The organism is Methylobacterium iners (genome assembly GCF_022179305.1).
GTDB lineage: Bacteria > Pseudomonadota > Alphaproteobacteria > Rhizobiales > Beijerinckiaceae > Methylobacterium > Methylobacterium iners.
In genome coordinates this window covers 1-56,178 of record NZ_BPQP01000038.1, presented here as the reverse complement: position 1 = coordinate 56,178, position 56,178 = coordinate 1, and the positions used below count along the sequence as shown (strand labels likewise).

Here is a 56,178-nt window from a genome sequence, read left to right as displayed (position 1 = left end):
CCACCCCGCGCGCGGACAACTTCGAAGTCATAGATCACAGCCCCTTTTTCTTACGTGTCGAGAAGGTGCCGGAAAGCGCTTGAGGCGGCAAAACTAACTTTCGAGCAATTGCCCAGTTTTTCAGCAAACTCAGGTCTGGTGCGCCTGTTGCCGCCGCCATGTTGCTCCCGCGCCACATTCCTGCCGCAGACTCCGCGGCAGCGCAGTACCGGTCACGGCGGACACTGACGCTCTCTCCCCCAGAACTTTCCGGCGCGAATGAAGAGGGCCCCGGCTCATTGAACCGGGGCCCTTCGTCAGCTTCGACTTCAGTCGAGGTCAGTAGTTGTAGGCGCGCTCGCCGTGATCGGCGATGTCGAGACCTTCTCGCTCCTCGTCCTGGGTCACGCGCAGGCCGATCGTGAGATCGACGAGCTTGTACAGGATCGCCGAACCGATGCCCGACCACAGGATGGTGAAGCCGACGGCCTTCGCCTGCGCGAGGACGGCAGTCGCCATGTCGTAGGCGCCGACGGCCAGCTCACCGGGCTTCGAGGCGTAGTCGGGGATGCCGACGCCGCCCAGGGCAGGGCTCACGAGGATGCCAGTCGCCAGCGCACCGATGATACCGCCAATGCAGTGAACGCCGAACACGTCGAGCGAGTCGTCGTAGCCGATGGCGTTCTTCACGGTGGAGCACATGATGAAGCAGACCGCGCCGGCGACGAGGCCGAGCACGATCGCGCCCATCGGGCCGGAGAAGCCCGAGGCCGGGGTGATCGCCACGAGGCCGGCGATGGCGCCCGACAGCATGCCGAGCAGCGACGGCTTGCCCTTCAGCAGCCATTCCACGAACAGCCAGGAGACGGCCGCGGCGGCGGTGGCGACGAAGGTGTTGAGCATGGTGAGCGCGGCGGTGCCGTTCGCCTCGAGGTTCGAGCCGGCGTTGAAGCCGAACCAGCCGACCCAGAGCAGCGAGGCGCCGATCGTGGTCATGGTCAGCGAGTGCGGGGCGAGCAGGTCGCGGCCGTAGCCGATCCGCTTGCCGAGCATGAGGCAGCCGACGAAGCCCGCGATGCCGGCGTTGATGTGCACGACCGTGCCGCCGGCGAAGTCGAGGGCGCCCCACTTGAAGAGCAGACCCGCATCGGCGTTGACCGCGTCGAGCGCCGCCTGGGCCGTCGCCTTGGAGGCATCGTCCGTCGCGGCGGCGAGAGCCTTGGCGGCGTTGCCGACGGCATCCGGGCCGCCCCAGTACCAGACCATGTGCGCCATCGGGAAGTAGATGAGCGTGACCCAGAGGATCATGAACACGACGAGCGCGGAGAACTTCATGCGCTCGGCGAAGGCGCCGACGATGAGCGCCGGGGTGATGATCGCGAAGGTCATCTGGAAGCAGATGTAGACGTATTCGGGGATCACGACGCCGTTCGAGAAGGTCGCGACCACCGAGTTCGCGTCGACGCCCTTCAGGAAGGCCTTGGAGAAGCCGCCGACATAGTCGTTCAGGGCACCGCCGTTGGTGAAGGCGAGGCTGTAGCCGTAGAAGACCCAGAGCAGGACGACGAGGCAGGTGATGGCGAAGACCTGGGTCAGCACCGAGAGCATGTTCTTGGTGCGAACGAGGCCGCCGTAGAACAGCGCCAGGCCCGGCACCGTCATCATGAGGACGAGGGCGCTCGAGACGAGCATCCAGGCGGTGTCGCCCTTGTTGGGGACCGGAGCGGCCGCGGCCGCGGGCGCAGCCTCGACGGTCGGGGTTTGCGCGAGGGATGGCTCGACCATGAGAAGGGCCAGCGCGGCGCCTCCCATCCCGAGCGCCAGGGCATTACGAAGCTTCATGGAAACGAGACTCCCGATCGGGGTGCGATGCAGATGTGAAAGCGAAGGAATGAGGTGGCGGCTGCGGACCGCGTTCCGGTCAAAGCGCGTCGGCGTCGGTCTCGCCGGTTCGGATGCGGACGGCCTTCTCGAGGGGCACCACGAAGATCTTGCCGTCGCCGATCTGGCCAGTGCGGGCCGCGGCCGCGATCGCGTCGATCACCGTCGCCGTAAGGTCGGCCGGAACGGCGACCTCGATCTTCAGCTTCGGCAGGAAGCTCACCGCGTATTCGGCCCCGCGATAGATTTCGGTATGCCCCTTCTGGCGCCCGTAACCCTTGACTTCTGTGACGGTGAGGCCGTGCACGCCAATACCGGTCAAGGCGTCGCGCACCTCCTCCAGCTTGAACGGCTTGATGATAGCCATCACGATTTTCATGGGCGGCGCCCCCTTGCTCTGGTGGAACGTCAGCCGGCGCGATCTGCGTCGCGACCTCGCCGAACAGCTTCGCCGCGTGGACCGACTGCCCAGGCGACGGCCGCCACTATTCAAGGACTATGCCAGAGGGAACTTTTTCACGGCCGCGCTTACTGCCCAGAAACTCACCCCGCCTGCCGATCGAAGAGGCGGCAGTGGAATCGTAAACGCCTATTCCGCAGGCATTCAGATGATAACGGCATCATTTCAGCTGCGGTCGTGCGTCTTGCGATCGCGTCGCGCTAGGCCGTGTCGCGGCGCGGGCGGATGAGGCCTTCCTGCGCCACCGAGGCCACGAGCGTGCCGTCGCGGCTGAAGATCAGGCTCCGGGCGAAGCCGCGGGCAGCGCCGGCACTGGGGCTGTCCTGCGCGTAGAGGAGCCAATCATCGGCCTTGAAGGGCCGGTGAAACCAGAGGGCATGGTCGAGGCTCGCGGATTGGATGCTGGCGTCGAACACGGTCTGGCCGTGCGCCACCAGCGTCGCGTCGAGCAGCGTCATGTCCGAGGCGTAGGCGAGCACCGCCTGATGGATGGCAGGATCCTCCGGAAGGATCTCGGCAGCCCGGAGCCAGACGTGGAAGCGCGGCTCGCGCGGCTCGCGCCGGAGGTAGCGCTCGACCTCGACGGGCCTGAGCTCGATGGGCCGCTCCCGGGCGAAATAGGCGAGGACGGGGGCCGGAATGCCCATGCCGCCGGCCTTCACGGCCGCGCGGGCGTCCGGCAGCGCCTCGGGCGGCGGCACGTCCGGCATCGGCAGCTGATGCGCCACGCCGGCCTCCGAAGCGTGGTAGGAGACCGACATCGCGAAGATCGCGCGGCCGTGCTGCTGGGCCACGACGCGACGGGTGGTGAAGCTGCCGCCGTCGCGGATGCGCTCGACCTCGTAGTCGATCGGCACCTTCGGGTCGCCGCCGAGCAGGAAATAGGCATGAAGCGAATGCGGCGGCCGCGTCGCGGGCACCGTGCGGGTCGCGGCGACGAGGGCCTGGGCGACGACCTGGCCGCCGAACACGCGAGGCCAGCCGATCGTGGGGCTCCGGCCCCGGAAACGGTCGATCTCCAGCGGTTCGAGGTCGAGGATATCGAGGAGTTCGGCGACGATCCCGGTCATGCGTGTCCGCTTCGTTGGCGCCCGGAACCGAGGCCGCGCGCATGGAGCCGATCGAGGCTGGCTCCGTCGGGCCCGACATAGCAGGCTTGGCGCGCCAAGCCACGGGACGGTGCCGGCATCATCCGCCACGTTGCCCGATGCGACGGGCAATGCCATTTCGCGTAGGCGGCAGGAGAGAAGGCAACGATGCACCGAACGGTCACCTCTGCCCCCCGGCGCAGCCTCCTCGTGGCCGGCGGCGGCATTCCCGGGCTCGCCCTCGCGGTCGCGCTGAAGAAGGCGCACGGGTCGGCGCTCGAGATCGTCCTCTGCGATCCCAGCCTGAACGCGGGCGCCACGCGGCATCGCGGCCGGGCCTTCGCCGTCGCGGCCGGCGGGCGGCGGATGCTGCAGCAGCTCGGCATCTGGGAGCGGATCGCGAGCGCGGCCCAGCCCATCCGCGACATGGCGATCACGGACAGCCGCCTGACCGATCCCATCCGACCGACTTTCCTGACCTTCTCGCGCGACGGAACGGAGGGGCCGGACGACGAGCCCTTCGCCCACATGGTCGAGGCCGAGCCCTTCGTCGATGCCCTGATCGCGGCGGCGTCGGAGGCAGGCATCCTCCTGGAGCCGGTGGGCATCACCGCGGCGTCGACCGCAGGCTCCGAGATCCGGGCGGCGCTCAGCGACGGGCGCAGCGTCGGGGGCTCGCTCCTCGTCGCGGCCGACGGTGCGCGCTCCCGCCTGCGCGAGGCCGCCGGGATCGGCTGGGTCGGGTGGTCCTACCCGCAATCGGGCATCGTCGCCACGATCGGGCACGAGCGGGATCACGGAGGCCGAGCCACAGAGCATTTCCTGCCGAGCGGCCCCTTCGCGATCCTGCCGCTCGTTCCCGGCCGCGACGGCGGACATCGCTCCTCCATCGTCTGGACCGAGCGCGCGGCGGACGTACCGGCCCTTCTCGGCGGCGCGCCGGACGAGATCCTGGCCGAGATCGAGCGCCGGTTCGGACTGAACCTGGGACGGCTGAGCCTCGAATACGGACCGAACGCCCACCCACTCGCCTTCGGCATCGCCCGCAGCTTCCGGGCGGAGCGCGTGGCGCTGCTCGGCGACGCCGCCCACGTGATCCATCCGGTCGCCGGCCAGGGCCTCAATCTCGGCCTCGCCAGCGCGGCCGCGCTCGCCGAGGTCGTGACGGAGGCGCTGCGGCTCGGCCTCGACCCCGGTGCCGGCGACGTGCTGCGCGACTATGAGCGCCGCCGCCGCTTCGACACCCTGGCGATGGCCGCCGCGACCGACGGGCTGAACCGGCTGTTCTCGAACGACCGCCTGCCCTTGCGCCTCGCGCGCGACCTCGGCCTCGGCCTCGTCGAGCGCCTGCCGCCGCTGAAGCGGCTGTTCATCGGCGAGGCGGCCGGGCTGAGGGGCGAGCAGCCCCGCCTCCTGCGCGGCGAGGCCCTGTAGCCGCCCTCAGCTCTCGCCGCGGGCGACGCGCGCCTCGTATTCCGAGAGTTCGAGCGCGCCCTCCCGGTCGGCCCGGGCCTTGTCCTCGGGGGTCAGGACATCCTGCACCATGTCGAGGCGCTTCCAGAGGGCGAGCGGCGTCTCCTTCTCGGGCGTCGGCACGTAGCGGTTCTGCTCGAGCTTCTTGTACTTGTGGATGTAGCGCGGGCAATTGACCCAAGCCTTCGTGACCTCGACGCGCACGAGGTACTTCGCCTCGGTATACTCGGCCATGAGAGGGTCGTCGCGCAGCATGCGGGCGTGGCCCTGGACGCGGACGCGGTGGGGCATCTCGAAGTCGATGAACAGGAGGCCGACCTTGGCCTGCCCCTCGATGTTGCCCATCGAGTAGAACATGCCGTTGCCGTCCAGGCCCGGGAAGACGAGCGTCGAGCCGTCCAGCACCTTCACGAAGCCGGTGCTGCCGCCCTTGTAGGAGACGGTCGGCATGCCGTCGGGGTCGACGGTGGACAGGAAGAACATGTCGCGCGAACCGATGAAAGCGGCCTCCTCCTGGCTGATCGTCTCGTGAACCCAGCCGGTATCGAGGCGCTCGGCGAGCTTCGTCGTGCCGAATTCCTGCTGCAGAGCGCGGTGTTCGTCGAAATAGAGCGATGCCATGATGTCCTTCCTGACGCTTCCCATACGCGGCCTTCGATCATGGGCCGCTCGTCACTCGCGGTCTTTGCCTGATTTTCTCTCAGGCTGGAACGGCGCGCCCACGCTATCGATGCTCTCTCAGGAAGCGCGCCGCTTCATCGAGCGAGCGTCGCGCCTCCGGAAGCATCGGGTCGGCGAATTGCCAGCCGTGAGGGACCACGTTCCAGACCTTGAGATCGGCTCGCCCACCCGACGCTCGGACCTTCGCGGCGAGGCCGACGGCATCGTCGCGCAGGACCTCGGTTTCGCCCACGTGGACGAGCAGCGGCGGCAGCCCGCACAGCGTGTCGTAGAGGGGGGAGGCATGCGGGTGCGTCGCCGCCGACCCGGCCAGGTAGGCGGCGGCCAAGCGCCGAAACACGTCGGCATCGAACATGGCGTCACGCTGCGAATTCGCGGCATGCGACGGCCCCGTTCCGAGGAGGTCCGTGATCGGCGAGAACAGGACCGCCGCGCTCGGCATCGGCAAACCCTCGTCCCGAGCCCGGATCATCAGGGCCAGCGCGAGATTGCCGCCCGCCGAGTCCCCGCCGATGGCGCAGGGCCCCTCCGCCGCGAAGGCACGCCAGGCGGCGACGGCATCGTCGAGGGCGGCGGGGAACGGAAATTCTGGGGCTAGCCGGTAACTCGGCACGAGGACGTCGAAGCCGCGCCGAGCGAGAGAGCCGGTAAGCGACCTGTAGGACCGGCTCGACATGGCGCAGAAGCCGCCCCCGTGCAGGTAGAACAGGCGGGGGCCGTCGCCCATCCGTACGCGCTCGCAGGGAATGCCGCCGACGCGGCAATCGGCGTAATCGATGCCGCTACGCGGCTGCAGCAGGCGCTGGTCGAAGAGGCGAGCGAAGATCTTCCTGAACCGCCGGGCGTCCTGCGCGCGTCCGAAGTGATGCTTGATCTTCCGGTGCAGGACGGCGTTGAGGGCATGGGCGCGTAGGCTTGCCAAACTCGGCATCCCTTCCTGCGGCTGCTCTTGCCGCCCTCACGTCTTCTAGCCGCCGTGGCGCGTTCGTCCTGGAACTACCGAGCAAAGCGATCAAGAATGCTTGGACCGGTTCCGCTTTCGACGAGCGGATGATCGACCGCCTGACTGTGCGGGCGGTTCTTCGCAGCGGCCCGCTGCTCCGCGAGCACCATGCGGACCCGCAGACCTGCGAGGAACGGCAGGTAGCGCTGCGTCCACCAGGCGACCCGCGCCAGGAACGGCCGAACGACAACGCCCTCGCCACGCTCCGCCGCGTCGAGCGCCTGGCGCGCGAACAGATCAACAGGCATCGGCGCGCCGCACAGCCGCGTCAGGTAGGAACGATTGTCGGGCCGCCAGGGGACCAGCGGCAGATCGGCAGGATTGTCCCGGTCGAGGATCGGCGTTTCGACCGCTCCGGGGCAGAGCACGCTGACCTGGACGCCGTAGGCGGCCGCCTCGGCGCGAAGGCTGAGGGATAGACCGACGACGGCATGTTTCGTCGTCGCGTAGGGCGTGCCGAGGGGCCCCAGCGCGAGGCCCGCGATCGAGGCCACGTTGACGATCGCCCCAGAACCCCGCCGCTGCATCGCCGGGTAGGCGGCGGCAACGCCGTGGATCACACCACGAAGGTTGACGTCGATGATGCGGTCCCAATGGCCGAGCGACAGGTCCTGCACCTCGCCGCTGATGGGGATGCCCGCATTGTTGACCAGCATGTCGAGGTGACCGTGCTCGTCGAGGATCTCCCGGACGCAGGCGGCGAAGGTGTCCGCGTCGCGTACGTCGAGGCTCGCGGATCGGCTCGACGGACCGATCAGGGCCGCCGTCGCCCTGGCGCTGGCGGCGTCAATGTCCGTGACAATCACGAGGAAGCCGCGGCGACCGAGTTCGCAGGCGATCGCGCGACCGATTCCCGACCCGGCGCCGGTCACGAGCGCCGTCCTCGGGCGCAAGGTCGCTTCGTCCCGGTGGTTTCGCATCAAGCTGCCGATGTCCGATGAGACTTGTAGACGCGTCCTGTCGGCTTCGTGGCCATGCCTGAGCCTGTTCCGCCTTATCATCTGGGCCAAGCTCTAGAAATACGTCTCATGAGCGAAGATCGTAATCTTCGAGCTTGAGCCGGCGCGTCATGGCCCGAAACCGGCTGACGAGGCCCGGCCAGTTATTCGTGATGCGGCCCTCCGCCGTCTTGTACCAAGACGGACAGGTCGCATTCCAAACCGTCCGCTTAAGTTCGGCCCCAACCCATCCATCGAAGGCATGCGCAGCCGGCGGCGCAACGTCGAGCCTGCGCAATCCACGATCCCTGAGCAGCTGCACCGCTTGGACGACGTAGTCGGCTTGCGCCTCCAGCATCCGCACGATGGAGTCATGCCCGAGATTGGTGTTGGGGCCGTAAAGGATGAACAGGTTGGGGAAGCCCGGCATGGTCATTCCGAGATAGGCCGACGCGCCGTCTCGCCAAACCTCGTTCAGCGCCCGTCCCCCATCGCCGACGATGTTGAGCCCGGCCAGCGGGTTGGCGGCCGCGAATCCGGTGGCGAGGATCAGCGCGTCGGCCCGGTGCAGCCGTCCATCGGCCGTGACCACACCGTCGGATGTGATCGCCGTGATCGCGTCACTCACGATCGCGACCTTGTCCTCATCCAGCGCCGAGTACCAGTCGTCCGAGATGAGGACGCGCTTGCACCCAATCCGGTACGACGGGAGGAGAGCGGCGCGCTTCTCCGGCGAGCGCACGCGCCGCCTGATGATCCGCCGCACGCGCCACGCCATAGGTGCCAGCATCCAGGGGAAGCGCACGAACGCGACGCCGCGCAGCTCGTTCTTGCCGGCGATGAGGGTCCGGTAGAGCCGTCCCAGTCCGAAACCCCGCAACAGACTGCGCTCGAGGCGCGAAAACCGGCGGTCGCCCTTGGGCAACACCCAGGCCCCGGAGCGCTGAAACAGCACCACCCTCTCCGCGGCGGGAACGAGCTCAGGTACGATCTGGACCGCGCTGGCGCCGGTCCCGATCACTGCCACGACCTTGGCCCGCGCTTCGAACGACGGGTCCCAGCGCGCCGAATGGAAGCACGGGCCGGTAAAGCTCTCGATCCCGGGCAGGACCGGTATCGACGGGCGGTTGAGCTGACCGCAGGCCGGAACCAGGATCCTTGCTGCGATCACCTCCCCCTCTGCGGAGGATAGTCGCCACACGCTCTCCACCGGGTCGAAGACCGCACCGACGATCTCGGTCCCCAGTCGAAGATGGGGATGCAGATGCTGGTCGCGCGCGCAGGCCGCGAGGTAGCGCTGGATCTCGGCCTGGCCCGCGAATTTGCGGCTCCAGTCGGGGTTGGGGAGAAACGAGTAGGAGTATAGATACGATTCGATGTCGCACGCGGCGCCGGGATAGGTGTTCTCGAACCAAGTGCCGCCGACGTCCCGGTTCTTGTCGACGACCACGAAGTCGTCGATTCCGGCTGCCTTCAGCCTCATCGCTTGGCAAAGCCCGCCGAAGCCCGCGCCGACGATCGCAACCGTGAAGACGTGACTTTGGGATCGGCTCACGGCGGGGCGACAGCCGATGCGGGTGGCAATCCCAGGCGCGATGCGGTCGTCGTGACGCTCGGCGTCATCCGGATAGGACCCTGCGGGCGGTTTCGGATTCCGCGTTCGCCCCGAGGACAGGGGGTGGCGGACCGACGGCTTGCGCGCGCCGGTCCGCCATCGGAGCTAAGCGGCAGGGACCAGGCCGTCAGTTCTTGGTCTTGTCGACCAGCGCCTTCTCGGAGATCCACGGCATCATGCCGCGCAGGCGCGTGCCGACCTCCTCGATGGGATGGCGGGCGAGCTTGGCGCGGGTCGCCTTGAACGAGGTCTGGCCGACCTTGTTCTCCAGCATCCAGTCGCGCGTGAACTTGCCCGACTGGATGTCGTCCAGCACCCGCTTCATCTCGGCCTTGGTCTCCGACGTCACGATGCGCGGGCCGGTGACGTACTCGCCGTACTCGGCGGTGTTCGAGATCGAGTAGTTCATGTTGGCGATGCCGCCCTCGTAGATGAGGTCGACGATGAGCTTCACCTCGTGGAGGCACTCGAAATAGGCCATCTCGGGGGCGTAGCCCGCCTCGACGAGGGTCTCGAACCCGGCCTTGATCAGCTCGACGAGGCCGCCGCAGAGCACGGCCTGCTCGCCGAACAGGTCGGTCTCGCACTCCTCCTTGAAGGTGGTCTCGATGATGCCGGCGCGGCCGCCGCCATTGGCCGAGGCGTAGGAGAGGCCGAGATCGTGGGCGTTGCCCGACGCGTCCTGGGCGATGGCGATGAGCGTCGGCACGCCGCCGCCGCGCAGGTACTCGGAGCGCACGGTGTGGCCGGGCCCCTTCGGGGCGACCATGAGCACGTCGAGGTCGGGCCGCGGCTCGATCAGGTTGAAGTGGACGTTCAGCCCGTGGGCGAACAGCAGGGCGGCACCCTGCTTCATGTTGGGCGCCAGCGACTCCTTGTAGATGTCGCCCTGCAGCTCGTCGGGGGTGAGCATCATGACGACGTCGGCCTGCTTGGCGGCCTCTGCGACCGACATCACCTTGAAGCCCTCGTGCTCCGCCTTCTTGGCGGTGGCCGAGCCCTCGCGCAGGGCGATGACGATGTCCTTGACGCCGGAGTCGCGCAGGTTCAGCGCGTGCGCGTGGCCCTGGCTGCCGTAGCCGACGATGACGACCTTGCGTCCCTTGATCAGGTTGAGGTCGGCGTCACGATCGTAATAGACCCGCATGGCGGTTCCTTCTCTTCCCTAGACATGAGTGCGCCCCGGCGCCCTCATCAGAGATATTCGCGCGGCCGTGCGATCCGCGGCTTTTAGCGACGGGTTCCCCAGGACGGAAGCGGAAATTCCGCCGTCTTCGCTATCCCGCGGCCGGTCCGGCGCTGAGGCGCGCCAGCACTCCGGCGTAATGGGCTTCTGCTGTGCCTTCGGAGGACACCATGTCGGTTCCGCCGATTTCGATGACCTCGGTCCCGCAGAGCACGAGGCCGAGGCCGTGCTCCTCGTCCCAGGCGCAATCGAGTGCGATGCCGAAATAAGGCGTGGCGCTGTGCACGGCCTGAGTGGTGATGCCGCGCAGGCGGGTATGCCGGCGCAGCGTCTTCGGCGTTGCGTCGAGGGGCAGAACCCGTTCGCGCTCATCCGCGTCGAGGAAGTCATACCGGTCGCGCAGGATCGGCAGGTGCGCCACGAGCGCCTTCAGGATCGACTCGGCGAGCTCCGCTTCGCTGTGTTCGAGCCAGCGGCAGTTGAGGAACTGCATCGCGGTCGGCCACCGGTCCGGTGCGTTGAGGCAGACCGAGACCTCGTTCGTCTCGAACACGTCAGCCTCGAGATAGGCCGCCGCGGACAGGGGACGGTCGAGGAGGCCCTGGCGCAGGCTCGCCAGGGCGGGCAGTGCGAGCGCCGTCTCCCACAAGCCGTACTCACCGTAGACTGGCGGCAGGCCTGGCGTCGTGATCGACATGAGCATGTCGTCGACCGCTCCGGTTCTCATGGCGAGGCTCCGTCCCCATCAGGCCGGCAGGTCGAGGCCCTCGCGGGCGAAGACCGCCTGCACTGCGGGTCGTTCGGCCATCGCCCGGGCATGCGCCGTCCAATGCGGGAAGCGCTCGGGCATATCGAACCTGAGCGCAGGACCCCGGCCCCAGGTCCAGAACAGCAGCAGGTAGGGGTCGACCACGCTGTAGCGGCCGCCCACCGCCCAGCCGCCGTTCGAGAGCCGGACCTCGGTCATCGTGAAGAGGTCGCCGCAGGTATCGACGCCCTTGGCACTGATGGCGGGATGGGCCTCCTCGTCGGTCGTGTAGCGCTCGGGCCGGCGCACATGGGCGTAGGCGACGTGGTGGTTGGTGGAGAGCCAGGCGAGCCACTCGTCGGCGACCGCCTGGTCACGCGCCGCCTCGGGCCACAGCGCGGGATGGAGCCGGGCGACGTGGCGCAGGATGGCGGTGTTCTCCGTGAGCACCCAGCCGTCGTCGACGAGGGCCGGCACCCGGCCGCGCTCGTTGATCGCGAGATATCCGGGCGCGCGCTGGTCGCCTGCCATGAGGTTGAGGCGCACCGTCTCGAACGACGCGCCCGCCTCTTCGAGCGCGATGTGAGAGGCGAGGGAGCAGGCGCCGGGGGCGTAGTAGAGGGTGGATGCCATCAGAGATCTGCGCGTTTCCCGTCAATCATTGCGAAGGTCGAGGAGGATCGCGATCTGATCCTTGGCCTCGGAAAGAACATGGGCCGGAACCGAGCCGAGACGGCGCAGGATCCGCTCCTTGCGATCGATCGCCCGCAATTGATCGGTCAGCACGGCACCCTTCGCGGCGAGGCCGGGTGGCAGCAGAACCTTGCTTGGCCACGGGTCGATGTTGCTCGTAATCGGACAGATCAGAGCGCGTCGCGTCAAAAGATGAACGTTCTGGACCGAGACCACGAGAGCCGGACGGCGGCCGTCCTGCTCGCTGCCGCGCACGGGTCCGAGCTCGACGAGAACGAGGTCGCCAGGCTCTAGGATCGCGTCATCGCGGATCGTTGTCATCGATGATCTCGGAACCCCGGTCGGGCCCCCAATCGATCATCTCGGGCTCATGGGCAGGTCCAAGCCGCCGCATCTCCGCGAACATCTCATCGGCCGTAATTCGCCGCCGCTTGGGCGTCACCTCGACGATCTGCCCCTCGCTGAGACCCAGGGCCCGGACCTCCTCGGAGGACAGCTTCACCGCTAGGTCGTCGCCCCATCGGACCACTTTTGCTTCCATCACGGACTCCTGATGTCGGACGTCACCGGAATGATAGCGCAGAACCGCCCAGAAGGCGTCGCCTTCACATCGCCTCCGCGCCCCGCCCCATCGCCGCGATCCCCGTGCGGGAGATCTCGACGAGGCCGATGACCGTCATCAGCCCGATGAAGCGGTCGATCTCCTCGGTGGTGCCGGTGACCTCGAACACGAAGGAGCTCAGCGTGGCGTCGAGGGTGCGGGCGTTGAAGGCGGCGGCGAGGGTCAGCGCCTCGCTGCGGTGCTCGCCGGTGCCGGCCACCTTCACGAGGCAGAGCTCGCGCTCCAGCGCATTGCCCTGCAGCGTCAGGTCGACGACCCGATGGACGGGTACGAGCCGGTTGAGCTGCGCCTTGATCTGCTCGATCACCGCGTTGGTGCCCGCCGTGACGATGGTGATCCGCGAGATGTGGCGGGCCACCTCGGTTTCGGACACCGTCAGGCTCTCGATGTTGTAGCCTCTCCCCGAGAACATGCCGGAGATGCGCGCCAGCACGCCGGGCTCGTTGTCCACGATCACGGCGAGCGTGTGCCGGTTGACGGCCTCGACCCGGCCGGCATCGGGGTAGTGGGTGTTCATCGCGTTCATGTCGTCGTTCCTGCCCCGATCCTCGCTCGATCCCGTCAGACCAGCATCTTGCCCTCTTCCGAGATGACGTCGCCGAGCTCGACCCCGGTCTCGCCGAGGTAGTCCGACAGCAGCATCTCGTTGTGCGCCTTGCCCGAGGGGATCATCGGGAAGCAGTTCTCGGTCTTGTCGACGACGCAGTCGAAGATCACCGGGCCGTCGTAGTCCAGCATCTCTTGGATCGCCGCGTCGAGGTCGCCCGGCTTCTCGCAGCGAATGCCCTTGGCGCCGTAGGCCTCGGCCAGCTTCACGAAGTCCGGCAGGCTTTCCGAATAGCTCTGCGAGTAGCGCGAGCCGTGCAGCAGCTCCTGCCACTGGCGGACCATGCCCATGTACTCGTTGTTCAGGATGAAGATCTTGATCGGCAGGCGGTACTGAACGGCCGTCGACATCTCCTGCATGTTCATCAGGATCGAGGCCTCGCCGGCGATGTCGATGACGAGGCCACGCGGATAGGCGAGCTGCGCGCCGATGGCGGCGGGCAGGCCGTAGCCCATGGTGCCGAGTCCGCCGGAGGTCATCCAGCGGTTCGGCTCGTCGAACTTGTAGTACTGGGCTGCCCACATCTGGTGCTGGCCGACTTCCGTGGTGATGTAGGTCTCCCGGTCCTTGGTCGCCTCGTACAGGCGCTGGACGGCGTATTGCGGCTTGATGATCGTGCCCGACGGCCAATAGTTCAGGCATTCCCGCGCCTTCCAGGTGCGGATCTTCCCGAACCACGGGTCGAGGCGGCCCCTGTCGGGCTTGGCCGGAAGCGCGCGCCAGGCGGCGAGCATGTCTTCCAGCACCGAGGCGCAATCGCCGACGATGCCGACGTCGACCTTGACGACCTTGTTGATCGAGGAGGCGTCGATGTCGATGTGGATCTTCTTGGAGAACGGCGCGAAGGCGTCGAGACGGCCCGTGATGCGGTCGTCGAAGCGGGCGCCGACGCAGATCATCACGTCGCATTCGTGCATCGCGAGGTTGGCCTCGTAGGTCCCGTGCATGCCGAGCATGCCCAGGAACCTGTCGTCGGAGGCCGGGAAGGCGCCGAGCCCCATCAGCGTGGACGTGACGGGGAAGCCGGTTTCGGCGACGAGCTTGCGCAGCAGCCCGGATGCCTCCGGGCCCGCATTGATGACGCCGCCGCCGGTGTAGAAGACGGGGCGCCGGGCCGTCGCCATCAGCTCGACGGCCGCCTGGATCGACGGAGCGTCGCCCTTGAAGGCGGGGCGGTAGGTCTTGTGGCCGTTCTGGGTCGGACGCTCGTAAAGCCCGCTCGCGAACTGAACGTCCTTCGGCAGGTCGACGACGACGGGGCCCGGACGTCCGTTCGAGGCGACGTAGAAGGCCTCGTGCAGGATGCGCGGCAGGTCGTCGATGGATTTGACGAGGTAGTTGTGCTTCGTGCAGTGGCGCGTGATGCCGACCGTGTCGCATTCCTGGAACGCGTCGGTGCCGATCAGATGCGTCGGGACCTGCCCGGTGATGCAGACGAGCGGAATCGAGTCCATCATCGCGTCGGTGAGGCCCGTGATGATGTTGGTGGCGCCCGGCCCCGAGGTGACGAGGACGCAGCCGACCTTGCCCGACGAGCGGGCATAGCCCTCGGCCGCGTGGACCGCGCCCTGCTCGTGGCGCACGAGGATGTGCTTCAGGTCCTCCTGCTGGAAGAGCGCGTCGTAGATCGGCAGCACCGCACCGCCGGGATACCCGAACAGCGTGTCGACACCCTGATCCCGGAACGCCCGGATGACCATTTCGGCCCCGGTCATGACCTCGCCGCTCATCGTCTCACTCCTCGAACCTTTTCGAACCATCGTCTCGGCCGCGGGCAATAAAAAAAGGGCCCCGAGGGACCCTGCATGCGCCACCACCCGGATCGCGGACCCTTATCTCAGGTCCGCTCCGTCGGTGACGCTTCCGCTACGATAAGGATGGTATGCATCGATCGCCGCTTCGACGATGGCTTCGCCGGACTTGGCGAATCGAACATCGTGTCGGGTGTGATAGCGGAGCGCCCCTGGCGGGTCAACGGCAGCCGCTGCCCCCCGGCATTTGCCCTTCCTCACGGCGTGGTCTTATCTGAGGGCGCGTCGCGATCCGCGAGGGGAGCCCCAGCGCTGGCCCAGCCTTCCACCACCGCCTACCTTCTCCTCGACGTGGCGGGCGTCGCCTGCGCGCTGCCCCGCGCCGAGGTGCGCGAGATCCTGCCGCTGCCCAACCTCGATCGGCCGCCCGCCGCGGGGAACCTGCTCGCCGGGTTCCTCAATCTCGGCGGCGCGCCCCTGCCCGTCGTGGATCTCGCGCGGTTGCTCGGCCTGCGCGACGCCGCAGCGGCCGAGGCCATCCGCGATCCCTACCGGCACGTCGTCGTCGCGACCGGCGGCGGGACGGCCTATCTCGTGGACCGCGTCGTGGACCTCGTGACGGTCGAGGATGCCCATCGCAAGCCCATCGCCGATGACCAGACGCTCAACGGCTGCGTCGCGGCCGAGCTCACGGCGCGCGAGCGCCTCGTCCACGTCCTCGCGGCCGACCGCCTCCTGACGCAGGTCGAGCGCGAGCGGCTCGCGGTGCTGACCCGGGCGGCGCAGGACCGGCTCGCCGCCCTCGGCGACGCGCGCTCGGCCTGAGGCATGCCGCACCCGCCCCGGTCCGACCCATGAAGCGTCCGGCTCCGCCCGGCCCGGCGTCGGACCCCGGCTATCCGGCGCTCAAGGCCCAGGTGATCGCCCGGACCGGCCAGCACTACTACGACGACAAGGACGACCTGCTCTACGACCGCCTCCGGAAGCGCTTCAGGGCTTGCGGCTCGGCGGGTTCCGAGGCCTATCGCGCCCTCCTCGACCGGGCCGAGGAGGGCGCGGCGGAATGGGAGGCGCTCGAGGCCGAGATCACCATCGGCGAAACCTTCTTCTTCCGCTACGCCGAGCAGTTCACGGCGCTGCGCGACACGATCCTGCCGGGGCTGATCGCGGCGCGGCAGACCGAGCGCTGCCTGCGGATCTGGAGCGCCGGCTGTTCGACGGGCGCCGAGCCCTACTCCATCGCCATCCTGGTCCACAGCCTGCTCGGGGACGCGCTGCCGGAATGGCGCGTGGCGATCACCGGCACCGATATCAGCGCGCCGGCGCTGCAGGTGGCCCGCGCCGCGGAGTTCGGCCGCTGGGCGCTGCGCACCACGCCCGCCGAGGATCGCGCGCGCTACTTCCTCGCCGGCCCCGGCACGGCCGGCTCGACCCGGGACGGGTCCTACACGCTCAAGCCCGAGTTCCGCAGGATGGTGCGCTTCGAGCGCCAGAACCTGATGGGTCTCCTCGACGGCAGCATCCCGGCGCCGGCTACGGGCTTCGACCTCATCCTCTGCCGGAACGTGCTCATCTACTTCAGGGAGGAGGCGGTGCTCGGCATCGTGCGCGGCCTCGGCCGGCGCCTGGCGCCCGACGGCTGGCTCCTGCTCGGGCATGCCGAGCCCAATCCCGCCTTTGCGGGTTGGCTCCTGCCCGTCAACCTGCCCGGCACCGTCGCCTACCGACGGCCCGACGATCCGCGCGCAGCGCCGCCGCCGGCGCCAGTTCCTCCGCCGCCCGCCCTCCCGCCTGCGGTGCACCGCCCGGAGGCGCTGCCGTCCGCCCCGCCTCCGCCGGTTCCGTCGCCGGCGCCTCCCTCGCCGCCCCCGGACGACCTGCGCGCCCGGGTCCGCGCGCTGGCCGATTCCGGCGACACGGCCGAGGCGTGGCGGGCCGTGCGCGCCGCCTTGATCGCGGCGCCGACGGATGCGGTGCTGCACTACTATGAGGGGCTCCTGGCCCGCGCCCTCGGCCGCGAGGCGGAGGCGGAGCGGGCGTTCCGCGGCGCGATCTACCTCGATCGCAGCTTCGTCATGGCCCATTACCAGCTCGGCCTGCTGCTCGCCGCCGAAGGACGGGAGGCCGAGGCAGGCCGCGCTCTCGACAACGCGGTCAGGCTGAGCCAAGCCCTTCCGCCCGATGCGCCGGTCGCGGAGGGCGGCGGCGCCAGCGCCCGGCAGCTCGCGGAAGGCGCGGCGCTGGCGCGGCCGACACGACGGAGGGCATGATTTGAGCCTCGGGCACGACGCGCTCGGCCTCGACGACGCGGGCAGGCAGGCCCTGCTCGACGCACGCTCGGCGGCCCTCGCCCGGCGGGGCACCGCCGCCGAGCAGGCGGCGGCGCTGCGTTCCTACCTCGTCTGCACCTGCGGACACGACCGCTACGGCCTTGCCGTGGAGGCCGTGGCGCATGTCATGCCCGCGCGGGCCTGCACCCCGGTGCCCGGCGCGCCGCCGGCGCTGATCGGCCTCGCGGCGCGATCCGGCCGCGTCGTGAGCGTCCTCGACCTCGCCGCCGCGCTCGGCCGGCCGCGGACCGAGGGGACGCGCGAGGGCCGAGGGCATTTCCTGATCCTGCGCGGCGCGGGTCCGGCGATCGCGCTGGCCGTCGAGCGCGTGCACGGCGTGAGGCGCGTCGCCGCTCCCGCTGGAGCCAGCGGGCAGCCCGAGGCCGCGGCCGACCTCGACGCGGCCCCGGGCCTGGGCGCTGATGCGGTTTCAAGCTATGCAGCAGCCGAGGGAGCTGCCGAGGGCGGCTTCGTCGTCATCGACCTGCCGCGCCTCCTGCGGCGCTACCTGCCCTGAGGTCGGCCCGAGGACCTCAGGTCTCGGGATCGGCCGCTTCCGGAGCACGAAGCCACCGTGGCCAACTCGATCGGAAAGCGCATCCTCCTCGGTTTCAGTGCCGTCGTCGTCGTGCTCGTGGCTTTGGGCGTCTACGCGCTCGGTCAGGTCGGCGCGGTGCGCGACACCACGGATGCCATCGTCGGGCGCGACATCGCGATGGCGCGGCTGCTCGACGACCTCGCCAACAAGTCGCGCGAGCTGGGCATGCTCCGCCGCGACGCGGTCATCGCGTACCTCTCGAAATCGGGTCAGGGGGGCCGCCCGGAGGACATCCTGCCGGCCTGGACCCGCACCGCGGGCGACATCGAGAACCTGCTCGGCGACCTGACCCGGTCGGCCGATTCCTACCGCACCAGCTCGAGGCTTCCCGAGCGGGCGGCGATCTGGAAGCAGCTCTCGGACGCCGGAAACGAGAGCGCCGGTCTGTTCCGGGAGTTGCGACCGCGGGCCGAGGGTCTCTTCGCCCTGATCACCGCCAACGACATGGCCGGGGTCGAGGCGCGCAGTGCCGAGCTGAACGGCCGGCAGGCTACCTTCATCAAGTCCGTCGCGAACGTGCGCAACGTCCTCGACCAGAGCGTGATCGCCGGCCAGCGCAGCATCACCGACCTGTACGACCGGACCCGCCTGTCCATCGGTCTGACGCTCGCCGCCTGCGTCATCCTCGCCCTCCTCGTGACCTACATCATCAGCCGCGCGGTCGTGCGCCCGCTGGAGAGCGTCATGGCCTTCGCCGAGCGCGTGGGCGGAGGCGACCTCACCGGCAGGCTCGAGGTCAGGGGCAGCGACGAGATCGAACGCCTCGCCCGGGCGCTGAACGGCATGGTCGTGGGGCTCACGGACCTCGCCCGCACCAACCGCGCGGCGACCGCCGACATGACTGCGGCGGCGGCGGAGATCCGCGCGTCGGCGCAGCAGCAGGCGGCGAGCGTCGAGGAGCAGTTCGCCGCGGTGCAGGAGACGGCCGCGACCGTCGACGAGATCACGCATTCGGGCGCCCAGATCGGGGCGCGCGCGGCCGAGGTGATCGCCACGGCCCAGAACACGGCGCAGACCTCGCGCTCGGGCCTGCGCGCGACGACGGACAGCGCCAAGGCGATGGACGCGATCCGCGAGCAGGCGGAGGCGGTGGCCGGCAACATCGTCAGCTTGAGCGAGAAGACCCAGACGATCGGCGAGATCATCACCACCGTCAACGACATCTCGGAGCGCACGCACCTCCTCGCCCTCAACGCCGCGATCGAGGCGGCCGCGGCGGGCGAGAGCGGCCGCAGCTTCGCCGTGGTCGCCTCGGAGATGAAGCTGCTCGCCGACCAGGCCAAGGGGGCGACCGCGCAGGTCCGGACGATCCTCTCCGAGATCCAGCGGGGCATCAACACTTCCGTCATGCTCACCGAGGAGGCGGTCAAGCGCACGACGGTCGGCAAGGCGCGCATCGACACGGCGCAGCGCACCATCGAGGAGACCTCCGCCCGCGCCGAAGAGAGCGTCCACACCTTCCAGCAGATCGTGGCCTCGACGAACCAGCAGCAGCTCGGCATCGAGCAGGTCATGGGCGCCCTCCAGAACATCCGGCAGGCGAGCCAGCAGACGGCGGCCGGCACCCGCGAGGTCGAGACGGCCTCCGCCAACCTCACCGAGCTCGCCCAGACCATGACGACGCTCTCCGAACGGTACCGGTACTGAGCCGGGGTCGGGGCGGTCCGAGACGGTGGATATTCGCCAGCAGCTCCTCGCCGCCTTCGCGATCGAATACCGCGAGCACGTCGATGCGATCCGCGCCGCGCTCGCCGGCGGCGAGGGCCGTCCGCCGGATTGGGGAGACATCTTCCGCCGGGCGCACAGCCTCAAGGGCGCGGCCCGGGCGGTCGACCTGCCGCGGATCGAGGCGATCGCCCACCGGCTGGAATCGCTGTTCGAGCGGATCGCGAGCGGCACGGCGGCCCTCGACCGCGAGACCACGGCGGCCGTCCACCTCGCTCTCGATCGGATCGAGACCCACGCCTCCGGCGGCGCGTCCGGGGACGAGACGGAGGATGCCCTGGCGAGCCTCGATGACCGCGATGGCGGCGCGGCGCAGCGGAGCGCCCCTGCGCCGGTGCAGAGGGATCGCCCGGGGGACGCAGCGCCCCCCCAGCCCGAGCCTCCGCCCGAGGCTTCCCAGCTCCTTCGGGTACCGGCCGACGCCGTCGAGGCGCTCACCCGCGCGACGCACGAGTTGGCGAGCGCCCTCGGCGGTGAGAGCACCGTCGCCGAGGGCCTCGCCCGGATCTCTGCGAGCGCCCGCGACCTCGCCCGGAGCGTGGAGCGCCTGCGCGGAGATAACGGCGGGCAGACGGGCAAGCGCCAGCCCAAGGCCGTGACGAGCGCAGACCTGCGCGCGTTCGAGACGGGCCTGCTCGCCCTCGCGCGGGACGCCGTCGAACTGGCGCGGACCCGTGCCGGGACGGCTGCGGCCATCGATGGGGCCGTCTCGCGGGTTCGCGGCGAGGCCGAGCGGCTGGCCCTCGTTCCGGTCGAGACGGCGTTCGGCGGCTTCGCCAGAGCCTTGCGCGAGATGGCGCGCGACGAGGGCCGGGAGATCGATATCGCCCTTCGCGGCCTCGATCTGCCCGTCGATCGCGGCACCCTTCAGGTCCTCAAGGACCCCGTCCTGCACGCGCTGCGCAACGCCCTCAGCCACGGGGCCGAGCCGCCCGAGTCACGCCGCCGTCAGGGCAAGCCCCCCGCCCTGTCGATCAGCCTCGACGTCGCGGTCCGGGGCGGACGATTGAGGCTCACCGTGCAGGACGACGGCCGGGGGCCGGACCTCGCCGCCATCGAGGCCTCGGCGCGCCGCCGCAACCTCCTCGCCCCGGGCGAAGCAACCGATTCCGAGCGCCTGCTCGCCCTCGTCTTCGAGCCCGGCTTCTCGACCGCGCCGACGATCGACACCCTGTCCGGCCGCGGCATCGGCCTGGCCGTCGTCGCGGAGGCCGTGCGGAAGCTCGGCGGCAGCGTCCGGCTCGCACCGCGCCAACCCTGGGGCACCTCCCTGGAGATGATCCTGCCGCTCTCGGCGGCCCGCCGCAGCATGCTCCTCGTCGAGGCCGGAGCCGCGACCTACGCCCTCCCGAGCGGCGCCGCCGAACGCCTGTTGCGGCTCCGGGAAGCGGACGTCGAGGTCGTGATGGGACGGCGCGTCGTCCGGCTGGGCGCCACGGGCGAGGCAACCGAAACGCTTCCCGTCATCGAACTCGGCCATCTGATCGGGAGAGACGGGGCGAGCGTGCCCGCCACCGACGGCATCGTGGTCGGCGTGCTGGTGCGGGCGGGCGGGCGGCGCTGCGTGCTCGCCGTCGACCGGTTGCAGGACGTGCACACCCTCCTCGTGCTCCCGCCGCCGCCGATCGGCGCCGATCCTCGCCTGATCGCCGGGACGGTGATCCTGGGCGAGGACACGCCCTGCCTCGTCCTCGATCCGGACGGCGTCATCGAGCGCGCGGCCGAGGGCGCGGCTCCCGCGGCGGAGCTACGCAGTGAAACCTGGGGAACGACCGCGCCGGCGCGACGTTCGACGATTCTCGTCGTTGACGATTCCATCACCACGCGGACCTTGGAGAAGGGGATCTTGGAGGCCGCGGGCTACCGTGTCGTCGTCTGCGTCGACGGCCAGGATGCCCTCGACCGCCTGCGCGCCGGGATCGAGCCTGTTGACCTCGTGGTGGCCGACGTCGAGATGCCGCGCCTTGACGGGTTCGGCCTCGTCGAGGCCCTGCGGGCCGAGGCGGCCTTCGCGCGGCTGCCCGTGATCCTGATGACCTCGCGGGGCGACGCCGAGGACGTCGCGCGCGGCCTCGCCCTCGGCGCGGATGCCTACCTGACCAAGCAGACCTTCGATCAGCGCCAACTCCTCGACACCATCGGACAATTGCTTTGAGCGAGACCGCAGGCACGGGGGCGAAGAGGGTCAGGGTGATGCTCGTCGAGGATTCCCTCGTCGTGCGCCACCTCCTGACCCACATCGTGTCCCGCGACCCCCGGCTCGAACTGGTCGCCGCGGTCGGCTCCGGGGAGGAGGCGCTGGCGGCGCTGGCCACAGCTGCGCCCGACGTCATCTCCATGGACATCCGGCTGCCCGGCATCGACGGGCTGGAGACGACGCGCCGGATCATGGCCGACAGGCCGACGCCCATCGTGGTGATCGCCGATTCGGTGGAGGATTCCTCCCTCAAGATCTCGATGAACGCGCTGCGGGCGGGCGCGCTGTCGGTGGTCGAGAAGCCCGTGGCGACGACCCATGCCGGCTACGAGGGAATCGCGAGCGAGATCTGCACGCAGCTTCGCATCATGGCCGAGGTGCCCGTGATCCGGCGGCGGCCGATCGGGACCTCCTGGTCCGAGCGATCCGCGTTCCTTCCCCCGCGCACGGGTTTGCCGACGGTGGGAGGCGCGGCCCCCAAATTCCTCGCGGTCGCCGCCTCGACGGGCGGCCCGCCGGCGCTGGCGCGCGTCATCGGCGGTCTGCCGGCGGATTTTCCCCTGCCGATCCTCGTCGTGCAGCACATGGGCGCCGCCTTCATGGAGGGTTTCGCCTCCTGGCTGAACGGGGTCGTGACCCTGCCGGTGGCGCTGGCGCGAGCGGGCGAGCTCGCGGAAGCGGGTCGGGTCTACGTTGCGCCGGGCGACAGGCACCTCGAACTGGGCGCGGGCGGCATCCTGCGCGTCAGCGATGCCCCGCCCGTCGGCGGGCAGCGGCCGGCGGCGACCGTCCTGTTCAGCTCGCTCGCCCGGCAGGCCGGCGGGGGCGGCGTCGGGGTCCTGCTCACCGGGATGGGAGAGGACGGCGCGGCAGGCCTCCTCGAGATGCGCCGGGCCGGCGCGGTGACGATCGCGGAGGACGAGAGCACGGCCGTCGTCTTCGGGATGCCGGCGGCCGCGATTCGCCTGTCGGCCGCGGGCAGCGTGCTGCCCCTCGACAGGATCGCGGCGCAGCTCGAACGTATCGCGGCCCCGGAGCAGGCGGGATGATCCGGCCATCGATCAACCGCCCCGCCGCGAAGGGGGCCGTGGGACCACGCATTCTCCTGGTCGAGGATTCCGAGACGCAGGCGCTGGAGCTGCGCCTGTTCCTGGAGGGCCAGGGCTTCGAAGTGGAGCGCTGCGCCACGGCCGAGGCGGCGCTCGATCACCTCAACGCCTTCCTGCCCGACCTCGTGGTGGCCGACCATCACCTGCCCGGCATGAACGGCGACGAGTTCACCCGCCAGATGCGCCTGTCCCTGCGCACCCGTACCCTGCCCGTGCTGATGCTGACGGGTGCCCGGGACGGCGAGCGGCAGGGCCTCGACAGCGGCGCGGACGCCTACGTCGCCAAATCGGCCGACCGCGACATCCTGATCCTTCGCATCCGCGCCCTGCTGCGCGAGCGCAAGGGCGGGCCCGACGGACCCGGCATCTCCGCCTTCCGCCGCGGCCGCGTCCTCGTCGTCGACGGCAGCGCCACCTACCGCACCTTCCTCGCCGGGCTGCTCTCCCACGAGGGCCATGCCGTCGCGACCGCGGACGGGCACGAGGCCGCGCTCGCCGCCCTCGACGCGCCGGACGCCGCCTTCGACTGCGTCACCATCGACCTGCTCGGCCCGGGCTACGAAGGGCTCGCCCTTTGCCGGGCCATCGACCAACGCCGCGCGGCGGGGCTCGAGACGCGAGAGGCCGGGGCACCGACCTTCCAGCTCGTCGGCATCGCGGGCAGCGCGCCCTCGAAGGAATTCCTCGTCGACGCCTTCGCGGCCGGTGCCGACGACGTCGTCTCGAAGGCCGACGGCGACATCCTGGTCATGCGCGTGCGCGGCCTCGTCCGGCGCAAGCTCCTGGAGGAGGACAACCGCCGCATCGCCGGTGAGTTCGGCGCCCGCGAGCGGGCCCTCGAACGCGCCCGCGCCGAGGCCGAGGCGGCCGAGGCGCGCGCGGCCCTCGCGGGCGCCCTCGAACAGGCCAACCGGGATCTGGCCACGGCCAACCGCAAGCTGACCGATGCGCAGGCGAAGCTGGTCCAGGCCGCCAAGATGGCCTCGCTCGGCGAGCTCGTCGCCGGCATCGCCCACGAGATCAACAATCCGCTCGCTTTCATCCTCGCCCACCAGGGCACCATCGAGCGCCTGCTCGGCGAGATCCCACTCCCCGAGGAGGCCACGGCGCAACGGGCCGTCGCGAAATGCCGCGACCGGGTCGGCTCGATGCGGATGGGGCTCACCCGCATCCAAGACCTCGTCCTCAACCTGCGCAAGTTCTCGCGCCTCGACGAAGGCGAACGCACCCTCGTCAACGTTCCGGAGGCGATCGAGACCGTCCTCGCCCTGATCCAGCATAAGCTCGGCGACCGGGTCACCGTCGCCACGGATTTCGCCGGGCGGCCGGAGATCAACTGCACGCCGGCCCTGCTCAATCAGGTCGTCATGAACATCCTCGGCAACGCCGCCGACGCGATGACCGAGGGCGGCACCATCACGATCGCGACCGTCAGCACGGCCGAGACCGACTGGATCCGGATCAGCGATACGGGTCCCGGCATCCCCGAAGGCTTGAGGGAAAAAGTGTTCGAGCCCTTCTTCACGACGAAGCCCGTTGGCGCCGGGACCGGTCTCGGCCTGGCGATTGCCTACAGCGTCGTACAGGCGCATAGCGGCTCGCTGACCGTGGAGGCGGCGGACGGAGGCGGAGCCTGTTTCGTGATCGGCATCCCCCGGCAGGCGGCATGAGCATGGCCAGAGGCACCATCCTGGCCGTCGACGACGAGCCGGACATCCTCATCGCCCTCGAAGACCTCTTCGAGGATGAGTACCGCGTCCTCGCCACGACGAAGCCGGCCGAGGCCCTGGCCATCCTGAGGTCCGAGCCCGACATCGCGGTCATCGTCTCCGACCAGCGCATGCCGGGCATGACCGGCGACGCGCTGCTCGCCGAGGCGCGCGCCTTCCACGATGCCCGGGCGATTCTGCTCACGGGCTACGCCGACATCAGCGCCGTGATCGCGGCGCTCAACCGCGGCGGCATCACCGGCTACGTCACCAAGCCCTGGGATGCGAGCCTCCTGCGCAGCACGGTGCGCAACGCCTTCGAGCGTCACCGCCTCGGGCGTGACCTCGCGACCGAGCGCGCGCTCCTGATGGGCCTCCTCGACCATGCCGAGGACGCCATCGCCTTCAAGGACGCGGAGGGACGCTTCCTTCGCCTCAACGCGCGGAAAGCGGGCCGCCTCGGCCTCACGGTTCCGGAATGCCTGGGACGGACGGAGGAGGAGCTCGTCGGCGCGCAGGCCGCGACGAACCTGGAGGCCGAGGCGGCGGTCCGCGCCTCGGGCACGCCGTCCGACACCGTCGCCGCGCTGGGCAATCCCGGCGCCGAGCGCTGGAGCCACGTCGTGCGCGTGCCGATCCAGGGCGGATCGGGCGAGATCACCCATCTGGCGGTCATCGAGCGGGACATCACGGAGCAGAAGGCCCTGGAGGCGCGCCTGCGCCAATCCGACAAGATGCAGGCCCTCGGCACGCTGGCCGGAGGCATCGCGCACGATTTCAACAATCTCCTCACTGCGATCCTCGGCAACCTCGAACTCGTCGCGCCCAAGGTCGCCGAGCAGCCGCGCGTCGTGAGGCTCGTCGACAACGCCGCCCAGGCAGCCCGGCGCGGCGCCTCGCTGACCAAGCGTCTCCTCAGCTTCAGCCGCGCCCGCGACCTGCGCTCGCGTGCCGTCGACGTGAACGGGCTGATCGCCGGCATGGGGGAGCTCATCGGCGGCAGCCTCGGCGGCCTCGTCTCGGTCGCCCATACCCTCGATCCGACAGGTCCCGCGGCCCTCGTCGACCCCGATGAGCTCGAACTCGCGATCCTCAATCTCTGCATCAACGCCCGCGACGCGATGCCCGACGGCGGCGCCATCACCCTGGCGACGCGGATCGAGGCCGTGGCCGACGACTCCGATCTGTCGGCGGGTGAGTACGTCGTCATCACCGTGTCCGACACGGGGGTCGGCATCCCGCCGGAGCTTCTGCAGCGCGTGGTGGAGCCCTTCTTCACCACGAAGTCGCTGGGCCAGGGCACCGGCCTCGGCCTCGCCATGGTGTTCGGCCTCGCGCAGCAATCGAAGGGGCGGCTGCGCATCGCGAGCGAGGTCGGACAGGGCACCACGGTCGAGCTGTTCCTGCCCCGCTGCGCCGCGGCGGTGGCCGAGGCGCCGAAGGACAAGGCGGAAGCGGTCGCTCCAGGGGAGAACGCCGAGATCCTCGTGGTCGACGACGATCCCGGGGTCCGGCACGTCACCGCCTCGTTCCTGAGCGGATTCGGTTACCGGACGACCGAGGCCCCGGATGGGCCCGGAGCGCTCTCGCTCCTGGAGGGGCGTCGCTTCGACCTCGTCGTCGCCGATCTGGCGATGCCGGGGATGACCGGCGTCGAGCTCGCGGAGGCGGTCCGCGGGCGCTGGACCGGCCTGCCCGTGCTCATCCTCACCGGCCACGCCGAGGCCATCCCGATCCCCGACGGCCTGCCGGTGCTGGCCAAGCCGTTCGAGTCGGCCGATCTCGCGGCGAAGGTGTCGCGGCTGATCGCCCAGGATCCGCGGATCTGACGCGGAGTGCCGGGCTAGAGCTCGGCCGAGCGTCGCGACAGCTCGGCTCGCAACTGGCGGGCGGATTCGGCGAGCGCCGCGTCGCGCCGCCGGCGGGGACGGGGCACCGTGACCGCCATCTCGGCCGCCACCCGGCCGGGGCTGCCGGCGAGCACGACGACGCGGTCGGCCAGCGTCACCGCCTCGTCGATGTCGTGCGTGACGAAGAGGATGGTCTTGCCGGTCGCCGCCTGGATGCGCTGCAGCTCGTCCTGCAATCCTTCGCGGGTGAAGCTGTCCAGCGCCGAGAAGGGCTCATCCATCAGGAGCACGTCGGGATCGACGGCAAGCGCGCGGGCGATCGCCACCCGCTGCCTCTGCCCGCCGGAGAGCTGGTGGGGCCAGCGGTGGCCGTAATCGGCGAGGCCGACGAGGGCCAGCATCTCCGCGGCCTTCGCGCGGCGCTGCGCCCGGGACAAGCCGCTGCCCTCGAGGCCGAAGGCGACGTTGGCGATCACCCGTCGCCAGGGGAGGAGCCGCGCATCCTGGAAGACGAGGGCCATCGGCGTCCGGCAGCCGGCGCGCGTCGCGAGCCGCACGGTTCCCGCACTCGGCCTGGCGAGCCCGATCAGCACGCGCAGCACCGTGGACTTGCCCACCCCAGATTCGCCCACGATCACCACGAACTCGCCGCGGGCGATCCTGAGGTCGAGGTCCGCCAGGATCTCGTTGCGCCGGCCCTCCCGCTCGTAAGCGAGACTCAAGGACCGGATGTCGATGATCGCCTCGTCCATCAGGCGCGCCACCGCAGGAGCCAACCCTGAAGGGCGACGAAGGCGGAATCGAACAGCCCGTAGAGCGCCGCCATGGTCAGCATGTAGACCACCACCACGTCGGTCGAGAGCAGGCTCGAGGCCTGCATCATGCGCGCGCCGACGCCGGGCACGCCGAAGATCTCGGCCGCGACCACGGCCATCCAGGCCTGGCCCAGCGCCGTGCGCAGGCCGACGAGGATGCCCGGCGTCGCGGCCGGCAGCAGGATCTTCGTCAGCCGTGCCGGACCTGAGCGGAAGCCGAAGGCCTGGGCCACCTCGATGAGGTCGCGGTCGACGCCGCGCACCGCGCCTTGCGTCGCGAAGAACACGATCCAGAACACGCCGATGGCGATGATGAACACCGCCGCCTCCGGCTGCACGCCGAACCAGATGATCGCGAAGGGCACCCAGGCCAGCCCGGGAATCGGCCGCAGCAGGCGGACGATCCAGGCCGTGACCGCCTCGAACCCGCGCGACATCCCGCCCGCGATCCCGAGCGCGATGCCCGCGCCCGCCCCGACGCCCAAGCCCACCACGTAGTGGCTGAGGCTCGAGGCCACGGCCGCGGTCCAGACGCCGAGCCGGATCTCGCGCAGGAACGCCGCCGGGATGGTGCTCGGCGGCGGCAGGAAGGCGGGATTGATCAGCCCGAGACGCGGCATCGCCTCCCAGAAGACCAGGAAGGCGATGAGGCCGGCGGCGGCGAGGCCGGTCGAGCGGAGCGCCTGCATCAGGTCGGTGCGTGCGGGTTCAGCGCGCCACCGCCTTCTCGTAGTAGCGGGAATCGAACAGCCCCTCGATGGGCACGTCCTTGTCGAGGGTGCCGATCGAGACCTGATACGCCTGCATCTTCTTGGTCGCGTCGATGATCACGCGGGGGTCGGCGGTGAACTTGGCGGCCGGCGAGGTCAGGGCCTTCTGAATCGTGGCGATGTCCGTGATGCCCTTGCCCAGCGCCGCCTCGACCGGGCCGGCGGCCCGGGCGGGATCGGATTTCAGGAGGTCCGAGGCGCGGACCAGCGCCTTGACGAGACCCTCGACGCCGGCGGGGTTCTTGTCGGCGAAGGCGCCGTAGACGCCGACGACGGTACCCGGCTGGTCGGGGAACATCTCGCCGCCCGTCGCGATCAGCTTGATGGCGGGGTTGCGGCCCTGAACGATGGTGAGCGCCGGCTCGCGGATCGAGGCGCCGTCGACGGCGCCGGCGAGCACCGCCTGCTGCGTCGCGTCGATGCCCATCGACACCACCTCGGCATTGGCCTTCTCGGTCTTCGCCACCTGCCAGAGCCAGTGCTGCAGGGTGGTGTTGGGTACGGAGCCGGGCGGCTGCGTGGCGAGCCGCGCGGCCCGGCCCTCCTTGGCGCGGAAGAGCTCGAAGGCCTTGGCCTTGTCGGCCCCGTCGGCGAAGTAGGGGGCGAGCTTGGGGCCGGCGACGAAGACCATCTCCTCGATCGCCGTCGCGGCCACCACACGCACGTCGATGCCCTTGGTGCGGGCCACCGCCAGCGGTGCGATGCCGGCGACGTAGACGTCGATGGTGCCCGACGCCAGCGCCTGGATCATGTTCGGCCCGGACTCGAAGGTGGTGAAGGTGGGGTTGAGCCCCGCTTCCTTGAGCCAGCCCTCGCCGTTCGCCACGAAGATCGGGGCCGCGCCGATCACCGGGATGACGCCGATGCGCACCGGAATGGTCTGGGCCGCCGCGGGGCCGGCAAGGAGGAGCCCCGCGCAGGCGGTCAGGAGCGTCGCGAGGACGGAGAGCGGCGTGCGCATCGGCTTGCGGTTCCAGGTCTGGGCAGGTTGGCGCGGGTCGCGTTGGAGGCCGCGTCGCCGGGCGCCATCGCATAGGCATCGGACGGGCGCAAGATTGTCTCGTCCAACCCGGCCATCGACCGCGGGAAAGAGAATTTTCCTCTCCTGCGAGCCGTCCGGCCGGCATCTGCGTTTCGAGCCGGACCGCTGTGCGCGATCGATGGTGAGCCCGATCCTGGCGGCGCCGTGCCGGAAGGGCGCTTGCGGGCCCGTCGGGAACGAGCCCAGCGAAGGTTCGTTGTCACCGCGCCGCGGCAGATCGGTCCGCGGCGAAGAAGAAGGAACGCGCCATGAGCTTTCTCGGCAGCATCGTCAGCAAGATCCTGAATCCCTTCGGGAGCTCCGAGGCCCAGGCAAAACCCTCCTCGACGGAGGCCCAGCCCTCCACGGGCGGAGGCGCCTCGCAGGCGACGCCGACGAGCGGCGGCACTGGCGGCTCGGCCTCGGGCGGACCCGTCGACGTCGAGGCCGTGCTCAACGGCATGGCCGAGAAGAACCCGCAGCAGCTGAACTGGCGCACCTCCATCGTCGACCTGATGAAGCTCCTCGACATCGATTCGAGCCTCACCGCCCGCAAGGCGCTGGCCGACGAGCTCCACTACACCGGCGACAAGAACGATTCCGCCTCGATGAACGTCTGGCTGCACAAGCAGGTGATCAAGAAGCTCGAGGAGAACGGCGGCAAGGTGCCGGCCGATCTCAAGGACTGATCGGGAGTCCGGTCGGCCCGGATCGGGCCTTTCGGTCCCTTGAGACCGTGGGGCGGATCCGGGCCACCCCTGGCGCGCGAGGCAGCGTGCCCGAAGCCGGTCGCGAAATGAATCCTCAAGGATGTCGGCGTAGATGACGTCTGATCGGGCGCCCTGCCCTCACGTCAGCCTCGATGCCGGACGAATGCGTCAGACCTGAGAGAACCGGCCGGCTCCTCCAGCTACACGGTAGGAGGAGTGCACGGTGACGTCGGCATGGATGATGTCGATCCGCACCCGCATCTTTCTCGGGTGCATCAGCCTCACGCTCGTGACCGTGCTCGTCGGCTTCCTCTCGCAGGGCACGCAGACCAAGCTGAGCCAGACGGCGCTGGGCATCTACGACGACGCCTTCCAATCGATGAACTACCTGCGCTCGGCGCAGTCGATCATCCTCGGCATCTCTCGCGACATCGCGGCCGGCGAGAAGAACAACGCCATCTTCGTCGACCAGATCGGGTCGGCCCTAGATGCCCTGGAGGTCGCCCGCGAGCGAGCGATGTCTCCGAAGGGGGAGGAGCTCGCCGGGCGTCTGCGGACCTCCCTCCTGCGATTGCAGGACTCCCTGAGGAACGCGGCGGAGCCGGCGACCCGCTCTGCGTTCCAGCCGATCGAGCACACCTTCGACTTGGCGGTCGGCGTCTATGCCAGCGACGGGTTCCGGCTGCGCCGCGCGGCGGAGGACATGGTCCGCGACACCCGCCTGGCGACCTACGCGGCGATGCTCGGCTCGGTGGTCATTGCCCTGATCATCACGCTGACGCTGAGCGGCGCGATCGTTCCCTCGATCCGTAAGGCCGTGACGGTGGCGAGCGCCATCGCGTCGGGGAAGCTCGACAATGCGATCGACGCCCAGGGCTCCGGCGAAACGGGGACCCTGCTCAAGGCGCTCGCGACGATGCAGGCGAGCATCCGGGAGAAGATCGGCTTCATCGAGCAGCTGATGGCCCAGCAGGCATCCAGCCATGACGTCGCGATCGCGGCGCAGAACGCCCGTTTCGAGACGGCGCTCGACCACATGACGCTCGGCCTGCGCATGTTCGACGCCAACGACGCGCTCGTCGTCCAGAACCGGCGCTTCTCGGAGATGTTCGAGACCGAGGAGGCCGTCGACGATCTGATGGAGCAGGCGGCCGTCCGCCCGCCCGGCGGCTCCGATCCTGGGAGCGAGGCCGAGTCCGCCACCTATACCTGCCTCCTGAAGGATGGCCGCACCATAGAGGTGTCGGAGGAGGCGATGGCCGGCGGGGGCCGCGTCGTGACCTACGAGGACATCACCGAGCGGCAGCGCGCGGCGGCCGACCTTTCCCACATGGTCCGGCATGATGCGCTCACCGGGCTGCCCAACCGCGTCATGTTCCGCGAGCACTTGCAGGCGGAAACGCCGGAGAAGCACCCGGACAGCGTGCTGTCCGTCCTCTGCCTCGATCTCGATCGCTTCAAGAGCGTGAACGACACCCTCGGCCACCCCGTCGGCGACGAGCTGCTGCGCGAGGCCGCGACGCGGCTCGTCGGCATCGTCGGCGAGGGTGGCATCGTCGTCCGCCTCGGCGGGGATGAGTTCGCCATCATCCACCGGGGCCGGACGCGCGGCGAGGATGCTCGAACGCTGGCCGAGCGGGTGATTGACGTGCTCAACCGCCCCTTCGACATCGACGGGCATCACATCACGATCGGCGTCAGCGTCGGCATCGTCGAGTCCGTCGACGGCAGTGAGACGCCGAGCGAGCTCCTCAAGAGCGCGGACCTCGCCCTCTACGCCGCCAAGGCCGCGGGCCGGGGCATCTACCGCTTCTTCGAGCCGGAGATGAGCGCGCGGGTCCAGGCCCGGCGCAGGATGGAGCTCGGCCTGCGATCGGCGATCGCCAACGAGCAGTTCGCCGTCCACTACCAGCCCATCGTCAACGCGAAGACGGGCGCGGTGGTGGCGTTCGAGGCGCTGATCCGGTGGTATCATCCGGAACGGGGCTTGGTGCCCCCGGCCGAGTTCATCCCGCTCGCCGAGGAGGCAGGGCTGATCCCCGAGATCGGCCTATGGATCCTCAAGCGGGCCTGCCGCGACGCGACGGCGTGGCCGACCGGCATCAGGGTCGCGATCAACCTCTCGCCGCTGCAGTTCCAATATCGGAACCTCGTCGGCGACGTCGAAGGGGCGCTCCGTCAATCCGGGCTCTGCGCAACCCGGCTCGATCTCGAAATCACCGAGTCGCTGCTGCTGCAGAACTCCGAGGTGACGCTCTCCATCCTGCACGATCTGAAGGCGCTCGGCATCAGCATCTCGATGGACGATTTCGGCACGGGCTATTCGTCGCTCAGCTATCTTCGCCGCTTCCCCTTCGACAAGATCAAGATCGACCGCAGCTTCATCAGCGACATCGGCGAGACCAGCGAAAGTCTCGCCATCGTCAAAGCCATCATCCGTCTCGGCGAAGCGCTCAAGATGAACATCGTCGCCGAGGGCGTGGAAACGATCGAGCAGAAGAGCCTGCTCTGCCGAGTAGGATGCCAGGAGTTGCAAGGCTACCTGTTCAGCCGGCCGCAACCGGCGGACTCGATCGAGGCCGTTCTGCAGAGGATATCTTTCGATCATGCAGCCTGAGTACGAATAGATTGATCTATACAATTAGAAATTCGTATAGTCGATATTCGAGTGAATAATTAATTTCAGCAGTCTTCTGCCTCATAAATCTTTACGCGCGTCCGTCGCACTCGGTCGTGTCACGCGCGTTACTTGGTTTCATTCGACGTCTCATATTGAATCGGCGCGGTGATTCGGAGCGTTGCGGCCGCTTCGTTATCCCGAGGGGTGCGACCACAAGCTTGCACCACAGCGAACGGACCCAGCGTTCAAGGAGAGCCCTCGTGCATCGGCTTGTTGCGGCGAGCGTCATGGCTGCGGGCCTTCTGTCGTCGCTTTGCCTCCCGTCGCGAGCCGCGCCCTTCAACCCGGACATCGAACCGGACTGGATCAAGTGGACCCAGCTGACGAAGGCGCTGGGCCCCTCCCCCAGCGTGCGCGGACACCGCTTCGGGGTCGTGCTCAAGACCCAGACGAACGAGTACTGGCGCCTCATGGCGGCGGGCTATCGGCGGCGTGCCGCGGCCGGCGGCGCCAAGGTCGACATCCAGGCGGCTCAGAGCGAGACTGATCAGCTTCGCCAGCTCTCGATCCTGCACACCATGATCGGCAGCGGCTACAAGGCGCTGATGATCTCGCCGATCTCGGCCGTGAATCTCAAATCCGCCCTGGAAGAGGTGAAGGCGGCCCGGATCCCCATCGTGAACGTCGACGGAGCCGTCGCCGACGAGGTCCGGCACTTCGTGGGGCCGGTCAACCGCGATATGGGCGTCGAGGTCGCGAAGTGGTTCATCCGCCATTACCCGGCCGGCGGCAAGGTCGCGGTCATCGAGGGCCAGGCCGGCGTCCTCTCGACGGTTCACCGGACGGCGGGTTTCATCGAGACGCTTCTCGCGACGGGAAAGTTCGAGGTCGCCGCAACCCCCTCCGGCCAGTGGGATCGACAGATCGCGTCCGACGCCGCGAAGGCCGTGGTGACGCGGACGCCGGACCTCATCGGGTTCTACTGTAACAACGACACGATGGCGCTCGGCGTCGTCGACGCCCTGAAATCGCTGCAGGCCCTGGACCGCGTCCGGGTCTTCGGCAGCGACGGGACGGCCGTGGCCTATGCCTCGATCCGGGCCGGCGAGCTCACGGGAACGGTCGACATCTTCCCCATGATGGTCGGCGAGATCGGTTTGGAGATCGCCGAACGCCTCTCGGCGGGCCAGAGCGTGCCGCGCGTCGTCGAGACGCCCCAGGTGCTGGTGACCCGCGAGAACATCGCCCGCTACGGCGCGGACGAGGAGGCGAGGCGCAGGGCCCTGATCGAGGATGCGAGGGAAAAGTAGCCCCCGGCCGGCGGCCTCAGTCTCACCGCCCGGTGCGCACCCGCGTCCAGGCCCGGGTGACGAAGCGCTGCATGCGGTCGTCCCAGGCGGTGTTGGTGAAGAGCCGCTGCATCATCGCCTCGTCCGGGTAGATGCCGGTGTCGCGCAGGATCTCGGGCCTCACAAGGGCCTTCGCCGCGAGGTTGCCGCTGGCGTAGGAGACGAAGTTGGTGTTGGCCGCCGCCACCTCGGGCCGCATCATGTAGTCGATGAAGGCGTAGGCCTCCGCGACGTGGGGGGCGTCCTTGGGGATCGCGAAGGCGTCGAACCACATCAGCGCGCCCTCGCGGGGGATGAAGTAGCCGATCTCGACGCCGTTCTTCGCCTCGTCCGCTCGCTTCTTCGCCTGCATGATGTCGCCGGAATATCCGACGGCCAGGCAGAGGTCGCCGCCGGCGAGCCCGTTGATGTATTCCGAGGAATGGAACTTCCGCACCGCGCCGCGGACCTTGAACAGGGCGTCCGTCACCTGGGTGATGTCGTCCCAGCGCTTGGTGTCGGGCTTCAGTCCGTAGGCGGGAAGCAGGCTGGGGATCAGGTCCTCGGGGCTGTCGAGCATCATCACCCCGCAATCCTTGAGCTTGTTCAGGAGAGCGGCGTTGAGCACGAGGCTCCAGGTGTTCAGCGGCTGGTTCGGACCGAGCCGTTCGCGGACGAGGCCGAGATTCACGCCGATGCCGGTGGTGCCCCACATGTAGTCGACGGCGTGGAGGTTTCCCGGATCGTAGACGGCGAGCCGCGCCGTGATCTCGGGCCAGGCGTGCATCAGGTTGGGCAGCTTGGCGCGGTCGAGGGGCTGGAAGATGCCGGCCCGGATCATGCGCTGCAGGAAGGGGCCGGAGGGCACCACCACGTCGTAGCCGGACTTGCCGGCCAGAAGCTTCGTCTCGAGGATCTCGTTGTTGTCGTAGGTGTCGTAGACGACCTTGATGCCGGTCTCCCGGGTGAAGGCTTCCAGCACCTTGGGGTCGATGTAGTCCGACCAGTTGTAGATGTTGACCACGCGCTCCTGCGCCTGGGCGAGGCTTGTCAGCCCGAGGAGCAGGCCGAGGAGCGCGCCGAGGAGGCGGCCCGTCATTGCGCGCCTCCGGCCGCGACGACGACGATCTCGACGAGGTATTCGGGCGCGGCGAGGCGCGCCTCGACGGTGGCGCGCGCCGGCGTGTTCCCGGGCGGGACCCAGGCATCCCAGACCGCGTTCATCTCGGCGAAGCTCGCGATGTTGGTGAGGTAGATGGTGGCCTGGAGGATGCGGCCCTTGTCGCTGCCGGCCAGCGCCAGCAGACGGTCGATCTCGGCGAGAACCTGCTGCGTCTGTGCCTTCACGCCGGTTCCGACGGCATCGGTCGCGACCTGCCCTGCCAGGTAGACGAGGCCGTGATACGCGACGGCCTGCGCCATGCGGGGGCCGGTCTCAAAGCGTTGGATCGTCATGGCGGGCTCGGGTCTCCGTTCGGCCGAAGCGGCGTCGGCCCTTGTGCCGCTGCGAAGCCGGCATCGTAAAGAGCCCAGCGATCCGCATCTGCGATGCATCGCAACAAAGTCGGGTCCGGCGGGCAACCAGTCCAGGGATGGGACGTTTCCTGCCCAGATTAAGCTTGAGTCTGAGGGTCACGTCATGGGTATCATCTGGACCATCATCATCGGCTTCATTGCCGGTGTCATCGCCAAGTTCATCATGCCCGGACCCAACGAGCCGTCGGGGTTCATCCTCACGACGATCCTCGGCATCGTCGGCGCCTTCGTGGCGACCTTCATCGGCCAGGCCGTGGGCTGGTACGGACCGAATCAAGGCGCAGGCTTCATCGGCGCCATCGTCGGTGCCATCGTGGTGCTGGCGATCTACGGCTTTATCGCCGGCCGCCGGACGAGAACCACGCTCTGACGCACTAGAGCGTTCGCGACATCGTTTGGAGGGCGCCTTCGGGCGCCCTTCGTCGTTGACAGAGGTCCGCGCGTCGTGCCCGGCTCATGGCCGCCACGTCGTTGCCGCGAGCCTCTCCATGCTGCGTCCCGCCCTCTCCTGCTTCTTCGCCGCGCTCGCTCTCGCCGCCGGTCCGGCGCGCGCCGAACCGGGACCGGATTGCAAGAACCCGGTGACGCAGCTGGACATGAACATCTGCGCGTCCGAAGCCTACGGTGAGGCCGACGCGCGGCTGAACCGGACCTACGCGAAGCTCGTCAAGGCGCTCGAGCCCGATCGGATCGAGACGCTACGCGCGGCACAGCGGGCCTGGGTGACGTTCCGCGAGCGGGAATGCGCCTTCGCCGGCTCGGAGGTCGGGGGCGGCAGCATGCAGCCCATGATCATCTCGGGCTGCGCCCGCACCCTGACGGAGCAGCGGGTGAAGGATCTCGAGAAGCACCTGCGGTGAGGTATCATCGCGGCTCGGTCGAGCGTCCGGATTTCGGCATCGCGCCGCGAAGGTCTTCGGGCGGCAGCACGGTGGCAGGCGCAGCCGCTTCGGCTGGCAACGTTGCGGCACTAACCCTTTGTCATTCGGGGGCTGCGCAGCAGAGCCCGGAACCCAGAACCGCCGGCGACTCTCACCTTGCCGCGTCGGCGGTTCTGGGTTCCGGGCTCGCCTGCGGCGCCCCGGAATGACAAAGGGAGTGCTGATGGTCGATACGCCCCCGCGAGGGAGGCGGGGATCCGCCCCCACCCCGTGAAAACTAGACCTGCTGCGCCGCCGCCTTCATCGCGCAATGTCCGGTGGCGCCGCGGATCGCGAGGCCGGCACCCACGATCAGCGCGGCGAGGCTGAGCCACTTGTTCGGGCGGGGCTGGGCGGCGGCGGCCGCGATACCGAGGCCGAGCACGACCGACACGGCCCGCTCCGTCGTCGTCAGGTTGGGCTCGCCGCTGAAGATGTCGGTGATCATCGCGTTCGACATGACTCGCAAACTCCTGGATGTCGGGGAATTGCGAGGCGAACGCCGGGGAGGCGCCGGCGTTCCGGGAGGGCGGCTATGCGCCACCGGCATTCTTCAGCAGTTCGTCGTCGATGGCGTTGGCGCGCTGGGCCGCCGGACGCTGCCTGAACCGGCCGACATAGGTCTCGAAGGCCGGCCGCTTCTCCAGCGTCCCGAACTGCATGCCCCAGGCCAGGTGCGAGCCGAGGTAAAGGTCCGCCGCGCTGAAGGCGCCGCCTGCGAGGTACTCGCGGCCCGTCACCGCGCCTTCGAGGGCGTCGAGCACCTCGTTCATGCTGCCGTACCCGACCGTCGCCTTGCGCTCGGGCGGCACCTCGACGCCGAGCGCCTTGTTCAGGACCGCCGATTCGACCGGCCCGGCCGCGAAGAACAGCCAGCGGTAATAGGGGCCGCGCGCCGCGCTGCCCGGCGGCGGCGCCAAGCCGGCCTCGGGGAAGGCATCGGCCAGATAGGCGCAGATCGCGGCGCACTCGGTCACCACGGTGTCGCCATGCACGATCGCCGGCACCTTCCCCATCGGGTTGATCGCCCGGTAGTCGGCCGCCTTCATCGAGGCCCCGTAGCCGAGAACCTCGGTCCGATAGGGCTCACCGACCTCCTCCAGCATCCAGCGCACGATCCGGCCGCGGGACATGGGATGGGTGTAGAAGACGAGGTCGGTCATGAGAGATCTCCTCGGGCGCTGCGCGAGGCAGCGATTCACTGGGGCGGAATAGGCCAAACCGCCGGGACGCCAAGCCGGGAAACGGGGCAACAAAAAAGCGCGGTCCGGAGGGACCGCGCTTCCATGCCTTCGGTGAGGCGAGCCGCTTACTCGCCGGCGTTGCGCCGCTCGCCCCGCTCGCGGCGGGGCTCCTGGTCGCCGCCGCGTTCGCGGTCCTTGTCGGCATTGCGCTCGGCCTTCAGCTTCTCGGTGATGTCCTCGCCGGTCTGCTGGTCGACGACCTTCATGGAGAGGCGGATCTTGCCGCGGTCGTCCTGACCGAGGAACTTCACCTTCACCTTGTCGCCCTCCTTCACCACGTCGGTGACCTTGGCGACGCGCTGGGCGGCGAGTTCCGAGATGTGGACGAGACCGTCCTTGGCGCCGAAGAAGTTCACGAAGGCGCCGAACTCCATCGTCTTCACGACGGTGCCGTCGTAGATCACGCCGACCTCGGCCTCGGCCACGATCGAGCGGATCCAGTTATAGGCGGCCTTGATGGCCTTGCCGTCGCTGGAGGCGATCTTCACGGTGCCGGTGTCGTCGATGTTGATCTTGGCGCCGGTCTTCTCGACGATCTCGCGGATCACCTTGCCGCCGGTGCCGATCACTTCCCGGATCTTGTCGGTGGGGATCTGCATGGTCTCGATGCGCGGCGCGTATTCGCCGAGCTCGGGCCGCGCGTCGGTGAGGGCCTTCGCCATCTCGCCCAGGATGTGGACGCGGCCGGCCTGCGCCTGGTCGAGGGCGACCCGCATGATCTCCTCGGTGATGCCGGCGATCTTGATGTCCATCTGGAGGGAGGTGATGCCCTCCTCCGTGCCGGCCACCTTGAAGTCCATGTCGCCGAGATGGTCCTCGTCGCCGAGGATGTCGGAGAGCACGGCGTAGCGCTCGCCCTCGAGGATGAGGCCCATGGCGATGCCGGCCACCGGACGGCGCAGCGGCACGCCCGCATCCATCAGCGCCAGCGAGCCGCCGCAAACGGAGGCCATCGAGGACGAGCCGTTCGACTCGGTGATCTCGGACACGACGCGGATCGTGTAGGGGAACTCGTGGGCCGGCGGCAGCACCGGGTGGATCGCCCGCCAGGCGAGCTTGCCGTGTCCGATCTCGCGACGGCCCGGAGAGCCCATGCGGCCGGTCTCGCCCACCGAGTAGGGCGGGAAGTTGTAGTGCAGCAGGAAGGTTTCCTTGTAGGTGCCCTCCAGCGCGTCGATGAACTGCTCGTCCTCGCCGGTGCCGAGCGTCGCCACCACGAGGGCCTGCGTCTCGCCGCGGGTGAACAGCGCCGAGCCGTGGGCGCGGGGCAGGACGCCGGCCTCCGACACGATCGGACGGACGGTCTTCACGTCGCGGCCGTCGATGCGGGAGCCGGTATCGAGGATGTTCCAGCGCACGACCTTGGACTGGGCTTCCTTGAACGCGGCCTTGACCTTCTCGGGCGCGAATTTCTGCTCGCCCTCGGCGGGGCAGAGGGCGGCCACCACCTTCGCCTTCACGGCATCGACGGCGGCGTAGCGCTCCTGCTTGACCGTGTTCTTGTAGGCCTCGCGCAGCTCGGTCTCGCAGACGGCGAGCACGGCCTTCTCGACCTCCTCGTTCTCCGGCGCGGTGAAGTCGCGGGGCTCCTTGGCGGCCTTCTCGGCGAGACGGATGATCGCCTCGACGACCGGCTGGAAGTGCTTGTGGCCGAACATCACGGCGCCGAGCATCACGTCCTCGGCGAGTTCCTTGGCCTCGGACTCGACCATGAGGACGGCGTCCTGCGTGCCGGCGACGACGAGGTCGAGGGTCGAGGCCTCCATCTCGGGCACGGGCGGGTTCAGCTTGTACTGGCCGCCGATGTAGCCGACGCGGGCCGCGCCGATCGGGCCCATGAAGGGCACGCCCGACAGCGTCAGGGCGGCGGAGGCCGCGACCATGGCGAGGATGTCGGGATCGTTCTCGAGGTCGTGGGTCAGGACGGTGATCACGACCTGGGTGTCGCTGCGCCAGCCCTCGACGAAAAGGGGGCGGATCGGGCGGTCGATGAGGCGGGAGACCAAGGTCTCCTTCTCGGACGGGCGGCCCTCGCGCTTGAAGTAGCCGCCCGGAATGCGGCCGGCGGCGTAGGCGCGCTCCTGGTAGTTCACGGTGAGCGGCAGGAAGTCGATCCCGGCCTTCGGCTCCTTGGCCGAGACGACGGTGGCGAGCACCGAGGTGTCGCCGTAGGTCGCCATCACGGCGGCGTCGGCCTGGCGGGCGACCTTGCCGGTCTCGAGGACGAGCTTGCGGTCGCCCCACATCAGCTCTTCACGTTGTACGTCGAACATTCTGTCTTTCCCTTGCCATCGTGCGGTCGGGCGGACCCGGCGCGGCCAGGGGCAAGACGGCCAGCGGCTTCTCCTCCGGGAGAGAAGCCGCTGGCGATCCTGTCCCCGACCGTGGCGCCTTCAAGTCGCCCGATCTTCGCGCGGCCGGACCCACTCCGGCGGCGCGGCCTTGCTGGAGCATCGGTTGATCCAAAAACCGGTTCCCGCTTCTCGGGCCGATGCTCTTACGAAAACGCGGCCCGGAGCCAGGCTCGGGACCGCGTGAAAAACCACCTTAGCGGCGGATGCCGAGACGCTCGATGAGGCTCTTGTAGCGGGCCTCGTCCTTGCGCTTGACGTAATCGAGCAGCGAGCGGCGCTGCGAGACCATCTTCAGGAGACCGCGGCGGGAATGGTTGTCCTTGCCGTGGGTCTTGAAGTGGCCGGTGAGGTTGGTGATCCGCTCCGTGAGGATCGCCACCTGGACCTCCGGCGAACCGGTGTCCTTGCCGCCCTGTGCGTATTCCTTGATGAGCGCGGTCTTGCGCTCTGCCGAGATCGACATCGCTGGCCCTTTCAGATGGGGTTTGGTCGGGATCGGCGGCTCGTTGCGGAGCCGCGCGAGGTTCGGGTCGGGGCCGGTGCCGGGATGTCGTCCAGCACGGTCGCGTCCGCAAACGGGTCGTGCCCCGCCCGTTGCCGGGTCGAGGTGGCGTCCGTCATACACGAAACGCGGAGAGACGCCAGGGGGCGGGCGCGGGACTTGCTCGGACGCCCTGCGCCCTGCGCGCCTCGGGGGGACTTGGCACGATGGATCAGCAAACCGCCTCGGTCCTGCCCCTGCCGACGGGCGAGGCGGAGGTGAGCGGATCACCGCAGCTCGCGCGGGACCACTCCGCCCTCAGCCTCATCGCCCTCGGGGTCGGCGCCACCATCGGCGCAGGGATCTTCGTCCTGACCGGCACGGCGGCCGCGCAATATGCCGGGCCGGGGCTGATGCTCTCCTTCGTCCTCGGCGGGATCGCCTGCACCTTCGTCGGGCTCTGCTACGCCGAGCTCGCGGCGATGATCCCCGTGCCGGGCTCGACCTACGCCTACACCGACGCGACGCTCGGCCGATTCTGGGCCTGGATCATCGGCTGGGACCTCGTCCTCGAATACGCGATGTCGGCCGCCACCGTCGCCGTGGGCTGGTCGGGCTACGTGCAGAGCCTCATGGCCGATGCCGGGCTCCACCTGCCGCCTGCGCTGACCGCCTCTCCGGGCACCGCGCTCCCGGGCGGCGAAACCGGGCTCCTCAACCTGCCCGCGGCCGGCCTCGTCCTCGCCCTGACCCTCCTCCTCGTGCGCGGCAACCGGGAGACGAACCGCGTCAACCTCACCATGGTCGTCCTCAAGGTCGCGATCATCCTCGCCTTCGTCGGCATCGGCGCAGCCTACGTGAACACCGCCCTGTGGACGCCGCTGGTCCCGGAGAACACCGGCACCTTCGGCGAGTTCGGCTGGAGCGGGGTGCTGCGCGGAGCCGGCGTGGTCTTCTTCGCCTTCATCGGCTTCGAGGCGATCTCGACGGCGGCCGGCGAGACCAGGAACCCGCAGCGGGACGCGCCGATCGGCGTGCTCGGGTCGCTGGCGATCTGCACCCTGCTCTACGTCGCAGTGGCGGCCGTGCTCACCGGCCTCGTACCCTATCCCGCGCTGAACGTTCCCGATCCGATCGCGAAGGCCGTGGACACGATCGGGCTCGGAGCCTTCGCGATCGTGGTCAAGGTCGGGGCCATCCTCGGCCTGACGACCGCAGCGCTCGGCGCCCTCTACGGCCAGGCTCGCATCTTCTACGCGATGGCCCGCGACGGCCTGCTGCCCACGGCTTTCGCGCGGGTGCATCCGAGGTTCCGGACGCCCGAGACGAGCCAGGGGGTGATCGGGGTTGCGACCGCCCTCGTCGCGGCCCTGGTGCCCATCGACGTGCTCGGCGAACTCGTCAGCATCGGGACGCTGTTCGCCTTCATCATGGTCTGCGTGGCGGTGCTGGTCCTGCGCCGGACGCGGCCCGGGCAACCGAGACCGTTCCGGGTGCCGCTGGCGCCGCTGGTCCCAATCCTCGGCATCCTGTCCTGCCTCGGCCTGATGAGCGGGCTGCCAGGCGACACGTGGGCCCGCCTGGCCCTTTGGCTAGGGTTGGGGCTCGCGATCTATCTCGCCTACGGGCGGCGGCGGACACGGCCTGCTGGGGACGATGTTGCGACACCTTCCGCCGCTGAACGGTGAGGTCGCACGCGCACTTCGCTCAAAGATCTTGCATCAATCTGGAGCGGGATCGCCGCGGAGGCGGCGATCCCGAAGATCCATTCTCAGTAGCTGCGACGGCCCGGGCGACCGGAGAAGCGGCGGCTGAGATAGGCGATGACCTTGGGGAGGACGTAGGCGAGGATCAGCTTGCGCATTCGGGTCTGGCTCCTGAATCGAGGGTTGCCAGGGAAATGCCGCCCGATGCCTTAGCGTTCCGGGCCGCGACCCTACAGTTCCAGCGTCAGGGTCACCGGCACATGGTCGGACGGCCGCTCCCAGGCCCGGGCGTGGCGGGAAACCGTGACCTCCCGAACCGTGCCCGCGAGGTCCGGCGAGACCCAGGCATGGTCGAGGCGCCGGCCCTTGTCGGCCGCGGCCCAGTCCGGCGAGCGGTAGCTCCACCAGGTGTAGATCTTCTCGGGCTCCGGCGTCAGCAGCCGGGCCGTGTCGATCCAGCCGGCCTCGCCGCGCAGGGTCTCGAGCCGCTCGGTCTCGTGCGGGGTATGGCTCACCACGTCGAGGAGCTGCTTGTGCGACCAGACGTCGTGTTCGAGGGGTGCGACGTTGAGGTCGCCCACCAGGATCGCCGGCCCTCTCGGGCGCCGGCCGCCCCAGCGCCGGAGCTCGTCGAGGAAGTCGAGCTTGTGCGCGAATTTCGGATTGAGCCCACGGTCGGGCACGTCGCCGCCCGCCGGCACGTAGAAGTCGTGCAGCACGATACCAGCCGCCGCGCCGGCCTCCGGCCCCAGCACCGCCGAGATGTGGCGGGCGTCCGGGCGCTCGCAAAAGGCCATCACGTCGCGGGTCAGCAGCGGAAACCGCGACAGGATCGCGACGCCGTTATAGCCCTTCTGGCCGGCGAAGACGACGTTCTCGTAGCCCGAGCCGCGAAAGGCCTTCAGCGGGAAGGCGTCGTCGGGGCATTTCGTCTCCTGCAGGCAGAGCACGTCGGGCTTCGTCTCGGCGAGGAAGCGCAGCACCTGATCGATGCGCAGGCGGACCGAGTTGATGTTCCAGGTCGTGACGGTGAGGCGCAACGGGTCGAGCTCGTGCTAGGGTGCCGGGAATGGCGCGCCCTCGATAGACCGGATCGCATCGGGCGTCGCCGCGGAAATGCCGCGCTCCCCAAGCGTTGGGAAGAATCCGACGGCAACGCAGATCGAGGACTCCGCCACGTGCCGCGCACCCGTTCCGTGCTCTTCAACCTCTACTGGGCCGCCTGGACCGGGCTGTTCATCGCCCCCCTGCTGGTGCTCGCCTTCATGGGCTCGCCGCCCGCACCGATCCGGTCGGCGACGCGGCTCTGGGCCCGAGGCATCCTGTTCGGCCTCTCCCGCATCGTCGGCCTCACCTATGTCGAGGAGGGCCGCGAGCGCATCCCGAACGAGCCCTGCCTCATCGTCGCCAACCACCAATCGGCCTGGGAGACGCTGGCTTTCCTGGTGCTGGTCCCTGACGTCGCCATCGTTGCCAAGCGCGAACTCGTCGCGATCCCGATCGTCGGCTGGTTCCTGCGCCGCTCGCCCATGATCATCATCGACCGCTCCAACGGCTCGCAGGCCCTGCGCACCATGATCGACGAGAGCCGCGCGGCCATCGCGCAGGGGCGCTCGGTCCTGATGTTTCCCGAGGGCACCCGCGGCGACATCGGCGCGCCGGTGCAGTTCAAGCGCGGGGTCGAGCTCCTCTACGGCAAGCTCGGCCTGCCCGTGCTGCCGGTGGCGGTGAATTCCGGCCTGTACTGGCCCCATGGCGGCGCGCACAAGCGCTCCGGCACCGTCGTCGTCAGCTACCTCGACGCCCTGAAGCCGGGCTTGACCGGCGGCGAATTCCTGCGCGGAACGCAGGACGCCATCGATGCGGAGCTGAACAGGTGGCGCGGCGCGGCCCAGCCTGCGAGCCCGCGCGAGCTCAGCCTTCAGGCTCCCTGATCGGATCATCCGGACACCGCGCATGATGGATCGCCCCGCACCGCCCGCCCCAGGATCTGACGGGTCTATGCCCGGTCACGAGGCCCGCGGAAGCCGTGGAGCGGCGAGGTGACGGCGATCCGGTTCATCGGTGGCGCGCACGAAGGCGCCGGCGCTTACGAGCTCGGGATCTTCCACCTGCCCGACGGAGGAACGCGTGCGGTGGAGGAGGTGGTGAGCCTCACGGTCGAGGAGGAGCGTTCGCCCGCGCCACGCTGGAGCGGCGAGATCGTGCGCGGCCTTCAGGGCGCGCTCGCCAAGGCCGGCAGCTTCCGCCAGCCCCTCGGCCTGGCGGCGTCGGTAATGGGCGCCGGGCTCGGCCTGTTCGACAGGACGGTACGGTTCACGGCGGCCTTCGCGGAAGGATCTTGCGCCCGCATCGAGGCCGAAGCGGGTCTGCCCGCCCTGATCGACCGGGACCGCGAGGTCGTCCGGCTCGCCCGTCTGCGGCAGGCGCCGACGGCCGAGCCGCCGGCGGACGCGGAGGCCGGCAAGGCGGTCGACAGCGCGCTCAGCGCCGTGTTCGAGTACGAGAAGCGCAACGGACGCCTCAGGCGCGTCGCCGCGCCGAGGCGCGACCCGTAATCGGCTGGGATTTCGTCGTGCGGAGGCGGGTCGAGCGATCGCCTCCCTCCCAGCGAGCGGAGAGGGGAAAATGCGCTCCCGTCACGCGGCCGCTTCGCCGGCACCGATCCAGGCATCCACCGCGGCAAACAGCTCCTCGCGCTTGAACGGCTTGCCGACATGGCCGTTCATGCCCGCCTCACGGAACGCCGTCACCTGGTGCGGCAGGACGTTGGCCGTCAGCGCGATGATCGGCGTCGCGGCGGCCGGGCCGCCGAGCGCCCGGATGTGGCGCGTGGCGGCCATGCCGTCCATCTCGGGCATCTGCACGTCCATGAGGATCAGGTCGTAGGACGCGGCCTGCACCGCCATCACGGCCTCCGGACCGCCGGAGGCCGTATCGACCGCGTGCCCGGCCGAGCGAAGCACCGCCTGCGCGATGTCGCGGTTGATCGCGACGTCGTCGACGACGAGGATCCGCCCCTGCCGCCGGCTCGCCGCGGGCGCGGCGTCGATGGGGGATGGCGTCTCGGCGCGCGCCCGCGTCAGGGGAAGGACGACCCGAAGGCGGAAGGTCGAGCCCCGGCCCGGCAGACTCTCGACCTCGATCCGCCCGCCCATCAGCGCGACGAGGTGCTGCGAGATCGCGAGCCCGAGCCCGGAGCCGCCATATTGCCGGTTGATCGAGGCATCGACCTGGCTGAAGCGCAGGAACAGCCGGTCCCGCCGGTCCTCGGGGATGCCGATGCCCGTATCGGTGACCGCGAGGCTGACGGCGCAGGCCGCCTCCCCCGTCGGCGTCCTCGCGGGTTCGCAGCCGACATCGAGCGTCACCGAGCCCTCTGGCGTGAACTTCACGGCGTTGTTGAGGAGGTTCAGCAGCACCTGCTGCAGGCGGTCGCGGTCGCCGAGCAGGAGGTCCGGGCAGGTTCCGCCGAAGCGGACGCGCAGGGCGAGCCCCTTCTTCTCGGCCAGGCCCGCGACGATGGCGACGGCGTTGTCGACGAGGCCCCTCAGCGGGAACGGCGCCGCGTCGAGCTCGATCTGACCCGCCTCGACCTTCGCGAAGTCGAGGACGTCGTTCACGACCGTGAGCAGGGCGTTGCCGGCACCCTGGATGCGGGCGACCTGAAGCCGCTGGTCCGGTCCGAGGACCCGGTCGTCGAGAAGCAGGTCGGCGTAGCCGAGGATGCCGTTGAGCGGCGTGCGGATCTCGTGGCTCATGGTGGCGAGGAACTCGGTCTTGGCCGCGCTCGCCCGCTCCGCCTCCTGCCGCGCCTGCTCGATGGCGGTCTCGACGCGCTTCCGGTCCGTCACGTCGAGGTCGAGGCCCACGACCCGGTCCGGACGCCCGTCGGGGCCGGCCAGGACGCGCCCGAAGCTCTGGATCCAGCGATAGTCCGAAGCGCCGTCGCCCGCCCGGACCCGGTACTCGGCGGAGAAGGCGCCCGGCGCCTCCATCGCCCGGGGAAGCTGCGACCCGACCGATTTCGCGTCGTCGGGATGAAGGTTCGCCGTCCACTGTGCGGCCGTGACCTCGATCTCCTCGTCGGATTCCGCCGGCGCGAATCCTTGGAGCGCGGCGCTGCGACCCGAGAGCCGGGCGCGGTTCGAGGCGAGGTTCCATTCCCAGAGGCCGGCGCCGGCGGCGTCCTGCGCCAGGTGCAGCATCTCGGAGGTCTGCCGCAGGCTCTCGTTGGCGGTCACGAGCGCGTCGATGTCGAGGGCGGTGCAGAACCACTCGACGATCCCGGCGTCGCGCCAGACCGGGATGACGACGAGCTTGTGCCAGCGGTATGTTCCGTCGTGGCGCCGCAGCCGGCCCTCGACCTCGAAGGCCTGCGCCTCCTGCGCGGCCGCCGCCCAGGCCGCCTTGATCCGCGCCGCGTCGTCGGGGTGATGCCGCGCCTCGCGCTCGCCCATGTCCGCTTGCAGATAGCCGTAATAGTCCCGGAACGGCCGGTTCATGTAGAGCGCTTCGCCGTCCGCCCCGCGGATGATCCAGACCATCTGCGGCAGGCTGTCGGCGAGGAAGCGGTAGCGGGCCTCGCTCTCCGTCAGCGCCGCCTGGGTGGTCCTGCCCATGACCTCGCTGTGGCGCAGGCGCAGCTGCGCGACGACGATCAGCGCGAGATCCTGCAGCTGGCGCACCTGATCGGCGGAGAACTCCCGCGGGCGCCGATCGATGACGCAGACGGTGCCGACCCTCAGCCCCGGCTCCAGGATGAGGGGTACGCCGGCATAGAAGCGCATGCCTGTCGGACCGCCGACGAGGGGATTGTCGGCGAAGCGCGGGTCGAGCGAGGTGTCCGAAACCACCAGGGGCTCGTCGGAGAGGAGGGCGTGGCTGCAGAAGGCGACGCGCCGCGGCACCTCCCGCTCCTCGATGCCCGAGCGTGCCTTGAGCCAGATGCACTCGTCCTCGATCAACGTGACCAGGGCGATGGGCAGATCGAACAGGGCGCGGGCCGTCCGGCAGACCGCGTCGAACTCGGCCTCGGGCGCGCTCCCGATGATCTGCAGGCGACGGACCGCTTCCAGGCGCTCCCGCTCGTTGGGTGGGATGGGGAACACGCAGCGCCTCGAGGATCGACGCCCCTCACCGCGCCGGAGCGTGCAGCACCTTCCTACCGCGCTTCAGCTTACAACATAATTTATTCACGGGAAGTGGCGCCGGCCGTTCGCAGACAACGTGAGGGTGTCGGCGGCGGGCGGGGCCGGGGTTCAGACCGAGAGCCAGCGCCGGACGTCGGCCTCGACCATGTCCGCCCGGGCCCCGGCCTCGACCACCGCGCCGCGATCCATCACCGCGTAGGTGTCGGCGAGGTCGCGCGCCCACTCGAAAAACTGCTCGACGAGCACGATCGCCATGTCGCCCTTGCCCCGCAGGTAGGTGATGGCCCGGCCGATATCCTTGATGATCGAGGGCTGGATGCCCTCGGTCGGCTCGTCGAGGACGAGGAGCTTCGGGCGCGTCACCAGGGCCCGACCGATGGCGAGCTGCTGCTGCTGGCCGCCGGAGAGGTCGCCGCCGCGCCGGTGCAGCATGTCCTTGAGCACGGGGAAGAGGTCGTAGATCTCGGGCAGGATGTGCCGGTCGCGGCGGGCGAGCGGCGCGAAGCCCGTCTGAAGGTTCTCGTGGACGGTGAGCAGGGGAAAGATCTCGCGGCCCTGCGGCACGAAGGCGATGCCGGCCCGCGCCCGGTCGTAGGGCGCGAAGCGGCTGATGTCGCGACCGTCGAGGCGGACGCTGCCGGCCGTGATCGGCTGCTGGCCGACGATCGCCCGCATCAGCGAGGTCTTGCCGACGCCGTTGCGGCCGAGCACGACCGTGACCTTGCCGGTCTCGGCCGCCAGCGAAACGCCGCGCAGCGCCTTGGCCGCGCCGTAGAAGAGATCGATGCGATCAACGTTCAGCATCGCGGTCGTCCCCTGGTGGCGAACTCGATGGGCCGCGCCGCGCCCGGCCCCCTCTCCTGGAAGGAGAGGGTTGGGGTGAGGTGTAGGACCTCTCCGGACGGATCACCCGATCTCCGCCGCCCTTTCCCGGACGCCTGGAGCGCCAGCGGAAGGCGATCCGGGATCCAGCCAATGACCAGCCGCGGCAGCGGCTCTCCATGGATAGCGCCAAGGGTCGGACGCTTCGCGGCTTCCCGCGCTGGGCCCCGGATCGGGTTCCGCTGCGCTCCACCCGTCCGCGTAAGGGCGCCTTCTCTGGAAAACTCACACACCTCACCCCGTCCCTCTCCTTCACGGAGAGGGGACCCGCGCTCGAAACGCCCAGGAATGGTGCGATCCGCCAGCGTCATCGCCCGAGATACACTTCGACCACCCGCGGGTCGGCGGAGACCGCGTCGATCGAGCCCTCGGCGAGCGCGGCGCCCTCGTGCAGGCAGGTCACCCGGCATTCGAGCGCCCGCACGAAGTGCATGTCGTGCTCGATGACGACGACGGCGTGGTCCTTGGCGATCTCGCGCAGGAGCTTGGCGGTCTCCTCGGTCTCGGCGTCCGTCATGCCGGCAACGGGCTCGTCGACGAGGAGGAGCTTGGGGTCCTGCGCGAGCAGCATGCCGATCTCGAGCCATTGCTTCTGGCCGTGGGAGAGATCCGCGGCGGGCCGCGCCCGGTGCGGCACGAGTCCGACGATGCGCAGGATGTCGTCGATCCGCTCGGCCTCGACCCGGTTGCGCCAGCCGAACAGGGACGGGAAGGCCCGGCGCGGACCTTTCAACGCCAGCAGGATGTTGTCGGCCACCGTATGGCTCTCGAACACCGTCGGCTTCTGGAACTTCCGGCCGATGCCAAGATCGGCGATCGTCGCCTCGTCGAGCGTGGTCAGGTCGTGCACGCCGTCGAACACGGCGGTGCCGGTGTCGGGCCGGGTCTTGCCGGTGATGACATCCATCATCGTGGTCTTGCCGGCGCCGTTCGGGCCGATGATGGCGCGCATCTCGCCGCGCCCGAGGGTCAGCGAGAGGCCGCGCAGAGCCCGATAACCGTCGAAGGTGACGCGGACGTCGTCGAGGTAGAGAAGCGCGTTGGTCAGCCGCTTCGCGCCGGCGGGACCGGGCGAGGTGGACGACGCCTCCGCGAGGGCGAGGGCGGCGCTCACGAGCCCCTCCCCTCTTCGAGGAGGCGCGGCGGGATGTCGGGCTCTGGCGGCAGACGGGCGGCGATCCTCGCCTTGCGGTCGCCGAGCCTGGCGATCAGCGTTCCGACGATCCCCTGGGGCAGGAACAGGGTGACGAGGACGAAGAGCGCGCCCAGCGCGAAGAGCCAGGCCTCCGGCATGGCGCCGGTGAGCAGCGTCTTGGCGTAGTTGATGAGCACGGCGCCGAGCGCCGCCCCGACCAAGGTGCCGCGGCCGCCCACCGCCACCCAGATCACGGCCTCGATCGAGTTCGTCGGCGTGAACTCGGACGGGTTGATGATGCCGACCTGCGGCACGTAGAGGGCGCCGGCGACGCCCGCCATCATGGCCGAGACGGTGAAGGCCAGCGCCTTGTAATGGTGCGGGCGGTAGCCGAGGAAGCGGGTGCGCGGCTCGGCATCGCGGATGGCAACGAGGATCTTGCCGTAGGCCGAGACGGTCATGAAGCGGGCGATCAGGTAGCCGAGCGCCAGCGCCACGGCCGTCAGAACGAACAGCGTCACGCGCACGCCCTGCGCCTGCACGTTGAAGTCTAAGATGTCCTTGAAGTCGGTGAGGCCGTTGTTGCCGCCCAGGCCCATGTCGTTGCGGAAGAAGGCGAGCATCAGGGCGTAGGTCATCGCCTGCGTGATGATCGAGAGGTAGACCCCCGTCACCCGCGAGCGGAAGGCGAGCCAGCCGAACAGGAAGCCGAGCAGGCCCGGCACGAGCAGCACCATGAGCGCGGCAAAGGGAAAGAAGTCGAAGCCGAGCCAGTACCAGGGCAGTTCCTTGTAGTTCAGGAACACCATGAAATCGGGCAGGACCGGGTGGCCGTAGACGCCGCGTGGGCCGATCTGGCGCATCAGGTACATGCCCATGGCGTAGCCGCCGAGCCCGAAGAAGGCGCCGTGGCCGAGCGAGAGGATGCCGCCGTAGCCCCAGACGAGGTCGAGGCTCAGCGCCAGCAGGGCGTAGCAGAGGTATTTCCCGAGCAGCGAGACGACGTAGGTCGGCACGTGCAGGGGCGAGCCCGGCGGCACCGCGAGGTTGAACAGCGGCACGATGAGGCACACGGCCAGCAGCACGCCGAGGAAGATCCAGCCCTTGGTGTCGATCATCGCCAGGAGCGGGGTGCGCGGTGCCATGCTCACGCCTCCACCGAGCGGCCCTTGAGGGCGAAGAGCCCCCGCGGACGCTTCTGGATGAACAGGATGATGAAGACGAGGAGCAGGATCTTGGCGAGCACCGCCCCGGCATAGGGTTCGAGGAACTTGTTCGCGACGCCGATCGAGAGCGCGGCCACCAGCGTGCCCCAGAGGCTGCCGACGCCGCCGAAGACCACGACGAGGAAGGAATCAATGATGTAGCCCTGGCCGAGATTGGGCGAGACGTTGTCGATCTGCGAGAGCGCGACGCCGGCAATGCCGGCGATGCCGGAGCCCAGGCCGAAGGTCAGCGCGTCGACCCACGGCGTGCGGATGCCCATGGCCGCGGCCATGCGCCGGTTCTGGGTGACCGCCCGGGTCTTGAGGCCGAACGAGGTCCTTCGCAGCACGAACATGAGGCCGAAGAACACGGCCAGCGCGAAGACCACGATCCAGAACCGGCCCCAGGTGATGGAGAGGCCGAACAGGTCGAAGGCGCCGGTCATGAATTGCGGCGCGCCGACCTCGCGGTTGGTCGGGCCGAAGATCGAGCGGACGGTCTGCTGCAGGATCAGGCTGATGCCGAAGGTGGCGAGCAGCGTCTCCAGCGGCCGCCCGTAGAGGTGGCGGATCACGAGGCGCTCGATACCGACGCCGACGCCGCCGCCCACGAGGAAGGCGGCGGGGATCGCGATGGCCAGCGAGAATTCGAACAGGCCGGGCGCGTGGGCGCGGATCGCCTCCTGGACGAGGAAGGTCGTGTAGGCGCCCAGCATGACCATCTCGCCATGCGCCATGTTGATGATGCCCATCACGCCGAAGGTGATCGCAAGGCCGATCGCGGCGAGCAGGAGCACGGAGCCCAGCGAGATCCCGTACCAGACGTTCGAGGCGCCCGCGATCAGGGCGAGCCGCGTCTCGATCGCGGCGACGCCCTTGGCGGCCGCGGCCTGGACCGCCGCGCTCGGGTCGGCGGAGAGGGCGCGCAGGATGCCCATGGCATCGCCGTCGGCCCGGCCCTGGATCGTGGCCACCGCCGCGAGCCGATCGGCTTCCGTACTGCCGGGCTTGGCCAGCACGACGGCCGCGCGGGCCTCCTGCAGGGTGCGCTTCACGCCCGCATCGGTCTCGCGGGAAAGCGCCGCCTCGAGCGCCGGCAGCACGGTGGCGTCGCGGGCCTTGAAGACCGCCTCGGCGGCCTCGCGGCGCTTGCCCGGGTCGGGGGCGAGCAGGTTCAGGGTGCCCAGCGCGGAGTCGAGGGCGCGCCGGACCTTGTTGTTGGCGCGAACCGGCTTCAGCCCCTCGGTCGCGGGAGCCGGTACGCCGGTACGGGCGTCGGTCACCGCGTCGCCCTGCTTCACGAACAGCGCCTTGTCGGCGGGGCGGTAGAACAGTCGGCCCTCGGCGAGGGCCTGGATCACGGGCGCCGTGCGCGGGTCGCCGCTCGCGGCCAGCCCAACGATGCTTGCCTCGATCTCGGCGTAGCTGTCGCTCGCGAGCCGGGTGTAGGCGGCGTCGGCCGGCGATTGGGCGCGGACCGGGCCGGCGAAGGCGAGCGCCAGGAGGAGATAGACGAGGAGGCGGATCATGGGACCTCGGCGCTCGCGCGGGTCTCTCCTCCCCCTTGTGGGGAGGAGTTGGAGGTGGGGGTGGTTCCGCTGGGCTCCGCAGAGGGTCGCCCAGCCACCCCTACCCCTCCCCACAAGGGGGAGGGGACGAGGGCGCTACGCGCCGCCGCACTTCTTGGTCTTGGTGTTGTAGTTGCCGCAGTTGAGCTTGACCCAGTCGGCCTCGAGATCCTTCGAGCCGTCGAGCTGCTTGGACCAGGCCTCGCCGGGGATCAGCTCCTCGGTCTTGAAGACGACGTCGAACTGACCGTTGTCCTTGATCTCGCCGATGAAGACCGGCTTCGTGATGTGGTGGTTGGCGAGCATCTCCGAGACGCCGCCCGTGAGGTTCGGCTGCTTGATGCCCGGCAGCGCGGCGATGACCTTGCCGGGCTCGGCCGAGCCCGCCTTCTCCACCGCCTTCACCCACATGTTGAAGCCGACGTAATGGGCCTCCATGGGGTCGTTGGTCACGCGCTTGGCGTTCTTGGTGAAGGCGCGCCATTTATCGATGAAGGCCTTGTTCTCGGGCGTCTCGATCGACTGGAAGTAGTTCCAGGCCGCGAGGTGGCCGACAAGCGGCTTGGTGTCGATACCGGCGAGTTCCTCCTCGCCCACCGAGAAGGCGACGACGGGGATGTCGATGGCCTTGATGCCCTGGTTGGCGAGCTCCTTGTAGAAGGGGACGTTGGCGTCGCCGTTGATGGTCGAGACCACGGCCGTCTTCTTGCCGGCCGAGCCGAAGCTCTTGATCGCCGCGACGCGGGTCTGCCAGTCGGACTGGCCGAAGGGCGTGTAGTTGATCGAGATGTCCTCGGGCTTCACGCCCTTGGACTTCAGGTAGGCTTCGAGGATCTTGTTGGTGGTGCGGGGATAGACGTAGTCCGTCCCCTCCAGCACCCAGCGCTGGACGTTCTCTTCCTTGATCAGGTAGTCGACGGCAGGGATGGCCTGCTGGTTGGGCGCGGCGCCCGTGTAGAACACGTTCCGCTCGCTCTCCTCGCCCTCGTACTGGACCGGGTAGAACAGCAGCGAGTCGAGCTCCTTGAAGACCGGCAGCACCGACTTGCGCGAGACGCTGGTCCAGCAGCCGAACACCGCCGAGACCTTGTCCTTGGCGATGAGCTCGCGGGCCTTCTCGGCGAAGAGCGGCCAGTTGGAGGCCGGGTCGACCACCACCGCCTCGAGCTTCTTGCCCAGCACGCCGCCTCGTCTGTTCTGCTCGTCGATGAGCATGAGCATGGCGTCCTTGAGCGTCGTCTCGGAGATCGCCATCGTGCCCGAGAGGGAATGCAGGACACCGATCTTGATCGTCTCCTGCGCCCGTGCCGGCCCTGCGGCCAGCCCGCCCGCGATCAGCGCCGCCGCGCCCCAGCTACGCCATCCCGTCTTCGACATGTCTCGCCCCTTGCGGCTGTTATGACGCCGGCTTGTATGCAAGCCGTGCGCCAGCCGTGGGATGCCCTCGTCAGCCCTCGATCACGCTCACATGGGCGGCGACGACCCGCCAGCCGCCGGGGAAGCGCACCCAGGTCTGGCTCTGGCGCCCGATCCGGCCCGGGCTGCCCTCGCGGGTGAACAGGGTCATGGCGACGGCAAAGTCGCGGCCATAGGTCGTGATCACGGTGTCTGACAGCGTTCGGGCGAGGCCGACGGGCGAGCGCGCGCGGCGGAAGGCGCGGATCGCCTCCATGCCGTAGAGGTTCTCCGCCGCGCCGTAACGGATCGTGCGGGGATCGTCGTGGAACAGGGCTTCCAGGGTGGCGACGTCGTTGCCGACGAGGGCCGCCTCGTAGGCCGCGAAGGCCGCCTCCACCTCGGCCTTGACCTCGGGCAGATCGACCTCGGGCATGTTCATGTCGGGCCCGCTCACAGGACGGCCGGCGTTGCGTCGACGATGCCGTCGCGCTCGAGCCGGCGGGCGATGCGCAGGGCCACCTCCTCCCGCCAGGGCGCGGCGATGACCTGGACGCCGAGCGGCAGGCCGGCGTCCACGCGCACCGGCACGGCCACCACCGGCAGGCCGATGAAGGAGATCGGCTGCGTGAAGACGCCGACATTGGCCCGCACCGGCAGGGTGACGCCGTCGAGGACGAAGTGGGTCTGGCCGCCCTTCGGCGCCCGGCACGGCGCCGTCGGCGCGAGGATGGCGTCGACCTCCCCGAACAGGTCGAGGAAGGCCGTGCGGTACCAGCGGCGGAAGCGCTGCGCCCGGTCGATCCAGGGCGCGGGAATCATGGCGCCCGCGATGAGGCGGTCGCGCACCGCCGGGTCGAAATCGGCGGCGCGCGTGCGCAGCCGGTCGAGGTGGAGGGCGGCTCCTTCCGCTGCGGTGATCAGGTAGGCGGCGGCCCGCGCCCGGGCCGCCTCTGCGATCTCGACGCGGCGCGTGCAGCCGAGCCCGCGTGCCACCCGCTCCACCGCCTCGAAGGCCTCCGGATCGCCGCCGCGGGCGAAGTAGCCGCCGGCCACGGCGATGCGATAGCCCTCGATGCCGTCCTCGAGACGGGGCAGCACCGGCTCGGGCGGACCCTCGGCCGCCACGGGGTCGTCCGGGTCCAGCCCCTGCATGGCGTCGTAGGCGAGCGCGAGATCGGCGACGCTGCGGGCGAGCGGGCCGAGATGATCGAGGCTCCCCACGAAGGGGAAGCTGCCCGCTCGGGTCAGCCGGCCGTAGGTGGGCTTCAGCCCGAAGCAGCCGCAGAAGGCGGCGGGCACCCGGATCGAGCCGTTGGTGTCGGAGCCGAGCGCGATCGGCACGAGCCCGGCGCCGACCGCGGCGCCCGAGCCGCCGGACGAGCCGCCCGCCATGTGGCCGAGGTCGTGCGGGTTGCGCGTCGGGCCGTCGTGGATGTTCTCGCCCGTGAAATCGTAGGCGTACTCGCCCATGTTGAGGGCGCCCACCAGGATCGCGCCCGCCGCCTCCATCCGGCGCACCACCGCGCCGTCGCGCTCGGCCGGCGCCCGCTCGCGGTTGATCTTCGCGCCCGCTCGGGTCGGCAGGCCGGCGATGTCGACGAGGTTCTTCGCCGCGAAGGGCACGCCGGCGAGCGGGCCCAGGGGCTCGCCCCTGGCACGGGCGGCATCGAGCGTGTGGGCGCGGGCGAGGGCACGCTCGGCCAGCACGTCGGTGAAGGCGTTGACCGCCGGATCGACCCGGCCGATCCGCTCCAGCGTCGCGGCGACGACCGTGCGGGCGCCGAGCCGTCCTTCCCGGAAGGCGGCGGCGATCGCAGCGGCCGACATCATGCTCGGATCAGGTGTTGGATCGGTCATGGCCGCCTCACGCCGTGAAGATCGGAGCGGCCTCGACCTCCTCAGGCAGCGGAAAGCTCGCCACGAGCTCGGCCGCCGCCCGCAGGACGGTCAGGTTCGCGCCGATGGCAGGCTTCCAGGTCGGGTCGACCGGGAGTGCGAGCAGGGCGGAGGCGGCAGCGATGTAGGCGTCGCGCTCGGCCTCGGTGAATGGCGTCTCGGTCATGGCTCTTCCCGATCGATTGAGGGCGCTTCGCCGGAACATGGCGGGGCGGCGGAGACTGACAGGCTTCGCCTCGCGCGGCACCCTGATTAAACTCTGAGCATGGCCTCGGCGGCCTGGAAATGCGCGCTCAAATTTTGTTCAGGCCCGCCTAATGACTCGGCAGCTTGGCCGCGTTGCGGGCCCGCTGAACAGCAGCGGCCCTCGGCAGGAGGTGCTTCCCGCCCCGCCCGGCGGTCCGTATCTTGTGGTGGTGGCGCGAGGGCTGCGGCCCGGGAGCAGGAATGACAGGCACCCCATCGGTCTCGACCCGCCTCTGGCTCCGTGCGCCGCTCGCCATCCTGGCCGAGGACGCCGGCGGCGGCATCGTGGTGGAAGGCAGCCGCATCGTCGAGCTTGTCGCGTCGGGCGGGCAGCCCTCCAGCCCCGTGGACGAGACCTTCGACGCCGCCCGCCACGTCGTCCTCCCCGGCCTCGTCAACACGCATCACCATTTCTTCCAGACCCTGACCCGGGCCCACCCGCTGGCCATCAACAAGCCGCTCTTCCCCTGGCTGAAGGCGCTCTACACCGTCTGGGACAAGCTCACCCCCGAGGCCTTCCGGCTCGCCACCCGCCTCGCCTACACCGAGCTGCTGCTCTCCGGCTGCACCACGGCGGGCGATCATCACTACCTGTTCCCGAAGGGCCTGGAGCAGGCCGTCGACATCCAGGCCGAGGAGGCGCGGGCCCTCGGTATCCGCGCAGTGATCACCCGCGGCTCCATGAGCCTGTCAGAGCGCGACGGCGGCCTGCCGCCCGAGTGCCTGACGCAGGACGACGACACCATCCTGGAGGACAGCGAGCGCGTGCTGCGCCTGTTCCACGACACCGCGCCCGGCGCGATGGTGCAGATCGGGCTGGCGCCCTGCTCGCCCTTCAACGTGACCAAGCGGCTGATGCGCGAGAGCGCGGCCCTGGCCGAGCGCCACGATTGCCGCCTGCACACCCATCTCGTCGAGCGTCTCGCCGAGATGGGTGTGCAGGCGGC

Annotated in this window: 51 protein-coding genes; 18 read left to right on the top strand and 33 right to left on the bottom strand. The window is 69.6% G+C overall.

The features are described from left to right. Positions 1–318: 318 nt before the first annotated feature. From MFF55_RS13730 to tesB, 3 genes are all read right to left on the bottom strand, one after another. On the bottom strand, positions 319–1,821 hold the full coding sequence (locus MFF55_RS13730; protein WP_238244660.1) for an ammonium transporter: 1,503 nt from the start codon (positions 1,819–1,821) through the stop codon (positions 319–321). Between the two features lie 79 nt (positions 1,822–1,900). Next, positions 1,901–2,239 carry a P-II family nitrogen regulator gene (locus MFF55_RS13725; RefSeq protein ID WP_238244659.1) on the bottom strand — a complete coding sequence of 113 codons (339 nt, stop codon included), beginning with the start codon at positions 2,237–2,239 and terminating at the stop codon, positions 1,901–1,903. A 281-nt stretch (positions 2,240–2,520) separates the two neighbouring features. Next, complete coding sequence (gene tesB, locus MFF55_RS13720; protein WP_238244658.1) at positions 2,521–3,390, bottom strand: acyl-CoA thioesterase II; 870 nt, start codon at positions 3,388–3,390, stop codon at positions 2,521–2,523. Between the two features lie 186 nt (positions 3,391–3,576). On the opposite strand from tesB, the gene MFF55_RS13715 reads away from it, so the two are divergent. Continuing rightward, on the top strand, positions 3,577–4,842 hold the full coding sequence (locus MFF55_RS13715) for an FAD-dependent monooxygenase (RefSeq protein WP_238244657.1): 1,266 nt from the start codon (positions 3,577–3,579) through the stop codon (positions 4,840–4,842). A gap of 6 nt (positions 4,843–4,848) precedes the next feature. On the opposite strand, the gene MFF55_RS13710 is transcribed toward MFF55_RS13715, so the two are convergent. From MFF55_RS13710 to MFF55_RS13660, 11 genes are all read right to left on the bottom strand, one after another. Then, positions 4,849–5,502 carry a pyridoxamine 5'-phosphate oxidase family protein gene (locus MFF55_RS13710; protein WP_238244656.1) on the bottom strand — a complete coding sequence of 218 codons (654 nt, stop codon included), beginning with the start codon at positions 5,500–5,502 and terminating at the stop codon, positions 4,849–4,851. Between the two features lie 103 nt (positions 5,503–5,605). Beyond that, positions 5,606–6,493, bottom strand: a complete 888-nt coding sequence (locus tag MFF55_RS13705; protein ID WP_306421426.1) for an alpha/beta hydrolase — start codon at positions 6,491–6,493, stop codon at positions 5,606–5,608. A gap of 65 nt (positions 6,494–6,558) precedes the next feature. Beyond that, complete coding sequence (locus tag MFF55_RS13700; RefSeq protein WP_238244655.1) at positions 6,559–7,437, bottom strand: SDR family NAD(P)-dependent oxidoreductase; 879 nt, start codon at positions 7,435–7,437, stop codon at positions 6,559–6,561. Positions 7,438–7,591: 154 nt separating this feature from the next. Then, a complete protein-coding gene (locus MFF55_RS13695; protein ID WP_283206740.1) occupies positions 7,592–9,058 on the bottom strand; it encodes a flavin-containing monooxygenase in 1,467 nt (488 codons plus the stop codon). A gap of 187 nt (positions 9,059–9,245) precedes the next feature. Then, positions 9,246–10,265, bottom strand: a complete 1,020-nt coding sequence (gene ilvC / locus MFF55_RS13690; protein WP_238244653.1) for a ketol-acid reductoisomerase — start codon at positions 10,263–10,265, stop codon at positions 9,246–9,248. A 130-nt stretch (positions 10,266–10,395) separates the two neighbouring features. After that, entirely contained in the window at positions 10,396–11,031 is a 636-nt protein-coding gene (locus MFF55_RS13685; protein WP_238244652.1) for a DUF6985 domain-containing protein, read from the bottom strand. 18 nt (positions 11,032–11,049) lie between these two features. After that, complete coding sequence (locus MFF55_RS13680; protein WP_238244699.1) at positions 11,050–11,688, bottom strand: glutathione S-transferase family protein; 639 nt, start codon at positions 11,686–11,688, stop codon at positions 11,050–11,052. An 18-nt stretch (positions 11,689–11,706) separates the two neighbouring features. Beyond that, positions 11,707–12,066 (bottom strand): type II toxin-antitoxin system PemK/MazF family toxin, encoded by a 360-nt coding sequence (locus MFF55_RS13675; RefSeq protein ID WP_283206739.1) that lies wholly within the window; start codon positions 12,064–12,066, stop codon positions 11,707–11,709. Beyond that, positions 12,047–12,286, bottom strand: coding sequence for an AbrB/MazE/SpoVT family DNA-binding domain-containing protein (locus tag MFF55_RS13670; RefSeq protein ID WP_238244650.1), 240 nt, complete (start codon positions 12,284–12,286; stop codon positions 12,047–12,049). Before MFF55_RS13670 ends, MFF55_RS13675 begins: the two co-directional genes overlap by 20 nt. A 64-nt stretch (positions 12,287–12,350) precedes the next feature. Beyond that, positions 12,351–12,893 carry an acetolactate synthase small subunit gene (gene ilvN, locus MFF55_RS13665; protein ID WP_238244649.1) on the bottom strand — a complete coding sequence of 181 codons (543 nt, stop codon included), beginning with the start codon at positions 12,891–12,893 and terminating at the stop codon, positions 12,351–12,353. A 35-nt stretch (positions 12,894–12,928) separates the two neighbouring features. Next, the gene (locus MFF55_RS13660; RefSeq protein ID WP_238244648.1) at positions 12,929–14,704 is read right to left on the bottom strand and encodes an acetolactate synthase 3 large subunit; all 1,776 of its coding nucleotides are present in this window, start codon (positions 14,702–14,704) and stop codon (positions 12,929–12,931) included. 147 nt (positions 14,705–14,851) lie between these two features. On the opposite strand from MFF55_RS13660, the gene MFF55_RS13655 reads away from it, so the two are divergent. Genes MFF55_RS13655 through MFF55_RS13620 form a run of 8 tightly spaced genes read left to right on the top strand, consistent with a single transcriptional unit; the run spans position 14,852 to position 26,222 of the window. Next, entirely contained in the window at positions 14,852–15,550 is a 699-nt protein-coding gene (locus MFF55_RS13655) for a chemotaxis protein CheW (RefSeq protein ID WP_306421425.1), read from the top strand. Between the two features lie 29 nt (positions 15,551–15,579). After that, positions 15,580–16,995 (top strand): CheR family methyltransferase, encoded by a 1,416-nt coding sequence (locus MFF55_RS13650; protein ID WP_238244647.1) that lies wholly within the window; start codon positions 15,580–15,582, stop codon positions 16,993–16,995. 1 nt (position 16,996) lies between these two features. After that, positions 16,997–17,572: a chemotaxis protein CheW gene (locus MFF55_RS13645; protein WP_238244646.1), complete on the top strand. Its 576-nt coding sequence runs from the start codon at positions 16,997–16,999 to the stop codon at positions 17,570–17,572. 57 nt (positions 17,573–17,629) lie between these two features. Beyond that, positions 17,630–19,300 carry a methyl-accepting chemotaxis protein gene (locus MFF55_RS13640; protein ID WP_238244645.1) on the top strand — a complete coding sequence of 557 codons (1,671 nt, stop codon included), beginning with the start codon at positions 17,630–17,632 and terminating at the stop codon, positions 19,298–19,300. A 25-nt stretch (positions 19,301–19,325) separates the two neighbouring features. Further along, positions 19,326–21,533, top strand: coding sequence for a hybrid sensor histidine kinase/response regulator (locus MFF55_RS13635; RefSeq protein ID WP_238244644.1), 2,208 nt, complete (start codon positions 19,326–19,328; stop codon positions 21,531–21,533). Between the two features lie 38 nt (positions 21,534–21,571). Next, the gene (gene cheB / locus MFF55_RS13630; RefSeq protein ID WP_238244697.1) at positions 21,572–22,624 is read left to right on the top strand and encodes a chemotaxis-specific protein-glutamate methyltransferase CheB; all 1,053 of its coding nucleotides are present in this window, start codon (positions 21,572–21,574) and stop codon (positions 22,622–22,624) included. Beyond that, positions 22,621–24,354 carry a response regulator gene (locus tag MFF55_RS13625; RefSeq protein WP_238244643.1) on the top strand — a complete coding sequence of 578 codons (1,734 nt, stop codon included), beginning with the start codon at positions 22,621–22,623 and terminating at the stop codon, positions 24,352–24,354. Before cheB ends, MFF55_RS13625 begins: the two co-directional genes overlap by 4 nt. Before the next feature lie 2 nt (positions 24,355–24,356). Further along, positions 24,357–26,222 (top strand): response regulator, encoded by a 1,866-nt coding sequence (locus MFF55_RS13620; RefSeq protein ID WP_238244696.1) that lies wholly within the window; start codon positions 24,357–24,359, stop codon positions 26,220–26,222. Between the two features lie 14 nt (positions 26,223–26,236). Here the strand turns inward: MFF55_RS13620 and MFF55_RS13615 are convergent, their stop codons facing one another. Genes MFF55_RS13615 through MFF55_RS13605 form a run of 3 tightly spaced genes read right to left on the bottom strand, consistent with a single transcriptional unit; the run spans position 26,237 to position 28,789 of the window. Beyond that, on the bottom strand, positions 26,237–26,995 hold the full coding sequence (locus MFF55_RS13615; protein ID WP_238244642.1) for an ABC transporter ATP-binding protein: 759 nt from the start codon (positions 26,993–26,995) through the stop codon (positions 26,237–26,239). Continuing rightward, on the bottom strand, positions 26,995–27,747 hold the full coding sequence (locus MFF55_RS13610) for an ABC transporter permease (protein ID WP_238244641.1): 753 nt from the start codon (positions 27,745–27,747) through the stop codon (positions 26,995–26,997). The genes MFF55_RS13615 and MFF55_RS13610 overlap by 1 nt, the downstream gene beginning before the upstream one ends. Before the next feature lie 19 nt (positions 27,748–27,766). Continuing rightward, positions 27,767–28,789, bottom strand: coding sequence for an ABC transporter substrate-binding protein (locus MFF55_RS13605; protein WP_238244640.1), 1,023 nt, complete (start codon positions 28,787–28,789; stop codon positions 27,767–27,769). A gap of 329 nt (positions 28,790–29,118) precedes the next feature. Between MFF55_RS13605 and MFF55_RS13600 the strand changes: the two genes are divergently transcribed. The 3 genes from MFF55_RS13600 to MFF55_RS13590 all read left to right on the top strand — a co-directional run bounded on the left by MFF55_RS13600 (position 29,119) and on the right by MFF55_RS13590 (position 33,489). Next, positions 29,119–29,538, top strand: coding sequence for a DUF3597 domain-containing protein (locus MFF55_RS13600; RefSeq protein ID WP_238244639.1), 420 nt, complete (start codon positions 29,119–29,121; stop codon positions 29,536–29,538). 244 nt (positions 29,539–29,782) lie between these two features. Continuing rightward, entirely contained in the window at positions 29,783–32,176 is a 2,394-nt protein-coding gene (locus tag MFF55_RS13595; RefSeq protein ID WP_238244638.1) for a putative bifunctional diguanylate cyclase/phosphodiesterase, read from the top strand. Between the two features lie 263 nt (positions 32,177–32,439). After that, a complete protein-coding gene (locus MFF55_RS13590; RefSeq protein ID WP_238244637.1) occupies positions 32,440–33,489 on the top strand; it encodes a substrate-binding domain-containing protein in 1,050 nt (349 codons plus the stop codon). Between the two features lie 22 nt (positions 33,490–33,511). Here the strand turns inward: MFF55_RS13590 and MFF55_RS13585 are convergent, their stop codons facing one another. Both MFF55_RS13585 and MFF55_RS13580 read right to left on the bottom strand, forming a co-directional pair. Continuing rightward, positions 33,512–34,606 (bottom strand): polyamine ABC transporter substrate-binding protein, encoded by a 1,095-nt coding sequence (locus MFF55_RS13585; protein ID WP_238244636.1) that lies wholly within the window; start codon positions 34,604–34,606, stop codon positions 33,512–33,514. Then, positions 34,603–34,962, bottom strand: coding sequence for a RidA family protein (locus MFF55_RS13580; RefSeq protein WP_238244635.1), 360 nt, complete (start codon positions 34,960–34,962; stop codon positions 34,603–34,605). Before MFF55_RS13580 ends, MFF55_RS13585 begins: the two co-directional genes overlap by 4 nt. A gap of 184 nt (positions 34,963–35,146) precedes the next feature. Here MFF55_RS13580 and MFF55_RS13575 point away from each other — a divergent pair, with 184 nt between their 5' ends. Next, complete coding sequence (locus tag MFF55_RS13575) at positions 35,147–35,413, top strand: GlsB/YeaQ/YmgE family stress response membrane protein (protein WP_238244634.1); 267 nt, start codon at positions 35,147–35,149, stop codon at positions 35,411–35,413. 118 nt (positions 35,414–35,531) lie between these two features. Continuing rightward, the gene (locus tag MFF55_RS13570; protein ID WP_238244633.1) at positions 35,532–35,903 is read left to right on the top strand and encodes a lysozyme inhibitor LprI family protein; all 372 of its coding nucleotides are present in this window, start codon (positions 35,532–35,534) and stop codon (positions 35,901–35,903) included. 298 nt (positions 35,904–36,201) lie between these two features. Here the strand turns inward: MFF55_RS13570 and MFF55_RS13565 are convergent, their stop codons facing one another. The 4 genes from MFF55_RS13565 to rpsO form a co-directional block, all read right to left on the bottom strand. Beyond that, entirely contained in the window at positions 36,202–36,423 is a 222-nt protein-coding gene (locus MFF55_RS13565) for a YgaP family membrane protein (RefSeq protein ID WP_238244632.1), read from the bottom strand. A gap of 73 nt (positions 36,424–36,496) precedes the next feature. Beyond that, a complete protein-coding gene (locus tag MFF55_RS13560; protein ID WP_238244631.1) occupies positions 36,497–37,126 on the bottom strand; it encodes a glutathione S-transferase family protein in 630 nt (209 codons plus the stop codon). Between the two features lie 146 nt (positions 37,127–37,272). Next, the gene (gene pnp, locus MFF55_RS13555) at positions 37,273–39,480 is read right to left on the bottom strand and encodes a polyribonucleotide nucleotidyltransferase (protein ID WP_238244630.1); all 2,208 of its coding nucleotides are present in this window, start codon (positions 39,478–39,480) and stop codon (positions 37,273–37,275) included. Positions 39,481–39,754: 274 nt separating this feature from the next. Continuing rightward, the gene (rpsO, locus tag MFF55_RS13550) at positions 39,755–40,024 is read right to left on the bottom strand and encodes a 30S ribosomal protein S15 (protein WP_238244629.1); all 270 of its coding nucleotides are present in this window, start codon (positions 40,022–40,024) and stop codon (positions 39,755–39,757) included. Positions 40,025–40,269: 245 nt separating this feature from the next. On the opposite strand from rpsO, the gene MFF55_RS13545 reads away from it, so the two are divergent. Further along, positions 40,270–41,730, top strand: a complete 1,461-nt coding sequence (locus MFF55_RS13545; RefSeq protein WP_238244628.1) for an amino acid permease — start codon at positions 40,270–40,272, stop codon at positions 41,728–41,730. Between the two features lie 248 nt (positions 41,731–41,978). Here MFF55_RS13545 and MFF55_RS13540 read toward each other — a convergent pair whose 3' ends face one another. Continuing rightward, on the bottom strand, positions 41,979–42,788 hold the full coding sequence (locus MFF55_RS13540; protein WP_238244627.1) for an exodeoxyribonuclease III: 810 nt from the start codon (positions 42,786–42,788) through the stop codon (positions 41,979–41,981). Positions 42,789–42,926: 138 nt separating this feature from the next. Between MFF55_RS13540 and MFF55_RS13535 the strand changes: the two genes are divergently transcribed. Beyond that, positions 42,927–43,682: a lysophospholipid acyltransferase family protein gene (locus tag MFF55_RS13535; protein WP_238244626.1), complete on the top strand. Its 756-nt coding sequence runs from the start codon at positions 42,927–42,929 to the stop codon at positions 43,680–43,682. A gap of 108 nt (positions 43,683–43,790) precedes the next feature. Beyond that, a complete protein-coding gene (locus tag MFF55_RS13530) occupies positions 43,791–44,306 on the top strand; it encodes a hypothetical protein (RefSeq protein WP_238244625.1) in 516 nt (171 codons plus the stop codon). An 81-nt stretch (positions 44,307–44,387) separates the two neighbouring features. On the opposite strand, the gene MFF55_RS13525 is transcribed toward MFF55_RS13530, so the two are convergent. From MFF55_RS13525 to MFF55_RS13485, 9 genes are all read right to left on the bottom strand, one after another. After that, on the bottom strand, positions 44,388–46,859 hold the full coding sequence (locus tag MFF55_RS13525; RefSeq protein ID WP_238244624.1) for a GAF domain-containing hybrid sensor histidine kinase/response regulator: 2,472 nt from the start codon (positions 46,857–46,859) through the stop codon (positions 44,388–44,390). Positions 46,860–47,009: 150 nt separating this feature from the next. Further along, on the bottom strand, positions 47,010–47,705 hold the full coding sequence (gene urtE, locus MFF55_RS13520) for an urea ABC transporter ATP-binding subunit UrtE (protein WP_238244623.1): 696 nt from the start codon (positions 47,703–47,705) through the stop codon (positions 47,010–47,012). A gap of 385 nt (positions 47,706–48,090) precedes the next feature. Further along, entirely contained in the window at positions 48,091–48,831 is a 741-nt protein-coding gene (gene urtD / locus MFF55_RS13515; RefSeq protein ID WP_238244695.1) for an urea ABC transporter ATP-binding protein UrtD, read from the bottom strand. A gap of 62 nt (positions 48,832–48,893) precedes the next feature. Beyond that, on the bottom strand, positions 48,894–50,063 hold the full coding sequence (urtC, locus tag MFF55_RS13510) for an urea ABC transporter permease subunit UrtC (protein WP_238244622.1): 1,170 nt from the start codon (positions 50,061–50,063) through the stop codon (positions 48,894–48,896). A gap of 2 nt (positions 50,064–50,065) precedes the next feature. Next, positions 50,066–51,652, bottom strand: coding sequence for an urea ABC transporter permease subunit UrtB (gene urtB, locus MFF55_RS13505; RefSeq protein WP_238244621.1), 1,587 nt, complete (start codon positions 51,650–51,652; stop codon positions 50,066–50,068). 135 nt (positions 51,653–51,787) lie between these two features. Continuing rightward, complete coding sequence (gene urtA / locus MFF55_RS13500; protein WP_238244620.1) at positions 51,788–53,068, bottom strand: urea ABC transporter substrate-binding protein; 1,281 nt, start codon at positions 53,066–53,068, stop codon at positions 51,788–51,790. Between the two features lie 70 nt (positions 53,069–53,138). After that, positions 53,139–53,522, bottom strand: a complete 384-nt coding sequence (gene hpxZ, locus MFF55_RS13495; RefSeq protein ID WP_238244694.1) for an oxalurate catabolism protein HpxZ — start codon at positions 53,520–53,522, stop codon at positions 53,139–53,141. 17 nt (positions 53,523–53,539) lie between these two features. Continuing rightward, entirely contained in the window at positions 53,540–54,946 is a 1,407-nt protein-coding gene (locus MFF55_RS13490) for an AtzE family amidohydrolase (RefSeq protein ID WP_238244619.1), read from the bottom strand. A gap of 7 nt (positions 54,947–54,953) precedes the next feature. Continuing rightward, positions 54,954–55,151 carry a DUF4089 domain-containing protein gene (locus MFF55_RS13485; protein WP_238244618.1) on the bottom strand — a complete coding sequence of 66 codons (198 nt, stop codon included), beginning with the start codon at positions 55,149–55,151 and terminating at the stop codon, positions 54,954–54,956. A 281-nt stretch (positions 55,152–55,432) separates the two neighbouring features. Here MFF55_RS13485 and MFF55_RS13480 point away from each other — a divergent pair. Continuing rightward, positions 55,433–56,178 (top strand): amidohydrolase family protein (locus MFF55_RS13480; RefSeq protein WP_238244617.1); only part of this gene is annotated, 746 nt, incomplete at its 3' end.

What these genes read in the sequence shown, in the direction of transcription:
- MFF55_RS13730 (WP_238244660.1), bottom strand. Translation starts at nt 1,821, where the DNA reads ATGAAGCTTCGTAATGCCCTGGCGCTCGGGATGGGAGGCGCCGCGCTG.
- ilvN (WP_238244649.1), bottom strand. Translation starts at nt 12,893, where the DNA reads ATGAACGCGATGAACACCCACTACCCCGATGCCGGCCGGGTCGAGGCC.
- MFF55_RS13615 (WP_238244642.1), bottom strand. Translation starts at nt 26,995, where the DNA reads ATGGACGAGGCGATCATCGACATCCGGTCCTTGAGTCTCGCTTACGAG.
- MFF55_RS13605 (WP_238244640.1), bottom strand. Translation starts at nt 28,789, where the DNA reads ATGCGCACGCCGCTCTCCGTCCTCGCGACGCTCCTGACCGCCTGCGCG.
- ilvC (WP_238244653.1), bottom strand. Translation starts at nt 10,265, where the DNA reads ATGCGGGTCTATTACGATCGTGACGCCGACCTCAACCTGATCAAGGGA.
- MFF55_RS13725 (WP_238244659.1), bottom strand. Translation starts at nt 2,239, where the DNA reads ATGAAAATCGTGATGGCTATCATCAAGCCGTTCAAGCTGGAGGAGGTG.
- MFF55_RS13600 (WP_238244639.1), top strand. Translation starts at nt 29,119, where the DNA reads ATGAGCTTTCTCGGCAGCATCGTCAGCAAGATCCTGAATCCCTTCGGG.
- MFF55_RS13705 (WP_306421426.1), bottom strand. Translation starts at nt 6,493, where the DNA reads ATGCCGAGTTTGGCAAGCCTACGCGCCCATGCCCTCAACGCCGTCCTG.
- urtB (WP_238244621.1), bottom strand. Translation starts at nt 51,652, where the DNA reads ATGATCCGCCTCCTCGTCTATCTCCTCCTGGCGCTCGCCTTCGCCGGC.
- pnp (WP_238244630.1), bottom strand. Translation starts at nt 39,480, where the DNA reads ATGTTCGACGTACAACGTGAAGAGCTGATGTGGGGCGACCGCAAGCTC.
- MFF55_RS13685 (WP_238244652.1), bottom strand. Translation starts at nt 11,031, where the DNA reads ATGAGAACCGGAGCGGTCGACGACATGCTCATGTCGATCACGACGCCA.
- MFF55_RS13655 (WP_306421425.1), top strand. Translation starts at nt 14,852, where the DNA reads ATGGTATGCATCGATCGCCGCTTCGACGATGGCTTCGCCGGACTTGGC.
- hpxZ (WP_238244694.1), bottom strand. Translation starts at nt 53,522, where the DNA reads ATGCCCGAGGTCGATCTGCCCGAGGTCAAGGCCGAGGTGGAGGCGGCC.
- MFF55_RS13560 (WP_238244631.1), bottom strand. Translation starts at nt 37,126, where the DNA reads ATGACCGACCTCGTCTTCTACACCCATCCCATGTCCCGCGGCCGGATC.
- MFF55_RS13620 (WP_238244696.1), top strand. Translation starts at nt 24,357, where the DNA reads ATGGCCAGAGGCACCATCCTGGCCGTCGACGACGAGCCGGACATCCTC.
- MFF55_RS13625 (WP_238244643.1), top strand. Translation starts at nt 22,621, where the DNA reads ATGATCCGGCCATCGATCAACCGCCCCGCCGCGAAGGGGGCCGTGGGA.
- urtA (WP_238244620.1), bottom strand. Translation starts at nt 53,068, where the DNA reads ATGTCGAAGACGGGATGGCGTAGCTGGGGCGCGGCGGCGCTGATCGCG.
- MFF55_RS13710 (WP_238244656.1), bottom strand. Translation starts at nt 5,502, where the DNA reads ATGGCATCGCTCTATTTCGACGAACACCGCGCTCTGCAGCAGGAATTC.
- MFF55_RS13650 (WP_238244647.1), top strand. Translation starts at nt 15,580, where the DNA reads ATGAAGCGTCCGGCTCCGCCCGGCCCGGCGTCGGACCCCGGCTATCCG.
- MFF55_RS13610 (WP_238244641.1), bottom strand. Translation starts at nt 27,747, where the DNA reads ATGCAGGCGCTCCGCTCGACCGGCCTCGCCGCCGCCGGCCTCATCGCC.
- MFF55_RS13565 (WP_238244632.1), bottom strand. Translation starts at nt 36,423, where the DNA reads ATGTCGAACGCGATGATCACCGACATCTTCAGCGGCGAGCCCAACCTG.
- urtE (WP_238244623.1), bottom strand. Translation starts at nt 47,705, where the DNA reads ATGCTGAACGTTGATCGCATCGATCTCTTCTACGGCGCGGCCAAGGCG.
- MFF55_RS13670 (WP_238244650.1), bottom strand. Translation starts at nt 12,286, where the DNA reads ATGGAAGCAAAAGTGGTCCGATGGGGCGACGACCTAGCGGTGAAGCTG.
- MFF55_RS13585 (WP_238244636.1), bottom strand. Translation starts at nt 34,606, where the DNA reads ATGACGGGCCGCCTCCTCGGCGCGCTCCTCGGCCTGCTCCTCGGGCTG.
- MFF55_RS13570 (WP_238244633.1), top strand. Translation starts at nt 35,532, where the DNA reads ATGCTGCGTCCCGCCCTCTCCTGCTTCTTCGCCGCGCTCGCTCTCGCC.
- MFF55_RS13545 (WP_238244628.1), top strand. Translation starts at nt 40,270, where the DNA reads ATGGATCAGCAAACCGCCTCGGTCCTGCCCCTGCCGACGGGCGAGGCG.
- cheB (WP_238244697.1), top strand. Translation starts at nt 21,572, where the DNA reads ATGCTCGTCGAGGATTCCCTCGTCGTGCGCCACCTCCTGACCCACATC.
- MFF55_RS13580 (WP_238244635.1), bottom strand. Translation starts at nt 34,962, where the DNA reads ATGACGATCCAACGCTTTGAGACCGGCCCCCGCATGGCGCAGGCCGTC.
- tesB (WP_238244658.1), bottom strand. Translation starts at nt 3,390, where the DNA reads ATGACCGGGATCGTCGCCGAACTCCTCGATATCCTCGACCTCGAACCG.
- MFF55_RS13675 (WP_283206739.1), bottom strand. Translation starts at nt 12,066, where the DNA reads ATGACAACGATCCGCGATGACGCGATCCTAGAGCCTGGCGACCTCGTT.
- MFF55_RS13575 (WP_238244634.1), top strand. Translation starts at nt 35,147, where the DNA reads ATGGGTATCATCTGGACCATCATCATCGGCTTCATTGCCGGTGTCATC.
- MFF55_RS13490 (WP_238244619.1), bottom strand. Translation starts at nt 54,946, where the DNA reads ATGACCGATCCAACACCTGATCCGAGCATGATGTCGGCCGCTGCGATC.
- MFF55_RS13485 (WP_238244618.1), bottom strand. Translation starts at nt 55,151, where the DNA reads ATGACCGAGACGCCATTCACCGAGGCCGAGCGCGACGCCTACATCGCT.
- rpsO (WP_238244629.1), bottom strand. Translation starts at nt 40,024, where the DNA reads ATGTCGATCTCGGCAGAGCGCAAGACCGCGCTCATCAAGGAATACGCA.
- MFF55_RS13660 (WP_238244648.1), bottom strand. Translation starts at nt 14,704, where the DNA reads ATGAGCGGCGAGGTCATGACCGGGGCCGAAATGGTCATCCGGGCGTTC.
- urtC (WP_238244622.1), bottom strand. Translation starts at nt 50,063, where the DNA reads ATGGCACCGCGCACCCCGCTCCTGGCGATGATCGACACCAAGGGCTGG.
- MFF55_RS13715 (WP_238244657.1), top strand. Translation starts at nt 3,577, where the DNA reads ATGCACCGAACGGTCACCTCTGCCCCCCGGCGCAGCCTCCTCGTGGCC.